Below are 57671 nucleotides of genomic sequence, written 5' to 3'. Positions count from 1 at the left end.
AATTGCGCAAGCTGGACAGCATGAATTCCCTCCTTGCTTGTGGATACAAGGTAGAGAACCAAAAGCCACTTGCGAAGCGCTGTGCGGCTTTTGTTGAACACTGTGTTAGCTGTCAGGGTAGTCTGGTGTTTGCACTTTCTGCATTCAAATAAAGGCTGGTTCCGTGTCGTGATTGTGTATGCGGCAGAATGGCTGCATCGCGGGCAGCAAAAACCGTTAGGCCACTTCCATTCATATATAAATGACAAGCACTGCTGTTCAGTTGCAAAGCTCTGATTGAATTGATCTATGTAAGCCGTTAATGCCATTGAGAGCAACCCTCCTACCAATAAATGAGAACACGTGTTCTTATTTATTTTTATCAAAAAAGGAATAAATAAACAATAGCTGGTTTGCAATGAATATACGATTGATTCATTTAGATCACTCCTGAGTGAAGGGGAGAATGGACTAAAAGGAGAAAAACGAGGATGACGCACTGAACGGAAGAAAGGAAAGTGGAAGAGCTTGGCCGATGTTGACTAGATTGGAATTTGAAGCATAAGTAACGCCGTGGTGACAAATAATGAACGGGAAGACAGATTGTTCTGTCATGATGAACAGGCGGCGTTAATGAAGTAAGCCGCACGAGTGAAGGAGGATGAAGTGTTGTCAACGAAAAGCGCGGGCGGTCAAAAGTACAAAAAAATGTCGATGTCGCCTAAGGAATATCAGACATTCGCCAAGACGCGCGAGCCTTCCAGGTCGGTGTTCGCCAATTGCATTAGAGCTTTCATCATCGGCGGCTTGATCTGTGTGCTCGGGCAAGTCATTACGGAGATGTTCGTACATTTGATGGGAATGGAAAGGGAGGCCGCGGGCAATCCGACGGTAGCTGTGCTTATATTGTTGTCGGTTATATTGACGAGCATCGGCGTTTACGACAAGCTTGCGCAATGGGCTGGCGCCGGTTCGGCAGTTCCCGTTACAGGCTTTGCGAACTCGATGTGCTCTGCAGCGCTGGAGCATCGAAGCGAAGGCCTTGTGCTTGGCGTCGGAGCTAACATGTTCAAGCTGGCTGGCTCCGTTATTGTTTTTGGCGTTGTAGCCGCTTTTTTCGTCGGTATCGCACATCTCATTCTTGGAACTGGGGGGCAATAAGATGCTGCTCGGCAAACAATCCTGGAGGTTCGACAAACGCCCTGTCATTCTAGGCGCTGCTACTGTAGTCGGGCCCGATGAGGGCGACGGACCGCTTGCCGCCGACTTTGATCTAATACATCCCGAGCTTGATATGCAGCAAAAGAGCTGGGAGAAGGCGGAGCGCCTGCTGCTGGAGCAAGCGTCTGAATTCGCCATTCAGAACGCAGGCATCCAGCGTGACGATCTGCAGTATTATATCGGCGGCGATCTCATGAATCAAATTATTAGCAACAGCTTCGCGGCAAGATCGCTTGGCGTTCCTTATCTTGGCGTGTTCGGTGCTTGCTCGACATCGATGGAGTCGTTAGCGCTAACGGCGATGATTGTTAATGCAGGGGGGGCGCATTATGCGTTAGCAGGTACTTGCAGCCATAACTGTACGGCGGAGAAGCAGTTCCGGTATCCGACAGAATACGGGTCACAGAAGCCGCCAACAGCGCAGTACACCGTAACGGGGGCAGGCGCTGCGGTGATAGCCGCTAAGGGCGATGGCCCTGTTATCGAATGCGCGACGATTGGCAAAATCGTCGATCTCGGCATTAAAGATCCGTTCAATATGGGAGCAGCGATGGCACCGGCAGCGGTCGACACGATTCAGATGCATTTTAATGATACGGGACGAACGCCGAAGGACTATGATTTGATCGTAACCGGCGATCTTGCCGGAGTTGGTCATCCCATCGCGAAGGAGCTGCTTATCAAGGACGGGGTGCCGATGGACGATACGGTTTTCAGTGATTGCGGCCTTATGGTCTATGACGTGAAGCGGCAGAAGGTGCAAGCAGGCGGAAGCGGCTGCGGCTGCTCAGCTGTCGTCACCTACGGTCATCTGCTCAAGCGTCTTCGGCAAGGAGAGCTTAATCGGATATTGGTTGTGGCAACGGGCGCTTTGCTCTCTCCCTTATCGTTCCAGCAAGGCGAGAGCATTCCATGCATTGCGCATGCTGTCGCAATCTCGAACGGAGGTGATTAAGCGGTATGATTTTTTTGTGGGCATTCTTAGTTGGCGGAGCAATTTGTGTTGTTGGCCAAATTATGTTTGATGTGTTCAAGCTTACGCCGGCGCATACGATGGCGACATTGGTCGTAATCGGGGCGATCGTGGACGGATTCGACTTGTACGAGCCGCTTATAGCATTCGCGGGGGCAGGCGCAACCGTTCCTATTACGAGCTTCGGCAATGCGCTCGTCCATGGCGCATTGACAGAGCTTCATGATCAAGGCTGGATCGGCGTCATTTCCGGCATATTCAAGGTTACAAGCGCTGGTGTTTCCGCAGCGATAATATTTTCATTTCTGGCGTCGCTTGTCGTTAGGCCAAAAGGGTAACAATTGCAGACGAATAGATGTAGATTGGAGAGTCCTGTGGGATTCTCCAATTTTTTTTGGAGTGAAAAAATTTGTGCTTTCTAAAGGAATTACTGTAAAATAGTACTAGTGCTATATTCATACTTGTAACTTTCCGGGAGGTAATGAAATGGATATTCGTCCTGCTGACATGCAATTATGCTCTTCGATATTACGTAGCTTAGAATCTTGTATCCTGGGAAAACACGACGAGATTGAGAGATTGCTCATAGCCGTTATAGCTAGCGGACACGTATTACTGGAAGATGTACCTGGTACAGGAAAGACGCAATTAGTGAAAGCGTTAGCAAAAACAATCGGCGGTCAGTTTCGCAGAATTCAATGCAACCCCGATCTGCTGCCAACCGATATAACAGGCGTTTCCATCTATCATCCGAAGCAAGAAGCGTTTATATTCCGCCCAGGTCCCGTCATGGCGAATATTTTGCTTGCGGATGAAATAAATAGGGCAACGACCAAAACCCAATCCGCCTTGCTTGAAGYGATGGAGGAAGGTCATGTTACAGTTGACGGCGATACTTATGAGCTGCCTCAGCCATTCGTGCTGCTGGCTACACAAAATCCGATCGAGTTCGAAGGGACGTATTCGCTGCCGGAGGCCCAGCTTGACCGATTCATGATGAAGCTCTCGCTCGGTTACCCGAATCAGGAGGATGAACAGCGGATGGTGTTATCCGCAGAAGGCGTTCATCCTTCCGATCGTGTAGAGCAATTGATTAGCATGGAGGATATGATCCGGATTCAGAAGCAAGCGATGAGCGTTCATATTGACGATGCAGTCGGCAATTATTTAGTTCAACTCATTCGTAGTACGCGGGAGAATGCTAGCGTCATGTTAGGAGCTAGCCCGCGCGCGGCTATCGCCTTGGCGAGAGCGGCTAAAGCAAGCGCTTATATGAAGCAAAGACAATTCGTTACGCCTGACGATGTGAAGGAGCTTGCTCCTTATGTGCTTGCCCATCGAATATTGCTTCGCACGGAATCGCGGATGAACGGTCTTCGTCCGGAGGACGTTATTTCACAGGTGCTGCAGACTACGAAAGTGCCGGTCCGGCTAGAGCGTTAAGCCGATGTCAAGCGCGAGAACCTCGAAGAGGCGTTGGCAGTTAGTGACCGTTATTTATACCGTCAGCCTTTTTTATTTTTTGTTTCAAGGCGGCAAAACCGCATTTATGCTTTTTGTCATTCTTAATTTGCTGCTGCTTTATTTGCTCTTAGGCAAATGGAGCGGTATTAATCGGGTCGACGGCAGCAGAGCTTACGCAAGCCAAGGCACAGTTGCTATGGATCAATCGCTTGCTGCCGGCAGTTCGCTTGAGGTTAGCCTGAATGTAAAAATTCCCGGCATATACCCGTTGCCCTATGTAATCGTGAGGGATCGACTGCATCGCCATAACGGTCAAGCGCTTTCGTTCGAAACGTCATTTGTCCCGAATTGGAAGCGAGTTGGCAAAGTTGCTTATCAGACGCCGCCGCTTCAGCGGGGGGAATATCGTTTTGCAGGTACGGAATGCTTGACCTATGACGTCTTTGGGTTATTCGAACATGCGGGCCGTTTCGGCTCGGAGACGGTGTTCACGGTGCTCCCGCAGACGGTTCAGCTGCGGCGCTGGCAGGGCGTCCAGCGCGGCATACGCGGGCCTTACTCCCATGCGATCGCTTCTCGTTCGGCGAAGGAGACAACGCAAATTAACGGTGTTCGCGAATATCTGTACGGTGATCGGCTTTCTCGCGTGCATTGGAATGCTACAGCGAAGACGGGACAATGGAAGTCGAAAGCCTTCGAGCGCGAATCGCTGCCGCGTACGCTCGTCGTCCTTGATCGCAGTCCGGGTGCATATGGCGGAGAACTTCCTGATCGTTTCGAGCTTGCTGTCTCTACTGCCGCTTCGTTACTGGAGAACGGCCTGAAGGAGGATACGGCGATGGGCTTATTGTCCATCGGAGCGAGCATCACCATGGTGCCGCCTAAGTCAGGTATGGAGCAGCGGAATATGCTGATGCGTCATCTTACGTTCGTGGATGCTGACGCCACCTATTCACTCTACACCTCGCTTATGATGGCCGATCAAGCTATTGAGCCTGGCAGCTTCGCGGTCGTCATCACGCCTGATACCGGCCCAGATGTAGTGAAAAGCATGGAATGGCTCGCGCGCAAAGGGGTTACTCCTTGTTTGCTTCATATTGCTTCCTCGGTGGACTTGCTTAGCCATAATACGGCTTGGAAGCGAGTAATGGGCGAGAAGGGCTGGCAGGTTTACTCCATTCGTCAATTGCAGGAGCTTCCGGGCGTGTTGGAAGGAGGCGGAATTGCATGAGAAGACTATTCCGAGCAATCGGAGCCGGGCTTGCAGACCATTGGTACAGGAAACTGACTTTGTTATTCGTTACCTTAATGGTGTGGCAGACGATTTCGATATTCGAGGGCTTCTGGTGGGAAGAAACGTATACCATCGCTAGAGGTACGCTGCTGGCTAGCGCGATTGTCGGCATTATTATTCCTTATCGCTTCCATATTATTAAGCTAGTGCTGCAGATTGCAGCAGCTCTTATAATTACTGTGCGATTCACGCCAATGGAATGGCTTATCGCCAAGCCTGAGAACTTCGGGGATTGGCTCTGGTGGGCGCAAGCACATGCGGTTCAGCTGCATCCATTCATCTGGATTAGCGGAGCATTATTACTCATCCAGCTGCTCTTCGGTTTGTGGGTAACAACACGCACGCGCATGTTCGCTTTTCTTGGCGTAACGATAATGACATTAACGGTCGCTGATTCCTTCACACCGATTTGGTTGTGGGAAGAAGTTGGCATAGTCGTATTTGTAGGACTATTGTGGTTAGTAGCAGGTCATTWGCATCGCCTGCAGAAGGAGCATCCGAGCAGTTGGAGCGAGTTGATCGAATATCCGCTTCAATTAATATTGCCGATTGCGCTAGTTCTTGCGGTGCTTATGACCGTAGGGCTGAACATGCCGTCATTGTCTCCCATTCTTCAAGATCCGTATACGATTTGGAAGGAATCGAAAGGAGAGACCGTTCAAGTATTTCTCGGCGAGAAAGGCCTTGAGGCGGTTTCTCCGTTYGGCAAAGGTAATTCAAGCTCGGGTTATAGTCGAAATGACGAGCAGTTAGGCGGCGGATTCGACTTCGACTATTCGCCGATGATGACCGTTTCAACCTCGCATCGAAGCTATTGGCGGGGGGAAACCAAATCCGTCTATACAGGGGAAGGTTGGATCTCGACGGGTGAGGCTGAAGACGATGTCCGCATGCAAGACATTCTCCGCAAACAGGAATTGCCGCTTCGATATGAACGGCCTCTCGCAAAGACGATAGAGGTTAACCAAATCGTCACGATGGTGCGCAATGACGTCTATCCTGTTTTGTTCGCAGCCACACCTGTTAATAAAGTAAATTGGGTAGGCAGCGAAGAAACGACATTTCCCCGCAGCCTTGAGTGGCTAACCAGCTCTTGGGAGCTGCACTGGAGTGAAATGTATGGGGAAGCTTATCCGGAGACGTATTCGATTACATCACAAGTGACCGTTCTAGACGAGGATGGGTTAAGGAAAACCCATGCCGGCTGGAGTAATACGAACAATCCGATGTATTTGATGCTGCCTGACACGGTGCCTCAGCGCGTGCGAGATCTGGCTCAGGAAGTAACCGCAACGGCAACAAACGATTATGATAAAGCGAAGCTTCTCGTTGAATATTTGAGGCTTAACTTCAATTATAATAATAAGCCTGATTTATCCAAAGCAACGGGCAAAAGCAATGACTTCGTCGATACGTTCCTATTCGAGATTAAGGAAGGTTACTGCGATTATTTCTCTTCCGCGATGGCGGTGCTGTCACGAAGTCTCGATTTGCCTACACGATGGGTAAAAGGTTTCTCGCCGGGCTCGCTGCCGGCCAGCGCATTTGGCGGTCCTCCTGAGGAAATGATGGGGGAGGATGTAAATCCGAACGGTTCGGGTACTTACACGGTACGCAACTCGGATGCGCATTCTTGGGTCGAAATTTATTTTGAAGGTTATGGCTGGATTCCATTCGAGGCAACGGCCGGGTTCTCGTTCCCCTACACGCTTCCTGAGGAAGAAGTCGAAGCGTTGCCCGATATTAACATCGACGATTCCGGCAACGAGACGGTTACGAATGCGGATAACAACGGCATTCACCCTGCATGGCTATGGAGCTCGATTACATTGATCGTCGTGGCAGCGGCAGTGTGGATGATTGTTCGCCGCGATCGTTTGATGGGTGCATGGAGGAAGGTTCGTCATGGGGCATTCACGTCGAATGACCGTATTGTGCTAGAGACGCATAAGCTGCTTCGGATATGCAAGAAGCGGGGCATGGAACGCGAGGAGCATGAGACGATGCGCGAAGCGGTGCTGAGATGGTCGCAGAGCCAGAAACGGCTGCGCGACGACTTCAGATTCGTTCTGGACGGCTTCGAGCAAGCCAAATACAGCACGACGCTAGCATCGAATGATGAGGTCGATCGTTTCGTGAACAAGGTGAAATCGCTTATTGATCAGCTTAAATGACATAATACCGCTTGCCGACGCAATTCGGYGGCGGTTTTTTTTGCAACAAATTTGTATTGTATGGTATAGTTTCGTAAGATAGCAGGCAGAAAGCAGAGGGATTGAATATATGTTTGAACGGCTGTTGCCGAACATGCGCGTCAATACGGTCTATGATATTGACTTAGATGTGCTGCACGCGCAGGGTATACGCGGCATCATTACGGATTTGGATAATACGCTCGTCGGCGCGAAGGAAGCTTTGGCGACGCCAGAGCTTGTCACATGGCTGGACTATGTGCGCTCACGCGGCTTTAAAGTAGTTATTGTTTCTAATAATAATGAATCGCGGGTTGGAAAGTTTGCAACGCCGTTGCAAATTAAGTTCATCCATGCGGCGCGTAAGCCCGCTGCGAAAGCGTTTCGCAGAGCGCTCGGCGTTCTGGAGCTGCCCGCGGATGAGACGGTCGTAATCGGCGACCAGATGATGACGGATGTGCTTGGCGGCAACCGCATGGGGCTATTCACAATATTGGTCGCGGCTATATCGCCTTCCGACGAAGGGATTATGACGCGAGTCAACCGATTAATGGAACGGATTGCGCTCAGACAACTGCGCAAAAAAGGGTTATGGTACGAGGGGGATACAAAGTGAACGAACAACAACATAGCGAGACTGCAAGGTCTTGTGCAGGCTGCGGCGTCCAACTGCAATCGGAGCGCTCGGACTTGCCTGGATTTTTGCCGGAATCAGCCTTGCTTAGAGATCCAGTAATATGCCAGCGATGCTTCCGCATCCGCAATTATAATGAAGCATCGTCTGTGGCCGTTGATCAAGACGACTTCCTTCGATTGCTCAGCAGCATCGGTTCGACGGATAGTCTTGTCGTGCATATCGTCGATCTGTATGACTTCGAGGGCAGTCTGATTTCTGGCTTGCAGCGGTTTGTAGGCAACAATCCGGTATTGCTCGTCGTCAACAAGATCGACCTGCTGCCGAAAGCAATGAACGTGAACCGCCTACGCAATTGGGTGCAGAAGCAAGCAAAGGCTGAAGGTCTGCGTACGGTCGATGTAGTGTTATGCAGCGCGAAGCGCAACATGGGCTTCGAGCATGTCATCGATGCGCTTGACCGCTATCGCGGGGATCGTGATGTCTACGTTGTCGGAGCGACGAATGTAGGCAAGTCGACCTTGATCAATAGGCTTATTCGCGATTATAGCGATATGGAGAGAGAGCTTACAACTTCCCGTTATCCGGGGACTACGCTCGATGCTGTGCATATTCCGCTTGATGACGGCAAATCGATTATTGATACGCCAGGAATTGTATACTCGACTCGGATGACCGAGGTAGTGCCGCGCAGCTTCCTAGGATCCCTGCTGCCGGACAAGCCAATCAAACCGCTCGTGTACCAATTGAATTCCGGGCAATCGCTGTTTATCGGCAGCCTTGTGCGGTTCGATTTTGTCGAAGGTGAACGCCAGTCGTTTACGCTGTATATATCGAACGCTTTGAATGTGCATCGTACGAAGCTGGAGAGGGCTGACGCGCTCTATGAGGATCATCGCGGCGAGCTGCTTGGCGGTCCTACGCGTGATGAGCTGGAGGAGATTCCAGCGTGGACAAGACATTCGCTTCGTGTGCCTCGGGGTTCGAATAAAGACCTATTCATTTCCGGTCTAGGCTGGATTCAAGTGAATGGGACTAATGGAGCGCTGCTTGATCTCTATGCGCCGAAGGGCGTTAAAGTCATGCTGCGCGATTCGATGATTTAGGGAAAAGCGACGGAGGAGGGAACGGCGTTGACGATTGCAGGAGAGGGCAACCGGATAAACAGCCATACGACGCTATACGGCGTAATTGGTGATCCGATTCATCACTCGAAATCGCCGATTATGATGAATCGGGCTTTTCGCGAGACGGGGATCAACGGCGCTTATATGGCTTTTCATGTAACGAATGATCAGTTGAGCGGTTTTATCGCCGGCGTAAGAGCGATGGGCATTCGCGGGGTGAATGTGACGATCCCGCATAAGCTTGACGTAATGGAGTTATTGGACGAGATTGACGACGGCGCAAGAACGCTTGGCGCCGTTAATACGATCGTTAATAATAACGGCCGATTGATTGGTTATAATACGGACGGGATTGGTTATGTACGTTCATTGAAGGAAGAAGCGGTCAGCACGCTTGAAGGCAAACGAATCGTCGTGATTGGCGCAGGCGGAGCCGCGCGCGGTCTCGTCTATGCGTTGTCCGGCGAGAAGCCAGGACGAATGACGATTGTCAATCGATCGGTCTCTAAGGCAGCCGAACTCGCCGAAACGTTCAGCAGCCGCGCCGATATTGCAGCCATGCCGCTGGAAAGCTTGAAGGATGCGTGCCAGGATGCGGACATTGTCATTAATACGACGATGATCGGTATGTATCCGAACACGGACGCAAGCCCTCTTGATGCTTCATGGCTTAATGAAGGTACGGTTGTAAGCGATATTGTATACAATCCGCTGAAGACAAAGCTGTTGCAAGAAGCAGAGGAGCGGGGCTGTATCATACACGGCGGGCTGGGCATGTTCATATATCAAGGAGCGTACGCTTTTGAATATTGGACAGGAAAGCCTGCACCGACCGCTGCAATGCGCGAAGTTGTTATGGATGCGCTGCTCGGTCAAGCCTAAGTTAGTTTTATCCAATACGATATAGATGAATGAAAGAAGGAAATAATAGATGCTTACAGGTAAACAAAAAAGGTATTTAAGATCATTGGCTCATCACTTGACGCCAATCTTCCAAGTGGGGAAGGGCGGTACAAACGATCATCTCGTTCGCCATATTGTAGAAGCGATTGAGTTTCGCGAGCTAATTAAAGTATCTGTGTTGAACAACTGTCTGGACGATCCGAAGGAAATCGGCGCCGAGATCGCGCAAGCGTCAGGGGCAGAGCTTGTGCAAGTGATCGGCAAAACGATCGTGCTATACAAAGAGTCGAAAGACAACAAACAAATCGAGCTTCCTAGAGCGACATCGAAATAAATCGCATAACCGCGATACAAAGTAAACCTATGCAAGGAGGTCGCTCTCGTGAGCAAGATCGGAATAATGGGCGGCACGTTCGATCCGATTCATACCGGCCACTTGCTTGCAGCGGAGAAGGCTCGCGAGCAATGCGGTCTTCAGGAAGTGTGGTTCATTCCTTCCTATATGCCTCCGCTCAAGGCCAATGAGCCCGGTGTGAGCAGCGAGCATCGCTACGGGATGGTCGAAGCCGCAGTTGCGACGAATGATTCATTCCGCGTGCTTGATATTGAGCTTATGCGCGGAGGAGTAAGCTACTCCTTTGATACGGTCAGCGATCTAATGAATCGATATCCTGGTCATTCCTTCTCTTATATTATCGGCTCAGATCGAATTAATGATTTGTGCAAATGGTATCGGATCGAGGAGTTGGCAGAACTCGTGACGTTCATTGGGCTGGAGCGGCCGAGCGAAGAGGTTCAGTTCGATCAGCTGCCGTCCTTCTTGAAGCAAAGGCTGACGATCGTCGAAATGCCGCCGATCGGCATATCTTCTACAGATATCCGCAATCGGCTAAGCGCTGGACAATCGATCCAATATATGGTGCCGGATACGGTGTACGACTATATAAGGAGGCACGGCTTATATGAATCGTGAGCAAATGATTGAGTCGGTCCGCGCTCAAATGCCTGAACGCAGWTGGCTGCATACGGTTGGCGTCATGGAGACATCGATTATATTAGCGAACCGCTTCGGCGAAGATCCGGTACGGGCCGAGCTTGCCGCTATTTTGCATGATGTCGCCAAATATTGGGCGACGGATCGGATGGAGACGGTCATCCGTGAGCGGGGGCTGCCTTCTATCTTATTGGCCTATGACAAAGAGCTGTGGCATGCCCCGGTGGGCGCATGGGTTGCAGAGCATGAATATGGCATCGACGATGTGGAAGTGTTGGACGCTATTCGCTATCATACATCGGGACGCAGAGGCATGACGAAGATGGATAAGGTCGTATGTCTTGCTGATTATATGGAACCGGGAAGGGACTTCCCTGGTGTAGATAAAATACGCGAGCTAAGTGAGCAGGACCTCGACAAAGCGTTAGTTGCAGGCTTCGACTCTACGATCTCCTTCCTGCTTCAGAAGAACAGGCGCATCTTTCCGCTAACGATTGAAGCGAGAAACGCATTATTGGAATCATATATTTAAAGGAGGCTGAGCAATGGCGGTACATTCAGATGAGTTGCTTCAAATTACGGTTGCGGCTGCAGAAGACAAAAAGGCGGTTAGAATCGTTGCTTTGAACTTGAAGGAAATTTCGTTAGTTGCCGATTATTTTGTAATCTGCAGCGGCAATTCCGATACGCAGGTGCAAGCGATCACAACGGAAATTCGCAAACAAGCGGAGAAAAACGGCGTGCGTGTGCGAGGTATTGAAGGTGCAGATTCGGCGAGATGGGTTTTGATTGACCTTGGCGACGTTGTCGTACACGTCTTCCATCGCGATGAGCGCGATTACTATAATATCGAGCGGTTATGGTCCGATGCGAAGGTTGTGGAATTTGCATGACCCTAAAAGCCGGGACGATTGAAAAATTAAGGGTGGCACGCGAAGTGTCGCCCTACGGTTATTTTCTAACTAACGGAGAAGACGATGTGCTGCTCCATTACACTGAGCTCGTAGGCAAGAAGCCGAAGCTTGATGATGAGATTGATGCTTTCATTTATTACGATTCCGAGGATCGGCTAGCCGCAACGATGAAGCGTCCTTATATGCTGTTAGGCGAGCTTGCTCGTCTTAAGGTTGCTGACGTTCATCCGAAGCTTGGCTGTTTCCTGGAGATGGGCCTCGGCAGACAATTGCTGTTGCCTTTGTCTGAGTTGCCGGAGAGTGTTGACTACCGGCCGCTGCCGGGCGACGAAGTATTTGTCGTTATGAAGCACGACAAGATTGGCAGGCTCGTGGCGAAGATCGCATACGAGGAAGAATTGTCCAAGCTTGTCTTTCCGGCTCCGACGACATGGAATAATCAATGGGTAKAGGGCTGGGTGTCCAAGACGCTGCAGCTTGGCTCCTTCGTCATCGTGGACGGCGGCGTCATTGGTTTCGGCGCCTATGGGCTTATACCTAGTTCGGAACGGACGAAGCCGCTCCGCCTTGGCGAGCGCGTGAGAGCGCGCGTGACTTTCATCCGCGAGGATGGACGGGTTAATCTGTCAATGGCTCAGCGCAAGGAGATTGGGCGTCTGGAGGATGCGGACCGCATACTTGCGTTCATGAAGGAACGTCCGAACGGCGGCATGCCGTACTCGGATGAGACGGAAGCCGATATTATTAAGCTGAAGTTCGGCATCAGCAAAGGGGCGTTCAAGCGCGCGATCGGCAAGCTAATGCGTGAAGGCTTAGTAACGCAGAAGGGAAGCTGGACCTATCTCGTGCCAACAGCTGAAGCTGCACCTGCTTCCGATGAAGCAGAAGGAGATGAAGGCTAGTGGCGCGTTCGTACGGGCAGTTCGCTACCGTATACGATCAATTGATGGAGGACATGCCGTATGCGGAATGGCTCGGATTCGCTAGAGCGAGCTGGGTACGCTACGGAATGCCGTCGACGGTTGTCGATCTTGGCTGCGGTACTGGCAGCTTATCGATTCCGCTGGCTAGATCGGGGTTCCACGTCTACGGCATAGACTTATCCGCAGATATGCTCTCCGTTGCGCGCAACAAGTGGGATGAGACTCCCCAGCAGGCCGTTAGGCCGCGTGCGGGAACGATTCGGTGGCTTCAACAGGATATGCGCGGCTGGGAGCTTCCGGAGCCCGTGGACGCGGTCATATCGTTCTGCGATTGCTTGAACTACTTGACGGAAGAGAGCGACGTTGAGAAAGCGTTCCGTGCCACTTACGCCGGGCTGCGTCCAGGAGGCGTCTTCTTGTTCGATGTTCATCCGCCGAAGCAATTCATTCGTTATGCGGAGGAGCAGCCGTTCGTGTTGGACGAGCGGGACGTGGCTTACATATGGACATGCGACTTCGAGGAGAAGCGATGCGAGATCGAGCATAACTTGACGATCTTCGCGCGCGATTCGGATTCGCGGTTCAATCGGTTCGAGGAAACGCATGTGCAGCGCGCGTACGAGCCGGACTGGATCGAGGCAGCTCTTCGCCGAGCGGGCTTTAAGACCGTGGATCGTTACGCCGACTTCCAGCTTCAGCCTGCGAGCAGCGAGTCTGAACGGCTCTTCTTCGCGGCAGTGAAATCATAAAACTTGAATAGTACAGAGGGATTGCAACGATGTGTCGTCACGGCGACATCATGGGGCGATCCCTTTTTTGAAAAAGGAGATGTAACTCATGTCTTACTTAAATGTTCCTTTCTCGATCAAAGGCTTGCAGCTTAACAATTCGATCGTTATGGCGCCGATGTGCCAATATTCCGTTACGGAGAAGGATGGCAAGCCGAATGACTGGCATTATGTTCATTACTTATCGCGGGCAGTCGGCGGTACGGGCTTGATCCTTATGGAGATGACCGATGTCGAGCCGGATGGCCGGATTACGGATCAAGATCTTGGCTTATGGTCGGATGAGCAAATACCGGCATTCAAACGAATCATCGATGGCGTTCATAGCCATGGCAGCAAGATCGGCATCCAAATTGCTCATGCAGGGCGCAAGGCGCTTGATGCAGAAGTGCCAGTCGGTCCATCCGAACTGCCGTACGATTCGAAATCGAAGAAGCCGCGTGCATTGACCACAGGCGAAGTGAAGGAAATGGTCGTGAAGTTCCGCGAGGCGGTTCGCCGGGCGATAGCTGCGGGTGTCGATACGATCGAGCTGCACGGGGCGCACGGTTACCTGATCCATCAATTTCATTCGCCGGGCATCAACAATCGCACCGATGAATATGGCAAGCAGTTGTCCCTATTCGGCGTCGAGGTCATTCGCGCGGTCAAGAGCGTAATGCCTTCCGATATGCCGCTCATCATGCGGATCTCCGCTGTCGAGTACATGGATGGGGGATACGAACTGGATCACAGCATTGCGATTGCCAAAGATTATATGTCCGCCGGCGTAGATGTATTTCATGTCTCATCGGGAGGCGACGGGCCGATCGGCGAGAGGAAGCCTGGTAACTTCCCAGGTTATCAACTGCCTCTCGCCAAAGCGTACAGAGAGGCGCTCTCCGTGCCCGTCATTGCTGTCGGCCAACTCGAAGACCCGATTGTTGCGGATGCCGCGATCGAAAGCGGAGACGCCGATCTGATCGCGGTAGCAAGGGGCATGCTAAGGGACCCGTATTGGGCGACTCATGCGATTCAGGCTGTCGGCCATAAACCGGAATTGCCCGAACAGTACAAGAGAGCTTACTGAAACACAAGTTGGAAAGATTATAATGGGAATCCCGGTCATGCGGCCGGGATTTTAGTTTGCGATGATTCTCATAGGGGCAACACAACATCTAGGGTGAGGGTCGTAGTTTCTTGTCGAATGCTGTCCGTGGAACGAGAAGGATATAGGAGCACTACATATTGAACGATTCATACCTCTTGGACGACGTTATTTACTCCCGAAGAGCATCCTTTAGCCGGCTGTTCATTCCTTGCGCCGATGGCGAGCGGCGGACGGCGTCAGCTTTCAATTTGCGATTTTCGAGCTTTAATTTTTCATTTTCGCGTTCCAAATTGTCTATATAAGCGAGCAATTCAGGCACCTCGTAACCGGCATCCCGGAATAATGCAGACACACAATCGCGTAGTGGCGCGGGTTCTCTTGATTCGTCCATATTGACCTCCAAAATAACTATAAAATGTCACTATCCCATCATATCCGCATCTGTTAAAATAGTCGAGTGCCTTAAAAATAGAGATTAATAGTTTCTCCATATTTTGCATTGACTCAACCTATATCTTGATGTAAAATCAAGAACATCAACTACATATTGATGTATATAGGTGCCTTCAAAGGACGAGCATTAGCAAATCTTGATTAAGCGCATCTGACGAAACCGCAGTCAGAGAGCGCTTTTTGATTGCTAAAATTCTAGTAGGGAGCGAGTCGCAATGCTAGTCGTATATGATTCAAAAACAGGCAATGTCAAGCGATTTATTAACAAATTGAATATGCGGGCAATGCCAATTGATGAGGAAAAACCGGTAGAAGAGCCCTTTGTTCTCGTCACGTATACGACAGGATTTGGACAAGTGCCCGAGAAGGTATCTTCTTTCTTAAAACGCAACTTCGAGCACCTTCGCGGTGTCTCGGCGAGCGGCAATCGAAATTGGGGTGCGGGCTTCGCTAAGAGCGCGGACACGATTTCACAGATGTACGATGTACCCGTTATATTGAAATTTGAATTATCCGGTACGAGTCAAGATACTGAGCATTTTGTCGAAAGGGTGCGAACTATTGAAGCATATTGAATTGAACAACGAATTGATGCAACGCGGCGCAGACGGTTTCTATCAGCTCGAGAAGGATAAAGAGGCAGTAGCCGCTTTTATGGCGGAGGTAGAAGAGAAGAGCGTGAAGTTTGATTCGCTTCGTCATAAGCTGGACTATTTAATCGAGAACGACTATTACGACAATGTGTTCGACAAATATACATACGATCAGGTGGAGGCCGTATTTACGCTGACAGCAAGCAGCGGCTTCGAATTCCAATCGTACATGGCAGCAGGACTACGCGATGAAGACGAACAACAAAGCGCAATATTTGGAGCAATACTCCGATCGTGTAGCGATCGTAGCTCTGCACCTTGGAGAAGGCGACGCAGCCCGAGCGCTTCGCATCGCTGAAGCGATGATCGAGCAGCGCTTGCAGCCGGCAACGCCGACGTTCCTGAACGCGGGCAAGAGCCGCCGCGGCGAAATGGTTTCCTGCTTCCTGCTGGAAATGGACGACTCGCTTAACTCAATCAACTACGTGCTTGGCACTTGTATGCAGCTCTCCAAAATCGGCGGCGGCGTTGCCGTCAACCTATCGAAGCTGCGCGGACGCGGCGAACCGATCAAAGGCGTAGAGGGCGCAGCGAAAGGCATTATGCCTGTGCTTAAGCTGATGGAGGATGCTTTCTCTTACGCGGACCAAATGGGCCAACGCAAAGGCTCCGGCGCCGGTTACTATAATATTTTCGGCTGGGACGTTATCGAATTCCTCGATTGCAAAAAAATTAACGCCGACGAGAAAACAAGGATCAAAACGTTGTCGATCGGCCTTATTATACCGAACAAGTTCTACGAGCTTGCAGCTACCAACAGACCGCTAGTCGTATTCGGACCGCATTCCGTACAGAAAGCGTACGGCAAGCACTTGGACGATCTCGATATGGACGAGATGTATGAAGAGCTTCTTGCGAATGACAAAGTAACGAAAAAAACCGTAATGAACGCACGCGACATGTTGACGAAAATTGCTTCGATTCAGCTTGAATCGGGTTACCCATACATCATGAACAAGTCGAACGCGAACAAAATCCACGCTTTGAAGGATATCGGTTCGATCAAAATGTCCAATCTTTGCACGGAAATTTTCCAGCTGCAGGAGACTTCGGAAATCAACGACTACGGCTATGACGATGTCATTCAGCGCGACATTAGCTGCAATCTGGCATCTCTCAATATTGTGAACGTAATGGAACGCAAGAAGCTGAAGGAATCGGTTCATGTGGGCATCGAAGCGTTGACGACGGTTAGCGACTTGTCCAAAATCGACAATGCGCCAGGCGTACGCAAAGCGAACGAAGAGCTGCACTCCGTCGGTCTCGGAGCGATGAACCTGAACGGCTACTTGGCGAAAAACAAAATTGCTTACGAGAGCGAAGAAGCGAAAGACTTCGCCGGCGTGTTCTTCATGATGATGAACTACTACTCGATCGAGCAAAGCATGCTGATCGCGAAGGAACGCTGCACGACTTTCAAAGACTTCGAACGTTCGGAATATGCGAAGGGCACTTACTTCACGCGTTATATCGAGAACGACTTCCGTCCGAAGACAGCGCGTGTAGCGGAACTGTTCGATGGTATGGAAATCCCGTCGCCGCAAGACTGGGCAGCGCTTAAGGAGCAAGTACAGAAGTTTGGTTTGTTCCATGCTTACCGCCTTGCAATTGCTCCTACACAAAGTATCTCGTATATTCAAAACGCGACTTCGAGCGTTATGCCGATCGTTGAGCATATCGAGACGCGTACGTATGCGAACTCGACTACGTATTATCCAATGCCTTATTTGGCGCAGGAGAACTACTTCTACTACAAATCGGCTTACAATATCGATCAGTTCAAGCTGATTGACCTGATTGCCGAAATCGGACAACACGTCGACCAAGGTATTTCGACTGTCCTGCATGTTAACAGCAACGTAACTACTCGTGAGCTGGCGCGCTTCTATGTATATGCTGCGCAGAAGGGGCTCAAATCGCTCTACTATACGAGAACGAAGCGTCTTTCCGTTGAGGAATGCACAAGCTGCGCCGTATAAGACCCATTATATCGTTGCTTACGTAGCAAAGAAGGAGCTCACCTAATGAAAGCAGTAAACTGGAACCGCCCGGACGACGATTTTACGCTGACGTTCTGGCAGCAAAATGTAATGCAATTTTGGACGGACGAAGAAATTCCGTTATCGGATGATAAAATGGACTGGATGGACATGACGGACGACGAGCGCATGCTGTATAAAAACGTGCTCGGCGGTCTGACGTTGCTCGATACGATTCAAGGCGGCGTAGGCATGCCGAAGATTCTTGAGCATGTGGAAGGCTTGCAGCGCAAAGCGGTGCTGTCGTTCATGTCGATGATGGAGCAAATCCATGCAAAGTCATACAGCAGCATCTTCACAACGCTGGCATCCAACGAGGAGATCGACGGGATCTTCAAGTGGGTGGAATCGAATGAACAGCTTCAGAAAAAAGCGAATCTGATCGCTTCGTGGTACTCCAACATTACAGGCCCGAAAGAGCTGTACAAAGCAATGGCCGCATCTGTATTTTTGGAAAGCTACTTGTTCTATAGCGGCTTCTTCTATCCGTTGTACCTCGCTGGTCAAGGCAAAATGACGAGCAGCGGCGAGATCATCGACTTGATCCTCCGCGACGAGAGTATCCACGGCTTGTACGTAGGCGTACTTGCACAAGAGCTGTACCAAACGTTCAGCGTAGAAGAGCAGAAGCAACTGCACACTGAACTAATTGCGCTTCTAGTTGAGCTGTACGAGAACGAAGTTGAATACACAAACCATCTGTACAGTCCGCTTGGGCTGCAGGATGAAGTGAATACGTACGTTCGCTACAATGCCAACAAAGCGCTTATGAACCTAGGATTTGAGCCATATTTCCCTGAAGAGCCGGTCAACCCGATCGTGTTCAACGGAATTAGCACGCATACGAAGCAGCATGACTTTTTCTCCAAAAAAGGCAACGGCTATGTTCGTACGATCCATGTCGAGCCGCTTAACGACGACGACTTCGTGTTCAACTTCTAAATACATGCAAGATAAGAGAGCATCAGGCCATTGCKGGCGGGTGCTCTCTTTGTTTTTGGACTTGTCCGCATAGATTGTGAGGCGCAGGGATAATCTCTAGTAGAGGAAGGCGGGATGATGATGCTAAAAGCGATAATTATTGCGTTGTTTGTCGTGCTATACGGGCTAGTTACTTTTTTTGGGTTAGGTCCGGTATTGCTGGCCGACGGTACGCCCGAGGAGAGGCGAACGACGTTCTTAATCGTGGTTGCCGTGTATATAGCAATAACGGCCGTTTTTGCAATGATACTTCGCAGGCTGAGATCGCGTGGTGCGAAAAGTTAAAATGACTACCCTTATAAAGGGAATACGTGTTACACTATGGGCAGAGAAAGCTCATCCTTGCGTACAAGTCCTGATGGAATCTAAGGAGGAAATCGCGTGGAAAACTGCTCAATCATCTCGAAGCCTGCACTCAATTTGGTTGGAATCAGCTATAGCGGTCCTTACTCGCAATTTCCCGACGAAGCGATTCGCTTGCAGACGGAATTTCTAGCAAGGAAACATGAATTGTACGGCGCGTCCAAGTCGCCGGTGCTCTACAGCCCGTATTACGGTAACGAAGTATTCGTAACGTATTGGGCATGCTACGAGGTTTCGCATATGGAAGAGCTCCCGCCTGGTATGGTCCAGATCACGATTCCGGCTATGCGATATGCAATGGCAGGCTGCTCCAACAAACGAATCGGGGAAGGGTATGAGCAGCTTAATACGTGGATGAACGAGATGCGCTTAGAGAAACATAACCATGCAGTGGCGCTTGAGCTGTTCTATATCGATGAACATCATGTAGAGGAAGAGCCTGTTGAGCTGCTTATCCCGCTTAAAGGCTAACATAACTATAATAAATGGGGCTTGCGGCGCAAAGTGGCAAGCTTTTTTTGTTGCCTGATGGCGGCAAGGAAGGAGAGCATAAATGAGTGAAGGAATAGAGCTGTATATTGTTGACGCATTTACGAATGAACCGTTCAGAGGAAATCCGGCAGCGGTGTGCTTGCTGGATCAAGAAAGAGATGAGAGCTGGATGCAGCTCGTGGCAGCCGAGATGAACTTATCGGAGACAGCGTTTGCAGTCGCTCCGACTGCTGGGCAAAGCGATTATGGGCTGCGCTGGTTCACGCCGAAAGCGGAAGTTGACCTATGCGGTCACGCTACGCTTGCCGCAGCGCATCAGCTTTGGCAGACGGGACGGCTCGCTGGAGATGCAGAGGCGCGCTTTCAGACGAAAAGCGGTTTATTGACAGCCAGACGCGAAGGAGAATGGATCGCGATGGACTTTCCGTCAGAGCCTCCGGCGGCGGAGGAAGTGCCGGAGGAGCTGATTCAGGCGCTTGGTCTTATCCCGAGGTTCGCTGGACGAAACCGCATGGATTATTTCATAGAGGTGGATTCCGAGGAAACCGTGCGGACATTGAAGCCGGATTTTGCGATGATAGCGAGATTGCAAGCACGAGGCGTCATTGTGACAAGCCGGTCTGATGCGGATACCGGCAAGGATTATGACTTCGTGTCGCGAGCCTTCTATCCGGCGATCGGGGTTAACGAAGATCCGGTAACCGGATCGGCGCATTGCGCGCTGGCTCCTTACTGGGCGAAGCGTCTTAAGAAAGACGAGCTGGCGGGCTATCAGGCGTCGGAACGAGGCGGTATCGTGCGAGTGAAGCCGAGCGGCGACCGTGTTTATTTGTTGGGTCAAGCGGTTACGGTATTAAACGGACAGTTGGAGGGATGAATACATGCAAATCATAAAGCTGCCAAGAGAGCACATGGAACAAATGATCGGCAACATCCAGCAATTTTTTGAGCTGGAGCGTTCGGAGACGATCGGTGCGATCGCCGCCGAACAGCTGCTGGATATGATGCTGAAGGAGCTGGCTCCTTACGTCTATAACGGAGCAATTAACGACGCTCGCAAGGCCGTACTCGAGAAGATGCAGACCCTCGAGGACGAGCTGTATGCGCTTGAGAAGCCGACCATGACAAAGAGAAGCTAGTAGCTGGGATTGTCATTAACGCTCTTGAAAACGTATGATACGATATTCGTAGCTGCCGACGGTTAAAGGGCCGGCAGCTACACCCGTTTGCGTCAAAGCATCGATGCCGCCTTGCGGAAGCGTAACCGAGCCGCCGGCACCATTCATATTGACGATAACCCACAGGCGATAACCGTTGCCTTGCCTTGGCGCAACGACAGTGCCGGGCGTCACATCCGTCCTGAGCGTAAGGCCTGCCTCGCAAGCATAGTTGTTTATTAGCCTCTTCAGCATGTCATCCCCGTCTTCTCCCGCAGGCATGGAGCCGAGCAGCACAAGCTTGCCTTCACCGATTGCCCTTTCGGTAATGAACGAAAGCCCCGTCGCAGCGCCATGCCGTATCTTTCCTATCGATTTCGCGTTTGGCTCACGAGGTTCGAAGACAGCGCTCCACATGCCGAGCGAAGCAGAGAGACCGAACGCCTGTCCGATCGTCCCCGTCCCGTCCATTGGAAAGGTGTATACGGTCTCCACGCCTGCGAGCTTCTCCAACTGCCCAAGCGCTGCATCCGTATGAATCGTATGCTCCTCTGACCGCCCGCCAGTAAGTGGTCCGGCAATCCATATGCCGCCGTTCTTAACGAACGCAAGTGCACGCTCAAGGAAAACTGGCGATAGGGATGGCAGGAATGGCGTAAGCAACAGCTTGTAACCGTCTAGCTCCGCACCTTCCATAATAAGATCGCGATGAACACCCATCTCAAGCAAGCGTGAATAATAATCGGTAACCAAACCCCTGTAATTCAGCTTGCGCATCGGCTCCGTACGTATGAAAGCTTTCGCCGTGTCCGAATAGGTAATGGCTGCTTCAGCTTGCATCGGAACAGTTGCGAGCAGCAGCGGCTGAAGCTCCTCTTTGGCTAACGAAGCCTCCACCACGTTTTTAAAGCCGATCGTCGGTTTCCCCCATGCGCTTAATACGGAGCCATGCGGCTGCTCGCAGCCAGCCCGGTGCTGCCGCCAGTGCCAATAGCAGAATCCTCCCGCACCCAAAGCATAAGCAGCAACGGCCTCCGCTCTGACATACCCGTCCGGATGCGGAACGGAGCTGCTCTCCAGCGAGCCGCTATAGGAAGGGCTCGTCTCCATAATCCAGAACGGGGTTCCTCGCTTTACCGTTCTCCACAAGTCGCAATTGATTAGGTAAGCCGCATAGTTGCTGGCGGAAGCATACGTATCGTAAGCGGCAAAGTCGAGCCCACTGAACAGCTTTTCGTTGTCGACGTGAAAAGCGATGCTGCTATTGTGCGTTATTGGAGCGGTAGAGAAGCTTCTAATAATAACAGCTTGCTCAGATGCGAATTCCGCGATTTTCTCCATAGAAAACAGCTGGTACATCGTCTTAAGCGATGCGTTATGCAGGAAAGGTGTAAGTGCCGGCTGCGGTACTTGGTTAAAGGATTCGTAGCGCTGGCTCCAAATCTCCGTCCCCCAAAATTCATTCAATCGCCCGATATGTCCATACCGTTCTTCCAGCCATTGATGCCATAATGATAGGCAGCCATCACAGTAACATTCCGCTACATGTGCTTTAAACTCGTTGTCGAGCTGCCAGCCGATTAAACCGGGCAAACGGCTTAACGATTGTGCGATATGTTTGGTAATCAAGGCGCATCGCGTCCGGAAATAGCGGTTATTCGTGCAAAAATGCTGCCTCGAGCCATGCCCCATCACTTCGCCGCGCTCATTCACATGCAAGCGCTCCGGGTGACCGTGGGACAGCCAGATCGGAGGCGTTGCCGTCGGCGTACACATAACGGTGTCTATCCCGTTGTTATGCAGCCTCTCGATGATTTGAGCAAAGAAGGTTACGTCTATAGCATCTTCCGAGGGTTCCATCTTGCTCCATGCAAATTCCCCGATTCGTACGACGTTAATGCCACACTCCTTCATCCAAGCGATATCTTGCGCAATCGATTCCTCCTCCCATAGCTCAGGGTACCAAGCAGCCCCGTAATACAGCTTTCGATTCATAATTCACGCCATCCCTCCTTAAATAGTCAGATTAACTTTAACGAATCAACTAAAGGCTTACAATTGGACTTTATTGTTTTGCTTCGAACTGCGGTTACGATACTTTTGCCGCGTTTGGACTTTCTTGGTAAAGGCGGAATATGAGGCAGAAAGCGACAGCTTCAAGAATGTCTAATTGCCGGAAATGAAAACCGGCTTGCATAATGGGGCTACACCGCTGACGAAGCGATGGATGACAACTGGAGGTGAACGAATATGAAGCAGGCTGCCGCACCCGTACCAGAGCGGCCATCTCCCGTATACCGGCCGAGCATGCTGCGCCGATTCAAGAAAGACAAGTGGCTTTATATTCTGCTGCTGCCGGGATTGCTGTATTTTCTCATTTTCAAATACGTTCCGATGTGGGGCGTGCTGCTCGCCTTCAAAAACTATCAGCCCTATACCGGCTTCTGGAAAAGCGAATGGGTCGGCACGATGCATTTCGAGCTGTTTTTCTCAAATCCCGAGTTTTTCATGTTATTGCGAAATACGCTCGTTTTATCGTTGTACAACCTTCTCTTTTTCTTTCCGGCGCCGATCATTCTGGCTATTCTGCTGAACGAGGTGCGGATCGCGCTGTTCAAACGGACGGTGCAGACGTTAATCTATGTGCCGCATTTTATATCAATGGTCATCGTGGCTAGCATGACTTACGTGTTCCTGACGACGCAGGGGGGGCCGGTCAATGAGCTGCTCTTCTCTTATACGGGACGAAAAATCGAGTTTCTCGCCAGTCCGGACTGGTTCCGTCCGATTATTATTTTGCAAACGATTTGGAAGGAATGCGGCTGGGGGACGATCATTTTCCTGGCGGCGCTGGCGGCGGTCGATGTGGAGCAATACGAAGCCGCGATCATGGACGGCGCCAATCGCTGGAAGCAAATATGGCATATTACGCTCCCGTCGATTAGAAGCACGATTGTGATCCTGCTCATCCTGCGGATGGGCAACGTGCTGGAGAATGGCTTCGAGCAAATATACTTGCTGCTTAATCCGCTTAATCGGGAGGCGGCCGAGGTGTTCGATACCTACGTGTACACGATGGGCATTACGCAGGGCGCATTCAGCTACAGCACGGCAGTAGGACTGTTCAAAGCAATCGTCGGCGTCATACTCGTGCTTGGCAGCAACTATTTGGCGAAGAGATTCGGACAATCGGGTCTTTATTAAGAAATAAAGAGCAACAGGAAAGGAGCTTGACCGTGGCCAAAACGTACCGATCCGCAGCCGGCACCGCATTCGACGTGTTCAATTATGTTTTCCTTGGCGTATTTGCCATCGCGGCGATCCTTCCGTTCATCTACGTCATTTCGGGTTCGTTCGCAACCGATGCGGAGCTGACGAAGAGAGCCGTATTTCTCATACCGGAAACGTTTTCCGTCGCAGCTTACAACTTTATTTTCTCGACCAACACGATTATGAAGAGCATCGGCGTCTCCATGTACGTCACCGTTATCGGTACGGTCGTTAATCTGTTTTTTACCGTTACGATGGCTTATCCGTTAGCGCGGCGCAGCCTGATGGGGCGAAATACGGTGCTGAATCTAGTTGTATTCTCGATGCTGTTCGGGGGAGGCATGATTCCGACCTACCTCGTCATGCGCGAGCTTCAATTGATCGATTCGTATTGGGCGCTAATTCTGCCGGGCGCGATCAGCGCGTTTAACTTGATTATCGTCAAAAACTTTTTTCAAGAGCTGCCGCCGGGGCTTGAGGAAGCGGCCAAGATCGACGGCTGCACGGAGCTAGGACTTTTGTGGCGAATCGTTCTCCCGCTGTCCAAGCCGGTGCTCGCGRCCTTTACGCTGTTTTATGCGGTAGGGCATTGGAATGATTTTTTCGCGGCATTGCTTTATATTAACGATCCGATGAAATGGCCGCTGCAGGTGCTTCTTCGCCAAATCGTGCTGCTGTCGCAGGCTGCGGCAGGCGATATCAACGCGATGGACCCTAACTTCGTCAAGCCGCCGGACCAATCGATCAAGATGGCGGTCATCGTCGTCGGAACCGTCCCGATTCTGCTCGTATACCCGTTTTTGCAAAAGCATTTTGCCAAGGGAGTATTAATCGGATCGATTAAAGGCTAGGTCGTTACATCCTCTGCCGCCGCGAGCTTGAACCGCAGGCAGACGGTTTTACGATATAATACAACTAATTAAGGGAGGTACATGCATGAAAGGAAATCAAAAGAGAGCAAACAAATGGGCATCGATCGCGCTTGTGACGGCGCTTGCCGCCGGTACGCTAATCGGGTGCTCGGAGCAAAGTGAAGGAAACAAGGACGAAGCGCCGGGCAACAAATCGCCTGATGCGGTTCAGCCGGAAGGTGACCCAAAACCGGAGACGCCACTGAAATTGAACATCATGCTTCCGATATTCAAAACCAATTATCCGAAGGACGATAGTCCGGTAGCCGCCGAGCTGGAGAAGAGGACGAATACGGACATTCATTTCGAGTGGGTGCCGAACGCCTCCTACGTGGATAAGTTCAACATTACGCTCGCTTCGGGCAAGCTGCCTACGATCATGTATGTACCCGACGTGAAATCGCCAAGCTTCGTCAATGCGGCAAAATCCGGCGCGTTCTGGGAGCTTGGCGGTTATTTGAAGGATTATGACAACTTAAGCCAGGCGAATCCGGTCATCTTGAACAATTCCTCCATCGAAGGTAAAAACTACGGCATATACAGGGGCCGCGCGCTTGGACGGAACGGCGTTTATTACCGGAAAGATTGGCTCGACAACGTAGGGCTACCCGTCCCGCAAACGATCGACGATTTTTACAATATGCTGAAAGCGTTTAAAGAGAAGGACCCGGACAAGAACGGCCAAGACGATACGTACGGCCTCGTGCTCGTCAAGTGGACGGGCGGCTGGGCCAGCGGCTTCGACAACATCAAGCTGTGGTTCGGCGCGCCGAACAAATGGGGCGACAAGGACGGACAGCTTGTGCCCGAACATCTGACGCCGGAGTATATCGAATCGTTGAAGTTTATGAAGAAGCTGTACGACGAGAAATTGATCAACCAGGATTTTGCCATCATGGATTCCGCAAAATGGACCGACCCGATCATTAATAACCAAGCCGGGGTCATCATTGACGTCATTGACGGCGCGGCCCGCGCCGACGATAAAATACACGCCGCGCTGGCGGCGGAAGGAAAAGACCAGCCGGACGTACACTTCATGGACGTGTTCGGCGGCGTCAAGGATGCGGCCGGCGAGCTGCATACGCTGCCGACCTCCGGTTTTGCCGGCATGCTGGCTATTCCGAAATCGGCGGTAAAAACCGAGGAGGAGCTGAAGCGCGTCCTGGCTTTCATTGAGCAATTGAATGCGCCGGAATTGCAGACGATGCTCGGATACGGCCTGGAAGGCGTACATCATACGATCGAGGACGATTCGGTTGTTGTAAGCAAGGATGCGGCTTTGATGGAATCCGAGGTAGAAGGCCTTAATCAAATGCTGACGTTCATTCCGGAGGATCGCGCGAAGAAGGTGAAGCAGACGCCTCTGCGTATCAAGCAAACCGAACTGCAGAAGGAGAACGAGCAGTACATCGTCTCGAATCCGGCCGAACCGTTCATCTCCCAGGTGTATACGGAGAAGGGCGCTCAGCTTGACAATATTTTGAACGATGCGCGGATCAAGTTCATCGTAGGACAGATCGACGAGGCCGGCTACCGCGCTGCGCTTGAACTGTGGAAGAAGAGCGGCGGCGATGACCTGATTAAAGAAATGAACGAGCTGTACGCGGCAAGTAAATCATAGGTTAACAATCGACTCATAGACAGAGTCCGGCGAGCAAGCATCCGGGGCTCTGTCTATTGCCGTAGTGCTTGGGAATCATTTCTTCGTCTTCAAGAATAAGGACTTGTTCTCGAGGGCAACTGCGGTTTATTCTTGAACATAGAATTGAATGCGTTTACATATGGAAACATGCGATGCGCGTAACACCATTTTGAAGTCGGTTGGTGAGAATATGCGATTTGAAAGGTTACGAAAGTTTTTTCAAAGAAACAGCGGTAAGGGGACAACGAAGGGAAGCTTTTATCGCAAAAGTTTGATTATGATCTTGATCGTGACGAGCATTCCAGGACTCATCACCGGCGCGCTCGTGTACGGGATGGCGGGAGGCAAGCTGAAGAGCGAGCTGCTGCAGATGCATAACAAGCAGATCGATCAGAGAGCTCGCAACATCGATGCGCAACTGACGAATTTGGAGCTCATGCTGTCGCATTGGGCGTTCGACACGAAATTCGATTACAGCCTTTCCAGCCGCAATTTTATCCAGGATTTCGAGAAGGCGCGCGACATCACCAAGACGCTGCTCGTTATGCAAGGCTCGAATACGATGAATAAGCTGGTCGGTCTATATCTGGGCGGAGAGGGGCAGCCCGTCCTGTTCGATCCCGAATACGGCATGATTTCCTCCGAGCAAGAGAAAACGACATACGACAGCTTGCTTCAATCAGGCAAAGTGGCGTATTGGACGGACATGTCCTTTAATGCCCAGCGTCCCCAGTCGAAAGAGCTGACGCTCGTTCATCAGATTCCGGGCGGAAGTCTAAATCCGTTTGGCGCGCTGTATATTAGGTTGGACAACGAAAAAGTAGGCGATATGCTTCGCACGATGACGCCGTATGACGGCGGCAAGACCTTTCTCCTGCAGGATAACGGCAGTTTGTTTGCGTCTACCGGCGAAAGTGACTCCGAATCGGCGTTCGTCGAGCAGCTGAAAGAAGCAATCGCTGAGCGAGGCAAGACGGAGGATTCGTTTCTGCTCCAATGGAACGGAGCTACGTTCACGGTGACCTACGGCAAGTTCTCGCGCATTGCAGACAGCTGGACCTATGTGTCCGCTTCGCCGATATCGAGCATCACCGCKCCGGTCGTCTTTATTTCGAAGCTTATCTTCACGGTTAGCTTAAGCGCATTGCTGATCGCGGCAGTCCTTGCCTGGTTTGCGTCGCGCACCATCTATTCGCCGGTCAAGCGGCTTATGAACGTCCTGCTTGGAGAGAAAACTCTTGCGGATGACCCTGGGGACGAATTTTCGCTAATCGAGCGGCAATGGAACCATTTGAACCGCGAAAGCACGGAGCTCCATACGAGGTTGTCCGAACAGCTTCCATACGTGAAGGAGAGCTTTCTTCATCAACTGCTGCAAGGCTACCTGTACGCGTATTCGGAGGAGGACCTGCTCGAGCGGATGGGAAGGTACAAATGGGACGTAAGCAACCATCGTTTTATCGTCATATACGTGCAGTTGACCGGCATTGCGAGCTTGGAAGGGAAATTCAAATACGGGGACGAAGGTCTCGTGACGTTCGCCGCGGTAAATATGATCGAGGAGTTTGCCGCCAAACATTTCGAGCAAAGCAAAGCGATTAATTTCCATGATCTTGCCGCGGGGCTTCTCGTCATTGCGCCAAAGGATGATAGCTGCGAGGAGGAGCTGGCCCTGTTCGGCGAAGAGCTCACCCATGCGGTCAATTCCATCCTGAATATGCGGCTGACGATTGCGATCAGCGAGCCGTCGGATGCCGTTGCTCAAATTCCTCTGGCGTTCGAAGAGGTCAAGCATGCCGCCAATCAGCGTTATTTCAATAACGAAAATCAAATGATCGCGATGAGCCGGCTGCATGCGGTCGGAGAAGGAGCGGCCGAGCAGGCCTATCCTTTTGCGCTCGAGCGGGAGTTCATTCAGGCGCTGCGCACAGGCCAGGAAAGCGATGCTTATGAGCTGCTGAGCGCTTTTCTAGCCGCTTTGTCGCATGCGGGTGCGAAGGCGGTCGACGTTCAGCAGGGCATGCTGCATTTGCTCGGCAGCGTGCAGCATGCCATCATGGTATCCGGCATTCAGCCGAACCGCTTGTTCAGATGCGTCAATATGTACGAGCAGCTGTCGCAAATCAGGGAGCCGCAGCTCATTCTCGCCTGGTTCCAAAATAAAGTATGCGCGCCTTTTCTAGGGGAGCTCGGMAACCGTTCGGATTATCAGGTGAAACGACTGATCGAGCAAGCGATGGTGTATTTGCAGCAAAATTACATGAAGGACGTGTCGCTCGACCACTGCGCGGATCATATCGGGATGAACCCGTTTTTCTTAAGCAAATCGTTTAAGCAGGTAACGGGCAAAAACTTCATCGATTATTTGACGGGTCTGCGAATGGAAAAGGCGAAAGAGCTGCTGCGGGAATCGGGGCTCAAAATCAACGACGTCGCCGAGCAGGTTGGCTATCAGCACAGCTACTTCAATCGCATATTCAAGAAGCTGGAAGGAATGACGCCAAGCCGCTACCGCGAGCTTAGCCAGTCATAGGTACTGGCGGACAATATAGTGCAAACGGGGACAAAATGTGCAAGCGCCGATTCGTTCTGCAAGCAATAATGTCTAATTGCCGGCAATCGCGAGCCGCTATACGATGACCGTAGGTTGTACACATATGCTTAGGGGAACGAGGAGGCTGATTCGATTGTCATCGCCATTGTCTATCAAGCTTCGTTGGCTTAACGAGCCGGCGGCTTTAGCTGCCGGAGTTACGTGGGGAATTCCATGGAAGGAGGGCGAGCTGCGCCGGGACGAACAGCTTGCCCTGCACGCCGCGGACGGCAGCGGTCCGGTCGCGATGCAAAGCTGGCCGGCTGCTTATTGGCCGGACGGCAGCGTCAAGTGGTCCGCCCATGCGGCAGCGCTGCCGAGCGAGCAGCAGGACGGTTACCGGGTTACAAAGGGAGCGGGTGCTTCCGGACCAGCATGCGTCAAAGTGAGCGAGACGGAGGAGACGATTCTGCTTGATACGGGAGTGATGAGCTGTACGATACGCAAGCAAGGTAACAATCTCATCGAAAGCATCGTGCGAAGCGGCAGCGAAATCTGCAGCGGCGCAACGCTTATATCGATTAAGGAGAGCCGAAACGGCGTTTCGGGCGCGACAACGATCCGCCAAGAACCTTTCCAAGGGCGCATCCGCAGCGTGACGGTTGAGCAAAACGGTCCGGTCAGGGCGGTCGTGAAGCTGGAAGGAAAGCACCGCGGCGGAAACTCCGGCAGAGAGTGGCTGCCGTTCTCCCTGCGTTTATATTTCTATGCCGGACTCGGGACGATCCGTGTCGTTCATACGTTCCATTATGACGGCAATCCAAACGAGGATTTTATTAAAGCGCTTGGCATTTCGTTCGCGGTACCGATGAGGGGGCCATTATACAACCGCCACGTAAGACTCGCGGGAGACAGAGGCTTCTTCAGCGAATCGCCGAAGACGCTGCATACGAGGCGCACGAAGGGAAAATACCGCGAGCTGTTCGAACGGCAGACGCAAGGCGTGCCAGTCGAGTTCGACGCCGAGGAGGATCGTTATTTTCTCGGCCTGCTTGACGACTCGGCCGTATGGGACGATTACAAGCTGGTGCAGCGATCGGCCGATCATTACGGCATCTGGAAGCGCACGCAGGCGCAATGCTGTTGGGTGAAATCAGCCGAAGGCAGGCGGGCAGGCGGCCTTGGTTACGCAGGCGGCGAAGGCGGGGGGCTTGCAGTCGGCGTACGCGACTTCTGGCGGAAGCATCCGTCGGGCTTGGACATTCACGGAACGGCGGGWAGCGAAGCGTCCCTCACCGCATGGTTCTGGTCGCCGGACGGAGAGGCGATGGATCTGCGTCATTACGATACGAAGACGCATGTGGAGTCATCTTACGAAGGCGCGGAGGAGCTGCGGGCAACGCCTTACGGTATCGCCAATACGAGCGAGTTGACGGTATGGTGCGAAGAGGAAACGCCTTCTCCGGATCGGCTAAGGGCGATGCAGGAGCATGCGGATGCCGAGCCGCTGCTCGTATGCGAGCCGGAGTACTTCCATGAAGTGCGTGCATTCGGCTTGTGGAGCATGCCGGACAGAAGCACGCCGGCCAAAGCGATGCTGGAGGAGCGGCTGGACGGCATCGCGTCCTTCTACATGTCCGAAGTGGAGCAGCGCAAATGGTATGGCTTCTGGGATTACGGCGATTTCATGCATAGCTACGATCCGGTCAGACATGTATGGAACTACGATCTCGGGGGCTGCGCTTGGCAAAACACCGAGCTTGTACCGAATATGTGGTTATGGGTCATGTTCCTGCGTTCGGGACGAGGCGACTTGTTCAGGCTTGCGGAAGCGATGACCAGACATACAAGCGAAGTAGATGTCTATCATTTCGGGGAATATGCCGGTCTAGGCTCCCGGCATAACGTCGTCCACTGGGGCTGCGGCTGCAAGGAGGCGCGGATCGCGATGGCCGGTCTTCACCGCTACTATTATTATTTGACCGCGGATGAGCGGATCGGCGATTTGATGGACGAGGTGAAGGATGCCGATTTCTCGACGGTCAATCTCGATCCGATGCGTGCTTATTTTCCGAAGGACGAACATCCTACGCATATCCGAATCGGTCCGGACTGGGCCGCATTCAGCTCGAATTGGATGACGAGATGGGAGCGGTTCGAAGATACGGCTTACCGGGACAAAATTGTAACGGGAATCGAGTGCGTCAAGGATGCGAATTACGGACTGATCTCAGGACCGACATACGGCTATGATCCTCGCACGAGCAAGCTTACGCCGCTTGGCGACGATAACTGGGGCCGCCACCTCGCGATCTGCATGGGCGCGCCGCAAATATGGTTCGAGCTGGCCGCAATGCTTAAGGATCCGCACTGGGAAGCGATGATGGCCGACTTCGGCATCTATTACAACCTGCCGCAGGAGCGGAAGGACCTCATAACGGGCGGAGCGATCAGCCATGACAGCTTCCATCATCCAGTACTGAGCATTGCGATTGCGGCATTCGGTGCTTATTACAGACAGGACGAATGGACGGCGCAGCATTCGTGGTCCGTGCTGCTGGACAATCCGTTCGCCAAGACAGATTTGCGGAAGGAGGCGGAAACGGTGACGTATGTCGACTCCTTAAGCGAGATCGATTGGATCAACACGAACGAAGCCGCGCAATGGTCGCTTAATACGATTATCAGCCTCGAGCTGATTCCGGAATGGCTGCCTGTCGGCGAAGCGGAGACGGTCCGATGATCCCGCCGGAGTGGCAGCTGCTCTATCATAATCCGCTTGCCGCTCCGGCAGACTTGGCCGACTTCCGGATGGAAGGGGAAGCAGCTATGTCGTTTCCGTTGGGGCGGCTGCGGCTGGRGAGCGCAAGAGACGCGGAGGAAGGGCAAAAGGCGAATTTCGTGCTTTGGTGCCCGCACGACTTTCCGGCGGACATGGCCGTCGAATGGCAATTCCGGCCGATCCGGGAGCCGGGGTTGGCGATTCTGTTTTTTGCCGCTAGCGGCGCGGGCGGTATCGACCTATTCGATCCGTCGTTAATGCCTCGCTCTGGCATATATGATCAGTATCACAGTGGCGATATCAACGCATTTCATTTATCGTATTATCGCAGGCGATGGGCCGAGGAAAGACAATTTCACACCTGCAATCTGCGCAAAAGCCGGGGGTTTCATCTAACGGTGCAAGGAGCTGATCCGCTGCCCTCCGTCTTGGATTGCCATTCCTCTTACGAGATGCTGCTACTGAAGCGGGGACCGCGAATCGATTTTACGATTAACGGTCTGCCTATTCTCGCATGGGAGGATAACGGCGCTACCTTCGGTCCGCTGCTCGGGGCGGGCAAGATCGGCTTTCGCCAGATGGCTCCATTTATAGCGGAGTATGCGAATTTGAAAGTATTCGGCTCCGCGTAAGGAAGATGAACAAATAGGAGGATTTAACGCATGCCCAACGTATTGTTATGTTTCCCGGGTGGGAAGCACAAGGCGCTAACGATGAGCTACGACRACGGTACGACGGCCGACCGCAGGCTGATATCTCTATTTAACCGTTACGGCATTAAAGGCTCGTTTCACTTGAACGGCGGGTTGTTCGGGAATGGAAACCGGATTTCCGAAGAGGAAGCCGCGAATCTGTATGAAGGTCATGAGGTATCTGCCCATACGCTGACCCATCCAACGATCGCGCGTATTCCAAGAGAGCAGCTTGTGCATGAAATCATCGAAGACCGGAAAAAGCTGGAGCGGCTCGCCGGTTATACCGTCAGAGGAATGTCTTACCCAAACGGCTCTTTTAACCAAGAGATTAAAGGGATGTTGCCTTATTTGGGAATCGAATATGCGAGAACGGTTCAGACGACGGGCGGATTCGGCATACCCGACGACTGGCATGAGTGGCAGCCGACCTGCCATCATAACGACCGCTTGCTGGAGARAACCGATGCATTCATGGGTCTTCATAAATCCCAATATTTATATTTGATGTACGTTTGGGGACATAGCTATGAATTCGACAACGATAACAATTGGGAATTGATTGAAAGCTTCTGCGAGCGAATATCGGGCCAAGACAACATCTGGTACGCTACGAATATGGAAATCGTCGATTATATGAAGTCGTATCGCTTGTTGAAATTTTCAGCGGATATGAGCTTTGTTTATAATGCGTCGGCAATGAACGTATGGCTAAGCGTAGACGGGCAGATCATCGAGGTTAAGAGCGGCGGCACGGTAAAATTGGCTTAAATATAAGGTGTACGAATCGCATCAACCTCCCTTTAATACTCGGTTTCTAACAGCTGCTTCAACAGGCGCTTCGGGGCGGCATGCATGTAGGCCTCTTTCAATAGAATAGCCATCTCTTGCCAATCCTCGGGGTCGCTGATCGAGACCCAGCCGCGATGGCCGATATAAGCGGGTTTGAAAAAGCGTTCCTCTTGGAGCAATATTTCCTGATTGCTTAAGTCCGATTTGAAGGTTATGCCATGATCGCTCATGATGATGAACGATTTGTCTTTCACTTTGAAGGTTGTATGGCCGTGGCCGTCAATCAATTCCGTTACTTCGGGAAGCGGATTGCAAATGGTACGGACATGCTTCAGCATATCCAGTCCCTTGGCTGTTTGGATGCCGCTCAAATCATGTGTCATCGTTTAATCCTCCAATAGGTGCGTATTCTGAATCCATAATCTATTCGTAATCGTATCACGATTGCAAAACGAATCCAAAATCCAAAATAGATTCATCGTAAAAAAAATCCCCGCTTTCTGCGTATTCGCGAAGGCGGGGATTTCTGCTGGATTAGATTGATTTTTTGGATGCGGATGAGATCGCTTTGAACATCGTTACTTTGTTTTTGCCGGTTGTCTTGGAATGGTACATGGCCTCGTCGGCTAGCTTAACAAGCTCTTGGACTTCCTTGCCTTCTTTATTCGTGCTGACGCCGACGCTGATGGTAACCATCGTCTCCTGCTCGACGCGTCTGCGGATTGCTTCTGCGACGATCTCCGGTTTAACTTTGTCTGCGGTCATGCAAGCCAGCAACTCTTCGCCGCCGTAACGCCCGGCTGAGCCGATGCCGCTCGTTTCTTCCTTAAGGATCTCGGCTACTTGCTTCAGTACGCCGTCAGCCTTGTGATGGCCATGCGTATCATTCAGCTTCTTGAAGTTGTCGATATCGCAGAAGATAATAGCCATTGGCCGGTTCTGGGCGAGCAGCTTCTGCGCCCTGACCGAGAAATGGCGCCGGTTGTAAAGCCCGGTCAGGCCGTCTACAACAGAGGATTGATAGGTCGAGATAAGCCGATCAATAACCCAATCAAAGAGCAATAAAAATAATATCGTATAATAGATGATCGGCAGCAGATGGCTGAGCAGAATGAGCCATGACAGCGAGCCTTGGAACAAATAATTGTCAGCAAGCCGAGAAAGCTCGTAGATAAAGAAAACAATAAGGCTTGCGTTATACTTCGCATTCATCTCGGCTCCGCGCGTATCAAGCAGAATGATGAACGTCACGATAACGGCATAGAAATCAAGCGCCGGAAAGGTCAGTATCGAGCCGGCCGGAACTGCTCCTGGCGTGAACGGATTAATTGCGTACTGAACGCCTGCTATGACGATCGTTAACATAATCATAATAATGAAAGGAATTACTTTAAGCTGAGCGGAACGATGAGTATATAATTTCATGAAAACAAAGTTTATAATAATAAATGAAATGATTTGCAGCACCGTCGCGGTTAGATAGACCCATGGTGATAACGACCAACCGGGATACGCGAGCAGAATGAGCAATACTTGCTCGGCTATGATGAGCGGAATTGCGCTTGTGAGCCACTTATAGATGCCTTTGTTACGATAGCTGACGTAAAGCTTAATGGACATAAAGAGCATAAGAATAAGAATAATGATGACAGCCGCCGAAGAGAATAGCTGTCCGTTAGGTCCCGTAAGCCATTGAATAATTGTCATGTCTAAACCTCGTTATCAAGTAGTTATGTACTAGCTTTACAGAAACATATGTTCTAATATATCATGTTTTACGGTGACGGAAAAGCTTTTTGGGCACATTGTCCGCCGAGCATAAACGGGTATGAAGCAGGAAGAAGGAGTGTGGGACACATGAATATATTGCAAGCTTTGTTTTTCCCCCCGGAACAGCCGGGCGGGGTGTCATCGATGGTCCCTTATATACAGGAAAGATTCATTAAGCTGGGTTGGCAGATGGAGTTGTTCTCGCTGCCTAAGCGGGTAAGAGGCAAGGGGCAAGAGGAAGTTGTTTTCCAAACGTTCGATTGGACGGAATTCAGCGGTAATGCAATGGTCGACAAATACATTCAAACGTATCGCGATTACGTATGGTGGACACGGCTTCGTCTTAATCGCTCGTTTGATATTATACATGCGCATCATCCGATCGCAGCTCTCGTCATGAAGCAGGTGTTCCCGGATACACCGGTTGCGATGACAATTCACTCGAGTTATGAGCGCGAGCTTATTTTGAATGGGAGAATYGAAGAGGGTGGACCGGAGCATCAATTTTTAATGAAAATATATGGGGAGCTGGAAGCGAAGACGGATCAGCTGTTGACCGTATCGGAGTCGTTCCGCTCCTATATTGCGCCGCAAGTTAAACACCCTGAGGCTATAAAGGTGATACCGAACGGTTTCGATGAGAAACGATTCAGGCCGAGCGCGCATGAAAATGAAGTGACGCAGCTAATTACGGTCTGCAGGCTCGTGCCGGCAAAAGGACTCGATATTTTGTTGAAGGCTTGCGCCGAGCTAAAGCGCAGAGGAAATCCGTTCGTGCTTCATATTATCGGCGACGGACCGATTCGCGAGGAGCTGGAGGCGCTCGCGGTGGAGCTGGACTTGTACGACGATATTATTTTTTACGGCTATATGCTTCACCCGGAAGAGTTCATGCCGTTCTTTGATGTATTCGTTCTGCCGTCACGGGCGGAGGCGTTCGGCTCTGTATTCGCTGAGGCGGCGTTATGCTGGCTGGCCCTAGTCGGAACGAATGTCGGAGGTATCGCTGAACAAATCGATGACGGCGTCAACGGGCTGCTCGTACCGCCGGAAGATCCGCTGGCACTTGCCGATGCGCTGGAGAAGGTCGTAACAGATCCTACCTACCGCTATAACCTAGCGCGTGCAGGCTGGGACAAAGCCAAAAAAGTATACTCCTTGCAACGGGTCATTTCACAGCTCAAGAAAGTGTATACAAACCTGAAGCCGGAGTAAACCAGTTCGGCTAATATAGAGACAGAGGCGGGGATTGAGTTCATGGCAGTACCGTTTCGATTCATTCATGCAGCGGATTTGCACTTGGACAGTCCGTTCAAAGGTTTGGCCAAGGCGCCGGAAGCGCTTCGGGAAAGGCTAACCGAATCGACATTCGCAGCTATGCGCCAGTTAACGGATACGGCAGTTGACGAGAAGGTGGATTTTATCGTGCTGGCAGGCGATTTGTTCGATGCAGCCGATCGCTCGCTTCGCGCTCAGTTGCGGCTTGTACGCGAATGGGAGCGACTTGCCGCTCATGGCATCGCCGTATTCGTTATTCATGGCAATCATGATCCGCTTAGCGGGGCAAGGGCAGAGCTTAAGCTGCCCTCGAATGTACATATATTTGGCGCAGATCATATCGAGCATAAGCCGGCTTACCGAAGAGATGGTGAGCTGGCTGCTTTTGTTTACGGTATTTCGTACGGCTTCCGAAGCGTAACGGAAAATTTAGCGATTCGTTATCGGTCAATGCCAGGAGCTGCGTTCCACATCGCCATGCTGCACGGCAACGTAGGCGGAGATAACGGACATGATCCCTACGCGCCTTGTACTTTGGACGAGCTTACGAGTAATGCAGGCTTCCATTATTGGGCGCTGGGACATATTCATCACCGCAAAGTGCTTCATGAGTACCCGCATGTCGTCTATCCGGGCAATACGCAGGGCAGAAACCCGCGTGAGACCGGGCAGAAGGGCTGCTATATCGTGGATGTTACGGCAGCGGGAGCGGTAGAACTTAGGTTCACGCCGCTGGACGATGTGCGTTGGCTGGACGAGCAAGTATCAATTGCCGGCATCCCATCGGAGCATGAGCTGCTGCAGCAGCTTGAAGCGACGATGACTAGGCTTGGTTTGGATGCGGAAGGGCGCTCTGTAATGATTCGATTGGAGCTCGCAGGGCGAGGTCCGCTTCATAGGCAACTATCAGATCCGCAGGCTATCGCTGCGCTGCTAGGACAGCTTCAGGAGTTAAGCGAGGAGAGCGGCGATCGAATGATTTGGGTATATGAACTCGACAATATGACTGCCTCCGAGCTGGATTGGATGAAGATAGCAGAGGAGGACAGCTTCGCCGGTGAGCTGTGCCGATTAAGCGCTCAGCTTACGTCCAGCGACGAGAGCTGGCGGTCATTCGCGAAAGAGGCTGTCCAGGTGATGGCGGGAAATCAGAAGCTGGGCAAGCTGCTGCGAAGCAAGTGGGAAGAGCTGCCTGAGCGATGGCTGGAGCGATCGCGCGAGCATGTGATTGGACTTATTGCGGAAGAGGAGCGCGGGAATGGATAGGAGCTGAGCGCTTCGGCCGGGCTGAAGGCAGTTCAGCTAGAGGGGGGATAACAATGAGGCTTGTGGAGGCTGAGATCGACGGGTTCGGCCAATTGCATGACGCAAAGGTCGATCTAGATGCTCCCGTTACCATTCTATATGGACCGAACGAAGCAGGCAAAAGCACCGTATTCGGCTTCATTCGGACGATGCTGTACGGCTTCGCGAACCGAGGCTCGGCACAGGCTCCCGAGCGGCAGGAGCCGGTGAACGGCGGCCGACATGGCGGCCGTCTGTTCTGGCGTGACGGGATGGGCAGCTCGTATGTCATTCAGCGCTATGCGACGGACGGTTCAGGGAAGCTGTCGCTGCGAGAGCTTAATGCGGAGGCTGGCAGCAACAGCGGGCTGGCAGAAGGCGTACAGTTGCTGCAAGCGGAGCTGGAGAGGCGTTATTTAGGCGGTATCGGCGATCGAATGTATCGACAATTGTTCGCCGTGACTTTATCGGAGCTTCAGCAGGTCGGAGCTTTGTCCGGCGAGGAGCTTGGTCAATATTTGTATCAAGCGGGCTGGGATAACGGCAAGTCTATCGCTGCGGCCGAGAAAAAGCTGCGGGATGAGATGGAGGAGCTGTTCAAGCCTAAGGGCTCGACGAAATCGATGAACAAGCAGCTTAAGGAGCTGGAACAGATCGAAGCCGCGCTGCGCAAGCATGAGGATTCCATCGATGCCTACAATTCGCTTGTTCACCAGTCGGAGAGGTTGGAGGAAGAGATCGCGGAGCGGGATCGAGCGCTTCCACAGCTGGCTTCCAAGCAGCAATTGCTTGCGAAAGCTTGCTCTTCGAGGGCGGGCTGGCTGCAGAAGCAGCAACTGCTCATGGAGCGCGAGCGGTTCGATTACGCAGCGCGGATAAACACCGAGTCGGAGCGCAGTTGGCGTGAGCTGTCGCGTCTGAGGACGGAGCGCTTATCCGAATTGGAGCGCTATAAGCAGCAAATGTATATAACGGAAAAGCAGCTTGAAGCGATCGAATTTGATCAAGCGTTGATTGATACCGCCGATGAAACGGAAGCGATGGTGCAGTCGGCGGAAGGCTATCGACTGCTTAAGCTGGAGCTGGCCGAGCTGCGAGCCGAGCTGCAATCGCATGATGAAGCGATAGGCGGGCTGCTGGGCAGCATCGCGCCGGAGTGGACGGAGCGTCAGCTGCGCGAGCTCCGCGTGACGGTTGCCGACCGCGATTATATTCGCGGCCTGCGTCAGCAGGAGGAAGAGCGTATGCGCGGCGAAGAGCGGGTCGCCGCGGAGCAAGAAGCGCTGAAGCGGCAAGAGCGCGAGGTGGAGAGCGCGCTCGGCGAAGCGGAGGCGGCGCTCGAACGAGCGGCCGCGGATGGCGAGCAGGCGGCCGGCGGCTTCGCGCTTTTGCCGCGTACGCGGGAAGCGCTTCGTGGGGCGTGGAACGCCCTGGACTTGGCTTTCCGCGAGTGGGAGCTCGAGCGGACGCGTCTTGCCGCAGCCGCTGAGGCCGACGGGATAGACCCGTCGGCTTTGCGCGGCGCGGCAGCGGGCCGAGGCGGAGCTGGGCCCGTATGGGCTGGAGCGGCAGGAGCGGGCGGAGCTGCGGTGGCGCTTGGCATTGTCGCCGCAGGTAGCGGTGCGGAAGGCGGCAGCGGGTTTGGCTGGATTGCCGCAATCGTGCTGGCAATCGTCGCACTCGTCCTCATGGTTCTGGCATTCGGAAGAAGTCAGAAGCCTAATGACAGGCGTTCACGCAGCGGCGGTCGCAGCGCAGGATCATCCGGTCGATACCCGAATGACTCATTTCTTCGGGATCGGGAGCAGCAGCTCGTAACTGCGCTTGCCGCTGTGGTGCGCGAACCTGAGCACGCGGCGGCAGCTTTGTTATCCTCCGCGAGCCAAGCAGAGGGTCGATCGGCAGAGCAGACATTGGCTGCAGAACGGCTGCGCAGCGGGTTGCATGCCGCTGTTGAAGCAAGGCTGGAGAAGCTTCAGGCAACGGAGCGGCTAGAAAGCAATAAGGGCGAACAAGAGCGTAAGCTCGCCCGCTTGCGCGAGCAATTGAACGAACGCAGCAAGGCAGCCGCCTCAGCTGCATTATCGAAGCAAGCAGCCGTTGCCGAGTGGCGCGGCTGGCTGGAGGTGCGGGCGCTGCCGCCGCATATGTCGCAGACGGCGGCGCTCGAAGCAATCGAGCTTGCCGAGCAAGCGATGCAGCGGCTGCGCCAATATGACAAGCTGACGGCGAAGCAAGCCGCCGTCACGCAGCAGCTCGCCGCTTTCGAGGCGCAAGCGGCCAAGCTTTGCGCAGCGTTCGCTGACGCAGCAGGGCAACTGCCGGCAGATCCGGCGCTCGGCCTGAGACTGCTGCAGGCCGAGACGCGCCGTCATGCCGCCGCCAAGGAACAGGCGCTTCGCGCCCGGCAGCAGCAAGAAGAGCTGCTGCATAACATAGCTCGCATCGAATCCTCGCTCGCGGAGCTTCGTCCGCTCATGCAAGCTTTGCTGCATGAAGCGGACCTGCCAAGCGAAGCAGCGTACGAAGAGGCGCTGCTTCATCTCAGTACGCTCGCCGACCTCGAGCTCGCGCTGAACAAGCTGCAGCTCGAGCTGACAGCCGGTCTCAGCGAGCAGCGGCTGGCAGAGCTTGAAGAGCTGCTGTACAGCTATGACGAGGAGCAGCTGCGCGCGCTCCATGACGAAGCGGTGCATGAGCTTGCGCAGCTCGAATCGCAGCAGAAGGACCAGCTGGAGCAAAAAGGGCGGCTGCGTCAATCGATCGATCAGCTTCTGCAAACGAAGGAGCGTCAGCGGCTGGTGGCCGACAGAGAGCAGCTCTTAGCGCAGTTGGATGGCGATGCCGAGCGGTATGCGATGCTTGCCGTAAGCGCGGCCTTGATTAGCCGGACGAAACGCATCTATGAGGAGGAGCGTCAGCCTGTCGTGCTGCGTCATGCCTCAAGCCTGATCGAGACACTCACGGACGGTAAATATATAAGGGTGCTGAGTCATCCAGGAGCGACGGGGATAAGGCTGGAGACGGCCGATCGCCGTATTATTGACAGCAACCTGCTGAGCCGCGGCACGGCTGAGCTAGTCTACTTAGCGATGCGCTTCGCTTTAGCGGAGGAAGCCTCGCATAACGTGAAGCTGCCGCTGCTGCTTGACGATGTGTTCGTCAACTTCGATAAGGATCGGCTGCGTGCCGCAGCGAAGCTTATTGCCGAACTGTCACAGCAAAGGCAGGTCATCGTAATGACCTGCCATGAGCATGTGCGCGATGCGCTGCTAGAATACGGCAGCGAAACTTCGCTTGTTGAGCTTAGTTCTGTTGCTAATTAATCGCCAACACCGACTCCCAATGTCACGCTTGCGCTTGCCTGCGAATGATGAGAAACAGCCAACCAAGACTGATTAAGCCGAAAATCGGATACAGCGTCGATAGGAGCGTGCCGAAGCCGATCTGGCTGGCGACATAGCAGATGGCGAGGACGACTATCGTTAGCGCGCCGCGAGTCCATTTCATCCGTTCCTGCAGTTGAAGCGTCAGACCATATATATCCGCGATAAGCGTCGTGAAGATCTCGGCAAAAATAAGAAAAACATAAATAAATTGTACGCTGCTTCCGAGCTGCCTTGCTATGCCGCCCATCGGTATAGCGAATTGCTGGATGCCGGGCATATGGACCGATAAGGCGATATGTCCGGCCAGCAGCATGAAGCCGATCCCGATCCCGCCGACCCAAGAACCGGCAATAATCGTCTTCCGATCCTTTACTTCTGCCCCCAGCGGCACGAGAACGGCTTGGGACATCGTCAGATTGAACGCGGCATACAAGAATGGCGCCGACCATGCCGCCAACGGTGAATAATCGCTTGCCAGCGTAAGGAACTTGTCCGCACCGGGAGAGCGGAACGTATCGAACATAACGAATACCGTGAAGATGAGCATTAGCGGAACGACGATGGAATTAACCGTCAGTATCGCTTTCATCCCTTTGCGCAGCAGGAAATAACAAGCGACGGCCGTAATGAGCAGGCCTGACTGGTAGGAAATGTTCCAATGCTCATAAAAGATGGTGCCGGCTCCAGCGAGCATGACGGCGGTTACGCCCATGAGGACGACGAGCATGAAGTGGCTGATCCATCGACCGTATTTGTCGCCGAACAGCGCCTTATTGAGATCCTCATACGATTTGGCGTTTATTTCGCTTGCGATCAGCATCATTTTCGCGCCGAGCCAGATGAACAGCATCGTCGCAATCGCAATCGTAAACGTGCCGTAATAGCCGAAGCGGGTGAAAAACTGCAAAATTTCTTGACCGGATGCAAAGCCTGCTCCTACAATCGTACCTACATAGGTTGAAGCGATCTGCAGTACTTTGCCTGTACGCTTCCACATCGTCTACCTTCCTCCAATCGGCAACAAACTTCTCTATTAAGAAGTTATGTCGCAAGGAGGACAGGCATGACATATTTGCTAGAAAGGAACCGCAATCATGACCATGGCAATTGCTATAGCCGTATTTATAGCGGCACTCATCCTCATTTTGATTAAGCCAAAAGGAATTAACGAAGCATTTTTCGCRCTTGCGGGAGCTATCCTGCTCTTCGTTGCAGGCTTATTGAAGCTAGAGGATGCTTCTTATATTTGGGGTTTCGTATGGAATGCGACGTTCTCGTTAATCGGTATTATGATTTTCACGGCATTGCTTGATCAGAACGGCTTCTTCCGATGGGCTGCGCTTCATATCGTTCACCGTCTTCATCATCGCAAAATTGTATTATTTATTTGCCTGTCACTATTGGCTGCGATGATTACGATTTTCTTCAACAACGACGGTACGATCCTTATTATGGTGCCGATCGTACTCGAAGTGACGGCGCTGCTGCGTCTTACGCGCGGAGGCAGGCTTGCTTATTTGCTCGGAATCGGGTTAATGGCCGATACGGCAAGCGCTCCGCTCATGATGAGCAATCTAACGAATATATTAACGGCGGATTTCTTCAATATTCCTTTTGGGGAGTATGCATCGAGAATGCTGCTGCCGGGTGCGCTTGCTATAGCGGCTACCATAGGCGTCACGGCGTTCATCCTGCGTAAGGGAATCGTAGGGGGTGAAGGAGATCATCTGACACCGGATACATTTCCGAAGCCAGCGTCTGCTATTGGAGATAAAAGAGTGTTTCGTCTGTCTTGGGTCATCATCGTTCTCATGATGATCGGTTATTTAGGCTCGGAGAGACTAGGAGTTCCTGTTGCGGCTATTGCGCTTGGCTGCGCAGCGGTCCAATGGGCTGCCTCGGCCGGAGCGGGACGAGCTCCATTCAAGCAAACGGTGCTGCAAGCGCCTTGGCTTATTATTGTATTTGCCTTGTCGATGAATTTGGTCGTATACAGTCTTCATGTGCACGGGGCAGTCGCTTGGTTTCCTTCGTTGCTGACGCTGGCGGCGGAACAGCATGAATGGGTCGGCATTTACGGTTCCGGGCTCATATTCGCCTTGCTGGCTTCTGCGATTAACAATCTGCCGGCAGTGCTCATCTCGTCGCTTGCGATAGAAGGCGTGAACGGACCCGACTACTTGCCTTATGCAAGCTTGATCGGCACGTCCGTCGGCGCTAAGCTGACGCCAATTGGCTCACTCGCCACATTGCTCTGGATGCAGTTAGTGAGGCGGGGAGGCGTCGAAGTGGGGTGGAAGGAATATACGAAATACGGTATCGTCCTGACGCTGCCTATTTTGCTTATATCATTGATTGGATTATGTATTCAAAGCTGGTCCTAGTCGTCTGCAGCAGCAAGCAGCTTTATGGAAACGATGCCGTTCAGCACGGGATCGATGTCAATCTTCAGCATTGCGCCATCCGCTTCGTATGTAAGCAAGTATTCGGTCTGGGTGGAGGGCTTGCCAAGATAAGAAATAGCTGTGTCCGGCTTGTCGCCAACCGCAAGTCCGCTAAGCCCAGCTGGTATGTGGCTGTTGAATACTTCAATATACTGCACAGAATGCGATCCGTTAATACCTACAGCGAACCCTTCATACTCATTGACGGTGACGGATTCTTCTCCTTCTTCAAGGATGTAGCTGTCCATCGGCTCTCCGAATAAATGGGTCATCTCGGCATCGGAATCATCTATGCCAATTCCGACAAGCTTCGGAATTGATGGATTCCAGTGCTGCCCCTCGCTCTCCGTCTTCACGATAGCCTTATCAGGCTCGTCACTATGGAGCGCAGATGCCTCGCYGGGAGTATGGTTTTCTTTACCTGCGCTGCCTGGGCTCGGCACATCGGACGTAACCTGATTATGTTCATCCTCCAGATACGTCTTCTGGGGGCTGTTCGCGTTATTATCTTCTTGAAGCGGCTGCACATCCGCTGATTCAGAGACAGGTGGTGTTGAAGGTTCAGCCTGGCTTTGACAACCAGCCACAAGGAATGCGAATACGGCTGCTGCAGCTAGTTTCGCAAGTACAGGTGTTTCTACTCTAGGTGGTTTCATGGCATTCAGTCCTTTCTATCTACATGAATAAGACGCTCGAAAATAGGAAAAAGTTTCTCTTTTTGCCCACCTTTTTGGAATATATTCCTCATGTAGATCGTAAAATCGATAGGTTTACTATGTAACCTGCCATGAAGGTTGCACTATCCGCCTGACCTATGTTACGTTATCGAAAAGGGATTTTTGGCGGAGGGAAATAAGATGGAACGATTGAAACAACGTATATTGGAAGAGTCGTCGGTGTTGTCGAACGATGTGCTGCGGATGGACGCGCTCATTAATCATCAGGTTGATCCGGCGCTTACGATGGAGATGGGACAAGAATTCGCAAGAAGATTTGCGGAAGAGGAGATCACGAAGGTCATTACTATTGAATCATCCGGCATTCCGGCCGCTTTCGCTACGGCGCATGTGCTCGGCGTTCCGCTCGTATTCGCTAGGCGCAAGAAGACGCTGATCGCCGATCCGGATGCATATACCGAACGTGTTCCTTCATTCACGAAAGGCATCGTTACCGATATCATGGTGTCGAAGCAGTTTCTGACCAAAGAGGATAAAGTGCTGTTCATCGATGATATTATAGCGAACGGCGATGCGGCACGCGGTCTTATCAAAATTATCGAACGCTCGGGAGCGACGTTGGTCGGCTTCGGAATCGTAGTCGAGAAATCGTTCCAATCAGGCGGAAAAACGCTTAGAGAGCAAGGCATCAGAGTCGAGCCGCTCGTTCAAATCTCATCGCTGGACAACGGTGAAATTAGGTTCGAGTAAGATGTTCCAGCGAATGCGCACTTTCGCGATAAAGCAAAATGGCTTATAATGATACAGAAGCGACCTGAGGGGAGGCACATGCTATGGGGGAAATGTCTACTGATTTTATGAATGCGAAGTTGAACGACGCAAAAATTCATTTTGAGCGTGCTTTGGATTGCAAACATACCGAATTTGACGATTTATATCCTTATATGATTGAGCATCCGCAATTTTTCTGGTACAAAAGATACGTGGCTTGGTCGGAGCTGCTGACGATCGTTAAGCTGTCCGATGAGCTGTCTATTGAATGGCGCGGTCAATTCACTGACAAACAGGCAGAATATATTGCCAAGCGTGTCATGTCCTCGCGCGTGCTCGACGAATGGTATGAAACGAATGATTCCAAGGAGCATGTTGGTTAAAGCTTAATGAGACTCGCATACAATAACTCGCAACAACAAAAGAACCTCAAGGAGTGCTGCGCGCATTCGTTGAGGTTTTTCCAAATAAACGGAAGCCTGCCTATGAAGGCCAATCGAATCGGAGGAATTACCTTGATTAGCGAAGAACAGCTTAATCAATATCGTCTTAGCGGCGAGAAAGTTCGCGTCGTACGCGATGAGCTTGAGATGAATGACGTCATTGGAATTGTTGTGGCTTGGGATGACTCATCCGTTGTCGTGCGCCGTCCGAATCGGCGTGTCGTGAAGCTGAGCCGTATTTACAGCATCGCCCTTGCGACGGAAGAGAGACCTGCGCCATATACGGCTACATAGATGAAACGTTGTAAATGGCTGTGCGTATGCTGAGTATGAGTCATAGCAAGTTCTGATCGATTGTTAAAGGAGAGAGTGACGGATGAAATGTCCCGTTTGTAATGATGTAAGAATGCGCGAGGTTGTGAAGGACAATGTGTTGATCGATGTATGTCCAGACTGCAAAGGCGTATGGCTTGACCGCGGCGAGCTCGATAAGCTCATGCAGGGCGTCAAGGATATGAAGCAGGAGGTTGAGCGGCTCGAGCAATATTCAGCGGGCGCAGGTGCTTTCGGCGGACCATCCGCAATTCCTGCACAACCGACAAGCGGTCCTGCTCCAGGTTCATGGGCAGCCAATAACCCGAGCCCCAATCAGCCCATTACCAATAATCAGCCGCAAGGGCAAGGAACGCCAAATTTCCCTCAAGTAAGCAGCGGCAATCCTTTCGTAACGCCGTCTCAACAGGGCCAGCCTATACCTCCTCAGCAAGGCGGATATAACAATCAGCCTAACTATGGCCATCCAGGCAACCCGCAGGTGACGCCAATGAACAATTACGGCAGTTCCCAACCTCAAGTGTTCGGCGGCGGACAACAGCCTCCGTTCGGGCAGCAAGGCTACAATAACCATAATCACAACCATAATCATAATCATGGCGGCTATGACAAGCATGGCTATGATAAATACGGTTACAATCAGCATGGCTATAACAAATACGGGCATTCCAAAAAGCGCCAAAAAACGGTGCTCGACATCTTCGGCGATTTGTTTGATTAAATGGTTTACAGTCCATTCGATGCGCCCTTCCTGTTTCTTATAGCAGGCAAGGGCGTTTTTGATTTTTGGAGTAACTTGACGTTTATATCAGGCATGATTATAATCTAACTAGTTGGTTATAAATGAGGCGGTGAAAATCGAAATGACAACTGAGAATAAGAGAAGCAGTACGCGTACTTACGATGCGGCCCGAACGAGAAGAATCATATTGGATGCGGCGGAGGCGATGTTTGCCGAGCTCGGATATTCCGCGGCCCGTATCGATGGCATTGCGAAGGCGTCAGGTTACAACAAAAGCCTGATCTATCAGTATTTTGGCGACAAGCTGGGTTTGTATACGGAGGTTGTCAAACGTGCGGACCAGATTGGCGATCAGGTGACGGGGGAGGCAATGGCTCATTTTTTGCAAAACGAAAACATCGTATCTGATCCTGTACTATTCAGGCAGTTTATTGAATCGATGAGCGGGCAATTGTTTCACTTCCTGTTGGAGAACCCGCGATACTTGAAAATTATGCTTTGGGAGTCGGCGGAGGATTGGAAGACTTGGAATCAAATCACGTATCGTCCGGATGATATGACTGAGCTGCATGAGCTAGCCATAGCCGCGAAGCAGAATGGACTTCTCCGAAAGGACTTTGAACCGGCGATGTTCCCGATTATGATCATGCATGTGACAACGGCGATCATTCAGTCGTTTTCCCGGTATCAAAATCTGCTCGGCTCGCTGGACACGCCGCAATCGAGAGAGAAGACGATCGATCAAATCGCCAAAATGATTATACATGGCATTATGGAGCCATCTGTTTTGTAGGGATGGCTTTTATTTTTAATAAAATATAAATAACTAGTTAGTTTAATAGAGGGGGAGAAGCAATGAGTGCTATTATCCAAACAGAACGTTTAACGAAACATTTTGGYAGATTTCATGCAGTAGATGACCTATCTTTGCATGTGGACAAAGGTGAAATTTATGGATTTTTGGGACTGAACGGCGCAGGCAAGACAACGACGATTCGTATGCTGCTTGGTATGATTAAGCCTGATTCCGGCGCTTCCCATCTGTTTGGGCAGCGGGTAGATGCAGGCAGTCATAAATTATGGTCAAATGTCGGCTATATGGTGGAAACGCCATATTCTTATCCGGAGCTTACCGTTCGCGAAAATCTTGATATTATTCGGAGGCTGCGGGGCATACAAGGAAGCGGCGCTGTTGATGCCGTCATGGATAAACTGCAATTAACCGCCTATCGCGACCGCAAAGCCGGCAAGTTGTCGCTCGGCAACGGGCAGCGGCTAGGCTTGGCCAAAGCCATGCTCCATAATCCAAAGTTGCTTATATTGGATGAGCCGACGAACGGACTTGATCCTGCCGGCATCGTAGAAGTAAGGGAACTGCTGCGCGATCTAGCTCTTAATCACGGGGTCACGATATTTATTTCCAGTCATATTCTAAGCGAGGTCGCGAGGCTAACGACTAGAATCGGCATCGTCAATCAAGGCAAGCTGCTTCAGGAAACGAATGTCAGGGATTTGCAGCAATTGCTTCGGAAGCGTCTTCTCGTTGGCGCACGCAACATGGAGGCTGCACGGATGAAGCTGATGAATGCCGGTTACTCGGTGAAGGGGGCTGAAGGTGGTTTGCTACAGCTTTCCGAGCCGTTTGCGATCGACAATCCGGATGAAATCGCGAAACAATTAATGGAAGGGCACATGCCGCCGACCCATCTTCAAGTGGAGGAAGAGGAGCTGGAGGCTTATTTTCTCAGACGGATTGGAGCAGAGGGGGAGAACGATCGATGAATCGACTATTAACGGCTATCGGTACAGAAAGAATGAAAATCCGCCGATCCAAGCTGATGAGGATTTCATTGCTTACAAGCATCATCCTGCCGGTCATCTTTGCACTTATATTTTCCGGGGAGATTGGAACGCAGAAGGCTTTCGAAGGGGCTGTCGATTTCCCAGGCCTTCTTGATCAGCTTGGCATTGTCATGTCGATGGGCGGTTTGATCGGGTTCGGCTTTGTATTCAGTTGGATATTCGGCAGAGAATACTCCGACCGCACGGTTAAGGATCTGCTGGCACTTCCTCTATCCCGGTACGGGGTGGCAGGCGCCAAATTAATCGTTGCAGCCGTTTGGTGTGCGGTGCTTGCCCTCATGCTGTACGTTGTTGGAAGCTTGGCAGGCGCGCTCCTCCAATTGGATGGCTGGAGCATTGCTGTCGTCGTTCAAAGCTTCGACGAGTTCGCAAGGATAACCATCATGGTTATTTGTTTATGTATTCCTGTTGGCTGGATCGCTAGCGTCGGTCGCGGATATTTGACTCCGCTTGGGTTCGTTGTGCTTACGATTATCATCGCTCAGCTCGGGGGCGGCCTCGGCATTACCGAGTATATGCCATGGGCTATTCCGGGTCTGCTAAGCGGCGCATCGGGGGAAACGGATCTGCATCTGCAAGCCGTAAGTCTTATGCTGCCTTATGTAACCGGTGCAATTGGCATTGCGGGCACGCTCGCCTGGTGGCGGTATGCCGATCAAACTTAAACGCTGGGCAAATTCAAAAAAGGTTCGTAAATCGCATGCTGCGAAATTACGAACCTCTTTTTAATCATAGATCTGCTTATATTTTGGAAACGTCGTCGCACCGATCGAAAAATTGCGTCTGCAGCGTTAGTACGGATTCATCGTGCTTGATGGCATGGACGGCTTTGGCGAAGTTGTCGGCGCAGTAGGCGATATAATCTTTGCCGTATTCGGCGGAAGCAAGAGATGGGTCGCCTGCGATTTGGTTCGGGTATTCCATATACCAATGAATGCCGGCAGCTGTTTTGTTGTCAGCTAGCAATTGTCCTCGTCCCGTGCAATGCCATTCTCCATCGTTAAGCCGATCCATATAGACAAGCTCTGGCGCAATATGCATAATCTCTGATGTCTCCATATGATCCGCATGGCCGTATTCGCCGGGCGTAACATAGGTGCTTTCGAGTTGCCGGTGCTGCTCGGGTGACAATCCCCACAAATCATAGCTATAGACGGCATAATCCTTCCGCTCGTCGAGCATCGTTTGGACAAAATAGTTCAGCATATGATTGTTGCCGCCATGGCCGTTGGCCAATATAATTTTGTTGAATCCGTTGCGGCGTATTTCCTTGCATACTTCCAGCAAGAGCCGCATTTGCATTTCTCCGCTTAACGCCACTGTTCCCGCGAAATGCTTAACCTCGGAAACCTGACCGAATATATAGTAGGGGAAAATAACGAAAGGTTCGGTTTCGGCGGTTTGTTCCACAATCGCTCTAGCAATCATCATATCGGTGCCTAGCGGCAGATGGTCGCCATGTTTCTCTAAGCATCCGATGGGGACGACGCAAACCCGTTTTGTCGACAAGACGGCGTCTTCGAATTGCTTAACCGTCAAATTTTCCCACAGCATAGGTGTTCCTACCTCGCTTTATGATACGGATATTTTAGAAAGATGCACGGTCAAGATGGCATTTAAGTCATCTAAATCCGCTCTCATTCTATTTTTCACTTCATCATGCAATTTGTTGTCTTCATCGATCTTCTTGACCAGTTTGTTTGTTTTATCGATGATTTCCTTCACCATTTTCGTTTCATCTTTYTTATCTTTCTTTTCTTTCTTTTCTTTCCAAGCTTTCTCGATCTGCTCAAGCTCCTTACCGTATTTTTTGCCGTCAGACATACCTTTGTTCGGCACATAGATAGTATTGATTTTGCGCTTCATTTCGGAAATGATCGTTTTTAACGATACGGCGACATCTTTATCCGGAACGATCGCTTGCTTGCTGAACATGCCGGCCAGCAGCGCCTTGTCATAACCGTTCGCGAATAAAGACTCGAATTCAAACAGGGCGGTGCCGGAAGCGCCGACATCGACGGATTGTTTGATTTGCTGCAGCAGCATTTCGTTCGATAATCCGAGATTCGTTCCTACGCCGATCACGATCAGAGCTTTGCCGCCCGCGAGCGTTACGGAGTTTAAGGCATCGCCTGCAACGGACGAAGCGTCGGGGTGATAAGACATTGGGAACAGCTGATCAATTTCATTTTTTGCCATCCAATCCTTCGGTTCCTGGTGCATGAATACCGGTCCATCCGTGTAATTCGGCCAAACGGCTGCGGAAACGCGGATGTCGGGTCTTATTTCTCTAGCTTCGTCAGAAATGCGGTAAACGAACTCATTGATCGTTTTTGTTCTCAGCAAGACCCAGGCGCTCCAAAGTTCGTCGTCCGGATGCAGATCGAGCGGATCGACGCCGTGCTTTTGCTTAAACAGGTTTCGGGTATAAGGATCATAGCCAAAATCGTTCGTGTAGTCGCCGGCATCGGGATAACGGATATAATCCAAATGCAAGCCGTCCACGTTATACGACTGAAGCAGTTCCTTGTAGATGGCGGATACGAAGTCCCTGACTTCCGGCTGCACGGGATTCAGGAAATAATATTGCGTGTTATAAAGCGGCACATCCTGGTAGTCGTTGCCTTGCCTGCTGATCATCGACCATTCCGGCTTCATCGAACGAATGGGACCTGCCATGTCGCCGACGCCGACCAGGAAGTTTTCGACCCAAGCGTGCACCTCGATGCCGGATTTTTTCGCTTCGTCCAGATAGGCTTGCAGCACATCGAACCCGGCGTATATCGGATTTTGGGCGGCTAGCGGATGCTCCGTCGGATATATCGTGTAGCCATTCCACCAGGTTTCCAGATAGATCGCGTTAATATTTAGATTGCGCAGCTTTGCTACATGCTCTTTAACCTGCGCAAGGCTCGTTTCTTTCGGTCGAATCCAGACCGCCCGGTGCTCGACGGCTCGCGACTCATAGACCATAGAGGATGCTTGATCGATTATTCCGTTTAGCTCCGCGAAGTTTTCCGTAAAACCGGTAAAATCGCCTTGTTCCGTTTGTCCTCTTAAATCCGCTAATTTAGCTTTGGCCAATGCGAGTTGCTGCCCGATGAGATCGTAGGATACATCGAGAAATTGTTGTTTCGCGTTCTGCAGGCTAAGCTTCGCCGATCCGATGCCGATCTCGGCTTTATCCAAATACGATTCGGGCGTGAACAGAAAGAGCACCTGTTTCTTGTTGGGGAGCAGTTTTAAGGTGCTTCCTACGGACACATTTGCGCTAAGCCAATCGGACATGACCCCATGGCCCGAGATTACGTATCCGCCGATCGGTATCGCGGAATTGTTTCCTCCCGTATGAACGACTTTGCCGTCTGCATTCACAACGACCTCGTAGCCCCATGGATTCGTGCCGGTCGACGATCCGTAGCTTTCATCGTAAATGATGAGCTGATCGGTTCCGCGATGACCGGGATACGGCGAGTGGCTACCGTCATCCCAACCGCCCGGATTATCTTCTCTCGTCCGCGGGTTAAAGGCATCGTATTCCGTCTTGTACGCTTGAATTAATGATTCATTGCTCGTATTCAATTCGATCGCATCTCCTTCCTGAACGATGCCGTACAACATGCCGTAATATGGACTGTCAGCCTGGATGGAGAGGACGTATCCGCCAGCCGGAATCGGGGAGTCGTTGTCCAGCCAGTTGCCCCCTGTATCCTGCGATATGGCGACAAAACGAGTGACAATGCCTTGCTCCACCGTCAGCTCCAGCCCCCACGGATTCGTTCTCGTCGAGGCGCCGTAAGCTGGGTCATAAAGTACGATATCTGCCGAGCTTCGGACGTTATTGATCTGCGTTATCGGCACGACCTCACCGTCTAAGACAAAGTATTTACTTGGGAGGACCGGAATGGAGAAGTCGGGCGTTAATGTATCGCCGATACTCAGAGCGTCTACTAAACCTGCCGCGCTGCCCTTGCCTGACAGGACGTATCCGTTCGAAGGGATGTAGGTGCCTTGAGAGCTTCCTTCATACTTTGCGGCGAYAATGCCGTTCGTAATGATTGCTTCAGTCGTATTGTTTTGCGATGGTGGTGTCGCATTACCTGATTTCCTTGTGAAAATAGAGAGCTTGCCATCCTCGCTGCCTTGATCGATCAAGTCGATGAAGTATACGGAGCCGTCTTCCAGAGTAACAGCCGGCGGTGACGCAGACGCCGGGGCGGAAGACTGGGAATAAACCGTTGTCGATGCGCTGAACAGCAACAGAGAGAAGCAAAGGAGAAGATTGCAATAATGTTTTGTCTTCATAACATTCACCTCTTATCTAAATGTTTTGTATAGGCTCAGGCCAATGCGTTTCTACGCCTTGCTCCTGAATGACGGCCAAGAAAGCTTCCAAATGCTCCWGATTATCKCGAACCTCATGCGGCGAAATGCGGTTTGCAATCGCGTATGCGGCAAGATACCCGGCAGATTCGCCGATATTCCATTCTGTCGGGTGCAGCCGATAGCAGCCGTTCGCGATTTGCGTGGTGCCGATATTTTTGCAGGCTGGAAGCATGTTTTTGATCCGGATCGGCAGCAGTGCTCYAAGCGGAATTTCATAGGGCAGACTCGGGATGAATAAGCCGCGGTTTGACTGGGTCGTCGTATGGAGATCGAGATGGTAACTGCCTACGCCGACGCTGTCCTCGTACCGCCGAATGCCTTGCTTGCCTCTGACTTCTACGCTGACATCATTCTCCGAAACGGTATACTTCGCCTTAATTCTGCGGGATTCTCGAATATAGGGAGCCTTTGCTATACCGTCTTCCGTCCCTAACACATCGCCTCGCAGCCGAAGTCCCGGATAGCCGTTGCCTCCCTCCGGACGCGGAGCTTCGGTTTGCAGCCAATAGACGAGCGATAAGCTTTGCTGCCTTGCACCTGCCAAGTGGAGCTCTCTTTCTTCTTCGGATACTTCGTAGATCGGACCTAAATAATAATCGTTTTGCGCCCAGTTAATTAAAGTGATATCGCTTGCAAATAAATCAGGTGCGAATAACGACCGATCGATGATTCGCCTGTACGTCCAGAACGGCATCGGTTCTTTCCCGTCGGGGAAAAAGGTAATCGCCTTGTCCTTGCTAGGATCAGCGATATCGCCCATCTTCCAGCCAAACAGAGGGAAGCGGGAGAACGGAGGGATGAGCGCTCGCCAAAACTCATATTGCTGAGGCTTATCGATCGTAAAATTTCCGTTCTCGGTATAGTCGAGGGCAAATACGAAAGTAAAGGATTGCATATCCAGCGGATCTGCTTCAACCAGCGCATGCGGCTCGCCCGTATCGCGCCTGGACTCGGCGCCCGTCACATATTCGACTCCGGCCAGCGGCAGGAGATCGCCGCATTCCGTTGCGTCCATATAAATGAAGCCGCGCAGCGTTCGGAGCGACCCGTCTGCGGTACGCTTGACGGTGACGGACTCGATGAGATCGTTCTGGGCGGAAGAGGATGCAACTTTCCAGCCCAGCCAGACGGATATGCGGCCGCTACTCGTATAAGGTGCGAGCATCGATTCCAGCACGTGCAGCGCAACCTTCGGTTCATGGCATAATCGGCTGACCCAGCCGTTGCCGGGGTTTAGACGTTCATCGCTTTGCGCGGAGGCGCGCAGCGGATAGTTATCCTTGTAATAGCGTCTTACGCGTTCACGGAACTCGCGGTACGTCTTCGTACAGCCGAAGCTTTCAATCCATTGATGCTCATCCGGAGGAACGGCTTGGCTCGTTAGTTGGCCGCCGATCCAGTCCGTCTCCTCCGTCAAAATGACTGTCATCCCTAGTTTGGCGGCAGCTAATGCCGCCATGCATCCGCCGAGACCGCCTCCAAGCACGATAATGTCTGCTTTACTGTCATGCTCCGCCATCTCATTCCCGCCTTTCTAGCATAAATTTCGCGCAAAAGTTATATCGTAGTAGAGGATAGAGATAATATCCACTTTATGAATTCGAATTGAAAAAAATATCTTTTTTTTAACGGTGACGGAAGGGAGCGCATAAGCATGGACCAGGCATATGAGGAAGTCGATTATCTGAAAATCGGGGAGATTTGCCGGTATTACGGAATCGGCACCCCATTGGCTGAAGCCGAGCCAATATCAGGCGGTTATTTGCATCAAATGCGGCTTATACATACGACAACCGGCCGATATGCGCTCAAGGTACTGAATCCGGAAATTATAGCGCGTCCCGAGGCAAGGCCCAACTATTTGCGGTCAGAGCAAGTTGCCCGGGCAGCAGCAGCGGCGGGTATACCCGCCGTATTGGCAATAGCCGTACAGGGCAATCCGTTAGCCGATATTGCAGGATCGACTTATATGCTGTTCGAGTGGAATGCGGGGAGTATGCTGTCTCCATCCGAACGGGATAACCGGCATGCGCGGGCTATCGGAGAGCTGCTTTATCGCCTCCATGAGCTTGAGCTCCCGGATATGCCCAGCCCATCGTGGAAGGTATATCCGCAGAGCCATTGGGAAAGTTTGCTTGAACGGGGAATACGCAGCCATATGTCTTGGGCTCAGTCCATCGAAGCGAGAGGTCAAGCTTTGCTTGAATGGAACAAGCTGTACGAAGACGCATGCGTACAGCTCCGGCAAAAGGCGGTTGTCAGCCATTGCGACTTGAATCCGCGTAACGTGCTGTGGGAGAACGGCAGCGAGCCCTATTTGATTGATTGGGAATCGGCTGGACCGATCCATCCGACAATGGAATTAATCGATGCGGCTATAAGCTGGAGCGAGCAGGAGGACGGGAATATCGACCGCTCCGCTTTCATGGCCGTAATCGAAGCGTATGCGAAAGCGGGCGGCATGGCGCATACCCGGATCGAAGACGCCATCTACGGACGCATGGGCAGCATGCTCGATTGGCTGGAGTACAATATGCGGCGTTCGATTGACACGGCTGTTTTCGGTGAGGATGAACGGAAGCTTGGCGCGGAGCAAGCGGACTTAACGTTTGCTTCCTTGCAAACGTTGACGGCTGACGTCCAAATATGGTCAGAATGGGCGAACGAGGCATTTCGGCTAGGCATATTATCGAGAAGCGAGTGGATATGATGAAGATCGCGGGACAAAAAATGATTCAATCGAACACGTTGCTGCTCATATCGAGCATTTATAGCTCCTTGACGAAAGCGGAGAAAAAAGTCGCCGATTTCGTCAGAAACAATCCCGAGGAAGCCGTGATGGCAACGGTGACCGATTTGTCAGAGCAAGCAGGCGTAGGCGAGACGTCCGTCATCCGTTTTTGCCGCAAGCTGGGCTTCCGGGGTTATCATGAATTCAAGCTTTCGATCGCGCAGGATCTCGTTAATCTTCCGTCGGTCTCGAACGTCGAGATCGAAGTAGAGGACGATACGATGACGAAGGCGCGCAAATTGACGGCCCGCAACGAAATGATGCTCAAAAATACGCTTGACCTTATTAATCCGGGAGATCTTGACCGTGCGGTCAATCGAATGATTGCGGCTAACAAAATTTATATATACGGCGTAGGCTCTTCAGGCATTACGGCGCTTGATCTCCATTATCGGCTGATGCGGATCGGCATGAACGCGGAGGCTCACAGAGATTCGCATATTATCGCCATGTCGGCATCGCTCGTGAAGGAGGGGGATGTCGTGTTCGGCATATCGACGTCCGGCAGCACGCGCGACTTGGTTGATCCCATGCGTCAAGCGAAGGTGAACGGAGCGGAGGTTATTTGTCTGACCAGCCATATGCGTTCCCCAATTACGGCGCATGCCGGCACGATATTGCTCGTGCCCTCGCGGGAAATGCCGACCGAGGGCGGCTCTCTCTCTACGAAAATCATGCAAATCCATCTGTTGGACATTTTGTGCACGCTGCTGTCCCATAAGAAAACCAATGCGGCTGAGGCACTGGAGAAAACGGCCCGTTCCGTCGCTGATAAACTGTATTGAAGCAGCGCAAAAAAACAGCCAAGCGATAATGAGATCGCTTGGCTGTTTGTCACGGCCTTATTGGCCGGCTTCATCTTCTTTTTCCTCTTCAAACCCACTCATGCTCTGCTTGCGGCGTTCGTTCTTTGCTTCGATGTCTTGCTTCTCGGATACGGAAATCTCACTTGCATGCTCGTCCAAATAATCTTCGGCTTCTTGCAAATTCTCGGCGGTATTATTGATATGCTGCTGAAGATGGACCTCGTTATCAGCGCGGTTATCCGGTTTTGACATGTAAAACCCTCCTTTCCCAACAAAATACTTATATATAATGAGCATGTTCGAGAGATATTATGCGACCGCTTAATATTCTGTCAAAAGAGAATAAAGGTTTTTTTCTCTAATATATAAGTAATAAGTGGAGAAAAAATCCTGCATGTCGGCGACGCAAATTGGAGCTTACTGCGCATCGGGGGGGATGACCGGACTGCCGGAAGGGCCGCCGCTAAGAGGGGTTAGAAAGGGAAGGCGTACATTTCGACCAATGGAGGGGTAAAGCTATGCGCAAAATGAAATGGTTTGCTACGGTTTTATTGACGGTCGTTCTCGTTGTTGTCTCGGCATGCAGCCAAAACAGTGGCGGAAATGAAGAACCGGATAATAACAAAGCAACGGATGCTCCAGTCACGGAGACGGCGGCGCCTACCGAAGCGCCGCCGGTCGTCGAAGAGCCCGCCATCGACATGAACGGCGAAACGCTCAAAATTATTCACTGGATCGATGGTCCCTCCGAGGAAACGCCTGAAGGWGCGCTTACGCTTGCGAAATGGAAAGAGGCAGAGGAAAAGTACAATGTAAAAATCGTCTGGGAAAAGGTTCCGTGGGGCGAAAACATTAAAATGGTAACCAATGCCGCGCTCTCCGGCGAGTCCGTAGCCGACATCGTACCTCTTGATTACTATTTCGCGATACCGGCCATCAATCAAGGGTTATTCATGCCGGTGGACGATTTCTTCGACTTTAATGATCCGAAATGGCCTKCAGGCTTGAAGCAGCACGGCATGGTGAACGGCAAAATGTACGGCTTTACCTCCAATATCAACAACGCGTCGGGCATTTATTACAATAAAACGCTATTCGAGCGCGAGGGCCTGCCCGATCCGCATGAATTGATCGCGCAGGATAAATGGAACTGGGAATCGTTCCTCGACATCGCGAAGCGGGCAACGAAGGATACGAACGGCGACGGCGTTATCGATCAATGGGGCATTACGAACATTGCCAGCAACCTGTCTAGAATATTGATCCATTCCAATGGATCAGCCATCATCCAGCAAAAAGACGGTAAGCATGTGTATGCCTACGACGATCCGAACTTGCTTGAGGCGCTCCACTTCTACAGCGATTTGTTCAACGTGCATAAGGTTGTAGCACCGAACAAAAACGAAAATTTCGAGGATTATAACGAATCGCAAAC

Annotated in this window: 53 protein-coding genes and 2 pseudogenes (2 of these 55 cut by a window edge); 44 read left to right on the top strand and 11 right to left on the bottom strand. The window is 51.7% G+C overall.

Going from position 1 to position 57671, the window contains the following annotated elements:
* Positions 1-308, bottom strand: the beginning of a protein-coding gene (locus AB4Z33_RS06995; RefSeq protein WP_442049233.1) for a transposase. The gene continues 667 nt to the left of window position 1, outside the view; the window shows 308 of its 975 coding nt (coding positions 1-308); the start codon lies at positions 306-308; its stop codon lies beyond the left edge, outside the window.
* A 340-nt stretch (positions 309-648) separates the two neighbouring features.
* Here AB4Z33_RS06995 and spoVAC point away from each other — a divergent pair, with 340 nt between their 5' ends.
* The 16 genes from spoVAC to AB4Z33_RS06915 all read left to right on the top strand — a co-directional run bounded on the left by spoVAC (position 649) and on the right by AB4Z33_RS06915 (position 14475).
* The gene (spoVAC, locus tag AB4Z33_RS06990) at positions 649-1140 is read left to right on the top strand and encodes a stage V sporulation protein AC (RefSeq protein WP_442049232.1); all 492 of its coding nucleotides are present in this window, start codon (positions 649-651) and stop codon (positions 1138-1140) included.
* Position 1141: 1 nt separating this feature from the next.
* A complete protein-coding gene (gene spoVAD / locus AB4Z33_RS06985) occupies positions 1142-2155 on the top strand; it encodes a stage V sporulation protein AD (RefSeq protein WP_442049231.1) in 1014 nt (337 codons plus the stop codon).
* A gap of 5 nt (positions 2156-2160) precedes the next feature.
* Positions 2161-2511 (top strand): stage V sporulation protein AE, encoded by a 351-nt coding sequence (gene spoVAE, locus AB4Z33_RS06980; RefSeq protein ID WP_442049230.1) that lies wholly within the window; start codon positions 2161-2163, stop codon positions 2509-2511.
* A 148-nt stretch (positions 2512-2659) separates the two neighbouring features.
* Positions 2660-3616, top strand: a complete 957-nt coding sequence (locus tag AB4Z33_RS06975; protein WP_442049229.1) for an AAA family ATPase — start codon at positions 2660-2662, stop codon at positions 3614-3616.
* 43 nt (positions 3617-3659) lie between these two features.
* A complete protein-coding gene (locus AB4Z33_RS06970) occupies positions 3660-4868 on the top strand; it encodes a DUF58 domain-containing protein (RefSeq protein WP_442049228.1) in 1209 nt (402 codons plus the stop codon).
* A complete protein-coding gene (locus tag AB4Z33_RS06965) occupies positions 4865-7105 on the top strand; it encodes a DUF4129 domain-containing transglutaminase family protein (RefSeq protein ID WP_442049227.1) in 2241 nt (746 codons plus the stop codon). Before AB4Z33_RS06970 ends, AB4Z33_RS06965 begins: the two co-directional genes overlap by 4 nt.
* A gap of 109 nt (positions 7106-7214) precedes the next feature.
* Positions 7215-7739, top strand: coding sequence for a YqeG family HAD IIIA-type phosphatase (locus AB4Z33_RS06960; protein WP_442049226.1), 525 nt, complete (start codon positions 7215-7217; stop codon positions 7737-7739).
* Positions 7736-8863: a ribosome biogenesis GTPase YqeH gene (yqeH, locus tag AB4Z33_RS06955; RefSeq protein WP_442049225.1), complete on the top strand. Its 1128-nt coding sequence runs from the start codon at positions 7736-7738 to the stop codon at positions 8861-8863. Before AB4Z33_RS06960 ends, yqeH begins: the two co-directional genes overlap by 4 nt.
* 27 nt (positions 8864-8890) lie before the next feature.
* Entirely contained in the window at positions 8891-9766 is an 876-nt protein-coding gene (locus AB4Z33_RS06950; RefSeq protein ID WP_442049224.1) for a shikimate dehydrogenase, read from the top strand.
* A gap of 49 nt (positions 9767-9815) precedes the next feature.
* On the top strand, positions 9816-10121 hold the full coding sequence (gene yhbY / locus AB4Z33_RS06945; RefSeq protein ID WP_442049223.1) for a ribosome assembly RNA-binding protein YhbY: 306 nt from the start codon (positions 9816-9818) through the stop codon (positions 10119-10121).
* Positions 10122-10169: 48 nt separating this feature from the next.
* Positions 10170-10760, top strand: a complete 591-nt coding sequence (locus AB4Z33_RS06940; RefSeq protein ID WP_442049222.1) for a nicotinate-nucleotide adenylyltransferase — start codon at positions 10170-10172, stop codon at positions 10758-10760.
* Positions 10750-11313: a bis(5'-nucleosyl)-tetraphosphatase (symmetrical) YqeK gene (gene yqeK, locus AB4Z33_RS06935; RefSeq protein WP_442049221.1), complete on the top strand. Its 564-nt coding sequence runs from the start codon at positions 10750-10752 to the stop codon at positions 11311-11313. The genes AB4Z33_RS06940 and yqeK overlap by 11 nt, the downstream gene beginning before the upstream one ends.
* Positions 11314-11326: 13 nt before the next feature.
* The gene (rsfS, locus tag AB4Z33_RS06930) at positions 11327-11674 is read left to right on the top strand and encodes a ribosome silencing factor (protein WP_337098481.1); all 348 of its coding nucleotides are present in this window, start codon (positions 11327-11329) and stop codon (positions 11672-11674) included.
* Complete coding sequence (locus tag AB4Z33_RS06925; protein WP_442049220.1) at positions 11671-12597, top strand: CvfB family protein; 927 nt, start codon at positions 11671-11673, stop codon at positions 12595-12597. The genes rsfS and AB4Z33_RS06925 overlap by 4 nt, the downstream gene beginning before the upstream one ends.
* A gap of 44 nt (positions 12598-12641) precedes the next feature.
* Positions 12642-13367 carry a class I SAM-dependent DNA methyltransferase gene (locus AB4Z33_RS06920; protein WP_442049244.1) on the top strand — a complete coding sequence of 242 codons (726 nt, stop codon included), beginning with the start codon at positions 12642-12644 and terminating at the stop codon, positions 13365-13367.
* Between the two features lie 88 nt (positions 13368-13455).
* Complete coding sequence (locus AB4Z33_RS06915; RefSeq protein WP_442049219.1) at positions 13456-14475, top strand: NADH:flavin oxidoreductase/NADH oxidase; 1020 nt, start codon at positions 13456-13458, stop codon at positions 14473-14475.
* Positions 14476-14665: 190 nt separating this feature from the next.
* On the opposite strand, the gene AB4Z33_RS06910 is transcribed toward AB4Z33_RS06915, so the two are convergent.
* The gene (locus AB4Z33_RS06910) at positions 14666-14848 is read right to left on the bottom strand and encodes a hypothetical protein (RefSeq protein WP_442049218.1); all 183 of its coding nucleotides are present in this window, start codon (positions 14846-14848) and stop codon (positions 14666-14668) included.
* A gap of 316 nt (positions 14849-15164) precedes the next feature.
* On the opposite strand from AB4Z33_RS06910, the gene nrdI reads away from it, so the two are divergent.
* The 7 genes and pseudogenes from nrdI (at position 15165) to AB4Z33_RS06875 (ending at position 20616) form a co-directional block, all read left to right on the top strand.
* The gene (gene nrdI / locus AB4Z33_RS06905) at positions 15165-15524 is read left to right on the top strand and encodes a class Ib ribonucleoside-diphosphate reductase assembly flavoprotein NrdI (RefSeq protein ID WP_442049217.1); all 360 of its coding nucleotides are present in this window, start codon (positions 15165-15167) and stop codon (positions 15522-15524) included.
* A pseudogene (gene nrdE / locus AB4Z33_RS06900) lies at positions 15511-17581 on the top strand (class 1b ribonucleoside-diphosphate reductase subunit alpha). Before nrdI ends, nrdE begins: the two are co-directional and overlap by 14 nt.
* Before the next feature lie 45 nt (positions 17582-17626).
* A complete protein-coding gene (gene nrdF, locus AB4Z33_RS06895) occupies positions 17627-18583 on the top strand; it encodes a class 1b ribonucleoside-diphosphate reductase subunit beta (RefSeq protein WP_442049216.1) in 957 nt (318 codons plus the stop codon).
* Between the two features lie 114 nt (positions 18584-18697).
* Positions 18698-18907, top strand: coding sequence for a DUF6954 family protein (locus tag AB4Z33_RS06890; protein WP_442049215.1), 210 nt, complete (start codon positions 18698-18700; stop codon positions 18905-18907).
* A gap of 96 nt (positions 18908-19003) precedes the next feature.
* Positions 19004-19456 carry a GyrI-like domain-containing protein gene (locus tag AB4Z33_RS06885; RefSeq protein WP_442049214.1) on the top strand — a complete coding sequence of 151 codons (453 nt, stop codon included), beginning with the start codon at positions 19004-19006 and terminating at the stop codon, positions 19454-19456.
* 82 nt (positions 19457-19538) lie between these two features.
* Positions 19539-20354: a PhzF family phenazine biosynthesis protein gene (locus tag AB4Z33_RS06880; protein ID WP_442049213.1), complete on the top strand. Its 816-nt coding sequence runs from the start codon at positions 19539-19541 to the stop codon at positions 20352-20354.
* Positions 20355-20358: 4 nt separating this feature from the next.
* A complete protein-coding gene (locus AB4Z33_RS06875) occupies positions 20359-20616 on the top strand; it encodes a DUF2164 domain-containing protein (protein WP_442049212.1) in 258 nt (85 codons plus the stop codon).
* A gap of 15 nt (positions 20617-20631) precedes the next feature.
* On the opposite strand, the gene AB4Z33_RS06870 is transcribed toward AB4Z33_RS06875, so the two are convergent.
* Positions 20632-22629, bottom strand: a complete 1998-nt coding sequence (locus AB4Z33_RS06870) for a beta-galactosidase (protein ID WP_442049211.1) — start codon at positions 22627-22629, stop codon at positions 20632-20634.
* A 312-nt stretch (positions 22630-22941) separates the two neighbouring features.
* Here AB4Z33_RS06870 and AB4Z33_RS06865 point away from each other — a divergent pair, with 312 nt between their 5' ends.
* The 7 genes from AB4Z33_RS06865 (at position 22942) to AB4Z33_RS06835 (ending at position 33238) form a co-directional block, all read left to right on the top strand.
* Positions 22942-23838: an ABC transporter permease gene (locus AB4Z33_RS06865; RefSeq protein ID WP_442049243.1), complete on the top strand. Its 897-nt coding sequence runs from the start codon at positions 22942-22944 to the stop codon at positions 23836-23838.
* A 32-nt stretch (positions 23839-23870) separates the two neighbouring features.
* A complete protein-coding gene (locus tag AB4Z33_RS06860; protein WP_442049210.1) occupies positions 23871-24755 on the top strand; it encodes a carbohydrate ABC transporter permease in 885 nt (294 codons plus the stop codon).
* An 85-nt stretch (positions 24756-24840) separates the two neighbouring features.
* On the top strand, positions 24841-26439 hold the full coding sequence (locus tag AB4Z33_RS06855) for an extracellular solute-binding protein (RefSeq protein ID WP_442049209.1): 1599 nt from the start codon (positions 24841-24843) through the stop codon (positions 26437-26439).
* A gap of 298 nt (positions 26440-26737) precedes the next feature.
* The gene (locus AB4Z33_RS06850; RefSeq protein ID WP_442049208.1) at positions 26738-28993 is read left to right on the top strand and encodes a helix-turn-helix domain-containing protein; all 2256 of its coding nucleotides are present in this window, start codon (positions 26738-26740) and stop codon (positions 28991-28993) included.
* Positions 28994-29147: 154 nt separating this feature from the next.
* Positions 29148-31736, top strand: a complete 2589-nt coding sequence (locus tag AB4Z33_RS06845) for an exo-rhamnogalacturonan lyase family protein (protein ID WP_442049207.1) — start codon at positions 29148-29150, stop codon at positions 31734-31736.
* Positions 31733-32407 carry a DUF1961 family protein gene (locus tag AB4Z33_RS06840; RefSeq protein WP_442049206.1) on the top strand — a complete coding sequence of 225 codons (675 nt, stop codon included), beginning with the start codon at positions 31733-31735 and terminating at the stop codon, positions 32405-32407. Before AB4Z33_RS06845 ends, AB4Z33_RS06840 begins: the two co-directional genes overlap by 4 nt.
* 30 nt (positions 32408-32437) lie before the next feature.
* Entirely contained in the window at positions 32438-33238 is an 801-nt protein-coding gene (locus AB4Z33_RS06835) for a polysaccharide deacetylase family protein (protein ID WP_442049205.1), read from the top strand.
* Between the two features lie 32 nt (positions 33239-33270).
* Here AB4Z33_RS06835 and AB4Z33_RS06830 read toward each other — a convergent pair whose 3' ends face one another.
* Entirely contained in the window at positions 33271-33642 is a 372-nt protein-coding gene (locus AB4Z33_RS06830) for an MmcQ/YjbR family DNA-binding protein (protein ID WP_442049204.1), read from the bottom strand.
* Positions 33643-33793: 151 nt separating this feature from the next.
* Complete coding sequence (locus AB4Z33_RS06825; protein ID WP_442049203.1) at positions 33794-34966, bottom strand: diguanylate cyclase; 1173 nt, start codon at positions 34964-34966, stop codon at positions 33794-33796.
* 150 nt (positions 34967-35116) lie between these two features.
* On the opposite strand from AB4Z33_RS06825, the gene AB4Z33_RS06820 reads away from it, so the two are divergent.
* From AB4Z33_RS06820 to AB4Z33_RS06810, 3 genes are read left to right on the top strand one after another with little or no spacing between them, the layout of a single operon-like run.
* Positions 35117-36244, top strand: a complete 1128-nt coding sequence (locus AB4Z33_RS06820; RefSeq protein ID WP_442049202.1) for a glycosyltransferase family 4 protein — start codon at positions 35117-35119, stop codon at positions 36242-36244.
* A gap of 42 nt (positions 36245-36286) precedes the next feature.
* Positions 36287-37573, top strand: a complete 1287-nt coding sequence (locus AB4Z33_RS06815; RefSeq protein WP_442049201.1) for a metallophosphoesterase family protein — start codon at positions 36287-36289, stop codon at positions 37571-37573.
* A 53-nt stretch (positions 37574-37626) separates the two neighbouring features.
* Positions 37627-40917 (top strand): AAA family ATPase, encoded by a 3291-nt coding sequence (locus tag AB4Z33_RS06810; RefSeq protein ID WP_442049200.1) that lies wholly within the window; start codon positions 37627-37629, stop codon positions 40915-40917.
* A 22-nt stretch (positions 40918-40939) separates the two neighbouring features.
* On the opposite strand, the gene AB4Z33_RS06805 is transcribed toward AB4Z33_RS06810, so the two are convergent.
* Positions 40940-41977: a YkvI family membrane protein gene (locus AB4Z33_RS06805; protein ID WP_442049199.1), complete on the bottom strand. Its 1038-nt coding sequence runs from the start codon at positions 41975-41977 to the stop codon at positions 40940-40942.
* Positions 41978-42074: 97 nt separating this feature from the next.
* Here AB4Z33_RS06805 and AB4Z33_RS06800 point away from each other — a divergent pair, with 97 nt between their 5' ends.
* Positions 42075-43364 (top strand): ArsB/NhaD family transporter, encoded by a 1290-nt coding sequence (locus tag AB4Z33_RS06800; RefSeq protein ID WP_442049198.1) that lies wholly within the window; start codon positions 42075-42077, stop codon positions 43362-43364.
* On the opposite strand, the gene AB4Z33_RS06795 is transcribed toward AB4Z33_RS06800, so the two are convergent.
* Positions 43361-44080 (bottom strand): hypothetical protein, encoded by a 720-nt coding sequence (locus AB4Z33_RS06795; RefSeq protein WP_442049197.1) that lies wholly within the window; start codon positions 44078-44080, stop codon positions 43361-43363. The genes AB4Z33_RS06800 and AB4Z33_RS06795 overlap by 4 nt on opposite strands.
* Before the next feature lie 201 nt (positions 44081-44281).
* On the opposite strand from AB4Z33_RS06795, the gene AB4Z33_RS06790 reads away from it, so the two are divergent.
* The 7 genes and pseudogenes from AB4Z33_RS06790 to AB4Z33_RS06760 all read left to right on the top strand — a co-directional run bounded on the left by AB4Z33_RS06790 (position 44282) and on the right by AB4Z33_RS06760 (position 48918).
* Positions 44282-44851 carry a xanthine phosphoribosyltransferase gene (locus AB4Z33_RS06790; protein WP_442049196.1) on the top strand — a complete coding sequence of 190 codons (570 nt, stop codon included), beginning with the start codon at positions 44282-44284 and terminating at the stop codon, positions 44849-44851.
* An 83-nt stretch (positions 44852-44934) separates the two neighbouring features.
* The gene (locus AB4Z33_RS06785) at positions 44935-45255 is read left to right on the top strand and encodes a hypothetical protein (RefSeq protein ID WP_337098500.1); all 321 of its coding nucleotides are present in this window, start codon (positions 44935-44937) and stop codon (positions 45253-45255) included.
* Positions 45256-45387: 132 nt separating this feature from the next.
* Entirely contained in the window at positions 45388-45609 is a 222-nt protein-coding gene (locus tag AB4Z33_RS06780) for a hypothetical protein (RefSeq protein ID WP_442049242.1), read from the top strand.
* An 82-nt stretch (positions 45610-45691) separates the two neighbouring features.
* A pseudogene (locus AB4Z33_RS06775) lies at positions 45692-45841 on the top strand (zf-TFIIB domain-containing protein); the annotation flags it as partial.
* A gap of 670 nt (positions 45842-46511) precedes the next feature.
* Positions 46512-47183 carry a TetR/AcrR family transcriptional regulator gene (locus AB4Z33_RS06770; protein WP_442049195.1) on the top strand — a complete coding sequence of 224 codons (672 nt, stop codon included), beginning with the start codon at positions 46512-46514 and terminating at the stop codon, positions 47181-47183.
* Positions 47184-47245: 62 nt separating this feature from the next.
* Positions 47246-48172, top strand: a complete 927-nt coding sequence (locus AB4Z33_RS06765; protein WP_442049194.1) for an ABC transporter ATP-binding protein — start codon at positions 47246-47248, stop codon at positions 48170-48172.
* The gene (locus AB4Z33_RS06760; protein ID WP_442049193.1) at positions 48169-48918 is read left to right on the top strand and encodes an ABC transporter permease; all 750 of its coding nucleotides are present in this window, start codon (positions 48169-48171) and stop codon (positions 48916-48918) included. Before AB4Z33_RS06765 ends, AB4Z33_RS06760 begins: the two co-directional genes overlap by 4 nt.
* Positions 48919-48994: 76 nt before the next feature.
* Here AB4Z33_RS06760 and AB4Z33_RS06755 read toward each other — a convergent pair whose 3' ends face one another.
* From AB4Z33_RS06755 to AB4Z33_RS06745, 3 genes are read right to left on the bottom strand one after another with little or no spacing between them, the layout of a single operon-like run.
* Positions 48995-49807 (bottom strand): creatininase family protein, encoded by an 813-nt coding sequence (locus tag AB4Z33_RS06755; protein WP_442049192.1) that lies wholly within the window; start codon positions 49805-49807, stop codon positions 48995-48997.
* 18 nt (positions 49808-49825) lie between these two features.
* A complete protein-coding gene (locus tag AB4Z33_RS06750; RefSeq protein ID WP_442049191.1) occupies positions 49826-52558 on the bottom strand; it encodes a glycoside hydrolase family 10 protein in 2733 nt (910 codons plus the stop codon).
* Positions 52559-52574: 16 nt separating this feature from the next.
* Positions 52575-54158 (bottom strand): FAD-dependent oxidoreductase, encoded by a 1584-nt coding sequence (locus AB4Z33_RS06745; RefSeq protein WP_442049190.1) that lies wholly within the window; start codon positions 54156-54158, stop codon positions 52575-52577.
* Between the two features lie 135 nt (positions 54159-54293).
* On the opposite strand from AB4Z33_RS06745, the gene AB4Z33_RS06740 reads away from it, so the two are divergent.
* Together AB4Z33_RS06740 and AB4Z33_RS06735 are read left to right on the top strand one after the other, a co-directional pair.
* Positions 54294-55349, top strand: coding sequence for a phosphotransferase (locus AB4Z33_RS06740; RefSeq protein ID WP_442049189.1), 1056 nt, complete (start codon positions 54294-54296; stop codon positions 55347-55349).
* A complete protein-coding gene (locus tag AB4Z33_RS06735) occupies positions 55349-56215 on the top strand; it encodes a MurR/RpiR family transcriptional regulator (RefSeq protein ID WP_442049241.1) in 867 nt (288 codons plus the stop codon). The genes AB4Z33_RS06740 and AB4Z33_RS06735 overlap by 1 nt, the downstream gene beginning before the upstream one ends.
* Positions 56216-56272: 57 nt before the next feature.
* On the opposite strand, the gene tlp is transcribed toward AB4Z33_RS06735, so the two are convergent.
* A complete protein-coding gene (gene tlp / locus AB4Z33_RS06730; RefSeq protein WP_442049188.1) occupies positions 56273-56488 on the bottom strand; it encodes a small acid-soluble spore protein Tlp in 216 nt (71 codons plus the stop codon).
* A gap of 266 nt (positions 56489-56754) precedes the next feature.
* Between tlp and AB4Z33_RS06725 the strand changes: the two genes are divergently transcribed.
* Positions 56755-57671: the 5' portion of an ABC transporter substrate-binding protein gene (locus AB4Z33_RS06725; protein ID WP_442049187.1), read on the top strand. The gene runs 481 nt beyond the window's last position; the window shows 917 of its 1398 coding nt (coding positions 1-917); it begins with the start codon at positions 56755-56757; its stop codon lies off the right edge, out of view.

Source organism: Paenibacillus sp. 2TAB19 (genome assembly GCF_052115185.1).
GTDB lineage: Bacteria > Bacillota > Bacilli > Paenibacillales > Paenibacillaceae > Pristimantibacillus.
The sequence above is the reverse complement of the archived record's forward strand: the minus strand, read 5'-3'. Positions and strand labels throughout refer to the sequence as shown.

Bases quoted from the DNA above. Each gene is read 5' to 3' on its own strand.
- spoVAD (WP_442049231.1), top strand. From the start codon at position 1,142: ATGCTGCTCGGCAAACAATCCTGGAGGTTCGACAAACGCCCTGTCATT.
- spoVAE (WP_442049230.1), top strand. From the start codon at position 2,161: ATGATTTTTTTGTGGGCATTCTTAGTTGGCGGAGCAATTTGTGTTGTT.
- AB4Z33_RS06960 (WP_442049226.1), top strand. From the start codon at position 7,215: ATGTTTGAACGGCTGTTGCCGAACATGCGCGTCAATACGGTCTATGAT.
- yhbY (WP_442049223.1), top strand. From the start codon at position 9,816: ATGCTTACAGGTAAACAAAAAAGGTATTTAAGATCATTGGCTCATCAC.
- rsfS (WP_337098481.1), top strand. From the start codon at position 11,327: ATGGCGGTACATTCAGATGAGTTGCTTCAAATTACGGTTGCGGCTGCA.
- AB4Z33_RS06920 (WP_442049244.1), top strand. From the start codon at position 12,642: ATGGAGGACATGCCGTATGCGGAATGGCTCGGATTCGCTAGAGCGAGC.
- AB4Z33_RS06915 (WP_442049219.1), top strand. From the start codon at position 13,456: ATGTCTTACTTAAATGTTCCTTTCTCGATCAAAGGCTTGCAGCTTAAC.
- nrdI (WP_442049217.1), top strand. From the start codon at position 15,165: ATGCTAGTCGTATATGATTCAAAAACAGGCAATGTCAAGCGATTTATT.
- nrdF (WP_442049216.1), top strand. From the start codon at position 17,627: ATGAAAGCAGTAAACTGGAACCGCCCGGACGACGATTTTACGCTGACG.
- AB4Z33_RS06890 (WP_442049215.1), top strand. From the start codon at position 18,698: ATGATGATGCTAAAAGCGATAATTATTGCGTTGTTTGTCGTGCTATAC.
- AB4Z33_RS06880 (WP_442049213.1), top strand. From the start codon at position 19,539: ATGAGTGAAGGAATAGAGCTGTATATTGTTGACGCATTTACGAATGAA.
- AB4Z33_RS06875 (WP_442049212.1), top strand. From the start codon at position 20,359: ATGCAAATCATAAAGCTGCCAAGAGAGCACATGGAACAAATGATCGGC.
- AB4Z33_RS06870 (WP_442049211.1), bottom strand. From the start codon at position 22,629: ATGAATCGAAAGCTGTATTACGGGGCTGCTTGGTACCCTGAGCTATGG.
- AB4Z33_RS06865 (WP_442049243.1), top strand. From the start codon at position 22,942: ATGCTGCGCCGATTCAAGAAAGACAAGTGGCTTTATATTCTGCTGCTG.
- AB4Z33_RS06855 (WP_442049209.1), top strand. From the start codon at position 24,841: ATGAAAGGAAATCAAAAGAGAGCAAACAAATGGGCATCGATCGCGCTT.
- AB4Z33_RS06830 (WP_442049204.1), bottom strand. From the start codon at position 33,642: ATGACACATGATTTGAGCGGCATCCAAACAGCCAAGGGACTGGATATG.
- AB4Z33_RS06825 (WP_442049203.1), bottom strand. From the start codon at position 34,966: ATGACAATTATTCAATGGCTTACGGGACCTAACGGACAGCTATTCTCT.
- AB4Z33_RS06815 (WP_442049201.1), top strand. From the start codon at position 36,287: ATGGCAGTACCGTTTCGATTCATTCATGCAGCGGATTTGCACTTGGAC.
- AB4Z33_RS06810 (WP_442049200.1), top strand. From the start codon at position 37,627: ATGAGGCTTGTGGAGGCTGAGATCGACGGGTTCGGCCAATTGCATGAC.
- AB4Z33_RS06805 (WP_442049199.1), bottom strand. From the start codon at position 41,977: ATGTGGAAGCGTACAGGCAAAGTACTGCAGATCGCTTCAACCTATGTA.
- AB4Z33_RS06790 (WP_442049196.1), top strand. From the start codon at position 44,282: ATGGAACGATTGAAACAACGTATATTGGAAGAGTCGTCGGTGTTGTCG.
- AB4Z33_RS06785 (WP_337098500.1), top strand. From the start codon at position 44,935: ATGGGGGAAATGTCTACTGATTTTATGAATGCGAAGTTGAACGACGCA.
- AB4Z33_RS06770 (WP_442049195.1), top strand. From the start codon at position 46,512: ATGACAACTGAGAATAAGAGAAGCAGTACGCGTACTTACGATGCGGCC.
- AB4Z33_RS06760 (WP_442049193.1), top strand. From the start codon at position 48,169: ATGAATCGACTATTAACGGCTATCGGTACAGAAAGAATGAAAATCCGC.
- AB4Z33_RS06755 (WP_442049192.1), bottom strand. From the start codon at position 49,807: ATGCTGTGGGAAAATTTGACGGTTAAGCAATTCGAAGACGCCGTCTTG.
- AB4Z33_RS06740 (WP_442049189.1), top strand. From the start codon at position 54,294: ATGGACCAGGCATATGAGGAAGTCGATTATCTGAAAATCGGGGAGATT.
- AB4Z33_RS06735 (WP_442049241.1), top strand. From the start codon at position 55,349: ATGAAGATCGCGGGACAAAAAATGATTCAATCGAACACGTTGCTGCTC.
- tlp (WP_442049188.1), bottom strand. From the start codon at position 56,488: ATGTCAAAACCGGATAACCGCGCTGATAACGAGGTCCATCTTCAGCAG.